This window comes from Levilactobacillus spicheri DSM 15429 (assembly GCF_001435095.1).
GTDB classification, from domain to species: Bacteria; Bacillota; Bacilli; order Lactobacillales; family Lactobacillaceae; genus Levilactobacillus; species Levilactobacillus spicheri.
Genome location: NZ_AZFC01000036.1, coordinates 56,536 through 114,206 on the forward strand (window position 1 = coordinate 56,536; position 57,671 = coordinate 114,206).

Sequence of the window (57,671 nt, forward strand, 5' to 3'; positions counted from 1 at the left end):
CCGTGGCGCCAACTTGTTCCGTAAGCCATCCAAGCCGGCTTCCAGAACCGCCGCGATCGCCAGGTATGGGTTGGCTGCGGGGTCCACGCTCCGAAGTTCCAGCCGCGTCGACAGGCCCCGCGAACTTGGGACCCGAATCAGTGGCGACCGGTTCGACCCGGACCATGCCACGTAAACGGGCGCTTCATAACCAGGAACTAACCGCTTGTAACTGTTGACGATGGGGTTGCAGATGGCGGTAAAGCTCCGGGCGTGCTTGAGTAACCCACCTAAGAAGTGGTAAGCATCCTCGGAAAGTTCCATCTCGCCCTTCTCGTCATAGAAGGCGTTGCCCTTGTCGTGGAACAAGGACATGTTCAGGTGCATCCCGGAGCCGTTGATGCCGGCCAATGGCTTTGGCATGAAGGTCGCGTACAGGCCGTACTTCCGGGCAACGGTCTTGACGACCAACTTGAAGGTCTGGATGTTATCGGCAGCGGTCAGGGCATCGGCATACTTAAAGTCGATCTCATGTTGACCAGGAGCGACTTCGTGGTGGGCGGCTTCGACGTCAAAGCCCATCTCTTCAAGTGTTAAGACGATTTCACGCCGGCAGTTTTCCCCGAGGTCCATCGGGGCCATGTCGAAGTAGCTTCCCTTATCGTTTAGCTCGGTCGTCGGCTTGCCGTTCTCGTCCATCTTGAACAGGAAGAATTCGGGTTCGGGACCGATGTTGAAGGCGGTAAAACCAGCCTTACGCATGTCGCTTAAGACCCGGATCAGGTTGTTCCGCGGATCGCCTTCGAACGGCTTGCCATCTGGCGTGTAGACTTCACAGATGACCCGGGCGATTTTGCCCCGTTCCGTACTCCACGGGAAGATCATCCAGGTGGACAGGTCGGGGTACAGGTACATGTCACTTTCTTCGATTCGCACGAAGCCATCGATGGAGGAACCATCGAACATCAGCTTGTTATCGAGTAACTTCCCTAATTGGCTGACGGGCACCTCAACGTTCTTAATCGTGCCAAACAGATCGGTAAACATTAACCGCAAGAACTTCACGTTTTCATCCTTCGCCATTTGACGAATGTCGTCCTTGGTATATGCCGGTTTTGCCATTCAAATCGCTCCCTATCAAATTTTTGATTGCCAAAGTATTGCGTCTACAATATGGTCTATAGAGGTCGGCGTTGGTCCAGTCCATCTTGAGGATGGCCCAATCCGCCTTGCCGAATGAATTCATCTTGCAATATTCGTCGGACGTCGGCGTCCGTTAACGGCCGATCTTGCGCCGCTTTGCGGTCCGCCTGGGCCTGTGCTTGCTGAGCATAGATGGCCTTGATGCCGGCGATGTTGACGCCATCATCCAGGTAATCCTTGATCTCCAACAACCGGTCAATGTCGTTCAACGAATACATTCGACGATTGCCATCATTCCGCTGGGGCATCACCAGCCCCTGCGATTCATAGTAACGAATCTGCCGCGCCGTAAGACTCGTCAGCTTCATGACGGTACCGATCGGCAAGACGGCCAACGACCGCCGTAGTTCTTTTCCTTTCAACCTACCGGCCCCTTTCAACTATACCGATATCATACCACGTCCCAGAAACACGTCAAGCTGGGATGTCACGTTTTATGACATTAGTCGGTATTTTAACCGAATCTTTAGTTAATCGTAAAAACTAATTGTGTCCCCATTGACCGACCCATTCGTCAATCTGGGCTTGCTGTTCCGGATGTTGGACCAGGTCGAACCAGGTCGCCGTCGTTTGGTTCCGGAACCAGGTCAATTGACGCTTGGCGTAGTGCCTTGAATCCTGTTTGACGTGGTCGATTGCACTAGACCAATCTTCCGGGTGGTCGATGACCGGCAGCAGTTCGCGATAGCCGATCCCCGTGGCCGCGGGAAGCGCTTGGCCGCCCTGGTCGGCCAACCAACGGACCTCCTCGAACAGCCCCTGCTCAACCATCAGGTCGACCCGCTGATTGATCCGCCGATACAACAGGTCCCGGTCCGTATTCAGCGCCAAGTACCGTTCATCGTACCGCGGGCCCTGATTCGTCTGCTGGGAAAACGGCTGTCCCGTCACCTGGATCACCTCCAGGGCACGGACGGTCCGGCGCACGTTGGTCGGCGGAATCTTGCCGGCGGCCACGGGGTCCTGAGCCTGCAGCTGGTGCCACAGGTACGCGGCCCCCTGCTCCTGGGCCACCGCCCGCAAGCGGTCCCGCACGGCGGGATCCCCGGGGGCGTCGGCGCCGAGTGCCAGGCCGTCGAACAGCGCCTGCAGGTAAAAGCCGGTCCCCCCCGCGATGATCGGCAGGTGTCCCCGCGCGGCGATGGCGGGAATCAAGCGTTCGGCTGCCGCCACGAACTGAGCCACGGTAAACTGCTGGGTCACGTCACAGACGTCGATCAAGTGGTGGGGGGCCTGGGCCTGTTCGGCCGGGGTGGCCTTGGCCGTGCCAATGTCGAGGTGCCGGTAGACCTGCATCGAGTCCCCGGAGATGATTTCCCCGTTAAATTTTTGGGCTAAACGAATGGCCAGGGCCGTCTTCCCCACGGCGGTCGGGCCCACAATTGCCAAAACTTTTTGCATACTTTCGATCCTCTCGTGTTGAACTGAAACGTGCCGTCATCGATCCCGGCATCGGCAACGGGTGGCCGCCCTGCGCAACGACGTCCTCCCTGGTGACTGACCCGGGTCGAGTTCCTAGATTTAGGGTACCATAATTCGCGTGGTGACCGGGAAAATGTTGCTGATTGTCGGGTAAATCACTAGCTATTTAGGGGAGAAACTTGCATAATGGAAGCGGATAAATCAATTTCTCGCCGAAAGGGGTCATTTACCATGAAACATTTCACGAAGGGCTTCCTGTTTGGAGTCGTGGCCACGGCCAGTGCCGTTGCCGGGGCCGTCTTCTCGTTTAAGAAGAAGGTCGTTCAACCCATTGAAGAACAAGAAAACCGGTTCGAAGAAAACCGGAAAAAGGCCAACCGCAAGAGCCATTCCGCTCACCACGTTTAAGGCCAGTTAAAAAGAGTCTGAGACGATCGTCTCAGACTCTTTTTTGGGATTCTGGTGGCGAAACGTGTGCCCACAGGCAACTGGTTCCGCGCGTTGCTTAATACTTGGTCTTTTTCGTTTTCCCCTGCCAGCGAGCGTACCCGGTCTTCAAGATGAAGATCTGGGTGTAGCCCTCCTTGCCCAGCATGAGCGCCGCCCGCGTACTCAAGGCCTTGCCTTGATCGTACAGGTAGACGGGTAAGTCGGAACGCAACTCCGTGTGGTAGGCCTTGAAGGTCGAGTAAGGAATGTTCCGGGCCCCTAAAATGTGACCCGCATCAAAATCCTTCTTTTCCCGTAAGTCGACCACCTGCGCCTTCCGGAGCCCCGCCTGAAACGTCGGTTCGTCAATGACCGTTGCGACTTGATTCCGCCGGATAACCGTCACTAACTGCCAACCGCCCCATACCACTAAGAGCAAGATTAGAATGAGCCAAGACACCGTTAATCCGGAAATTGCACCAATTACCAAAACAAAATCGTCCTTCCTGATGGCTTACGCCAATATTAGTTAGTTTTCTGGAACCGCAGCGCTAATGAAGCGGCCCCGATGACCCCTGCGTCGTTCCCTAATTGGGCCAACCGAATCTTGGTTGAGTCCCGAACGGCTGGGAACGCATTTTCTTGGAAGTACCGCGTCGTTGGTTGTAACAACGTGTTACCGGCGTTGGACACGCCCCCACCAATGATAATGTTGGCGGGGTTCAAGATGTTGGCCACGTTGGCCAGCGCCAGACCTAGGTAGAAGGTCACCCGGTCAACCACTTGGTTAGCCAGGATATCCCCGTTATCGGCCAAGTAGAAGATCATCTTGGACGTCACGTTTTCCTGGTTGTCTTCCATTTCCTTTAAACGAGACGTTCCCAGGAAGTCCTTAGCCATATCGTTGGCCACGTGGACGATCCCGGTTGCCGAAGCGTATTGCTCCAAGCAGCCCCGCTTGCCACAGTTACACAGGTAGCCGTTAGGTTGGACGGTCACGTGACCGAGTTCGCCGGCCCCACCATTGACCCCGTGGAGTAAGCGACCGCCGGCGATGACCCCACCGCCGACACCGGTGCCTAAGGTGACGAAGACCACGTCTTGGTCCTTCTCACCGGCACCCTTCCAGTATTCACCCAGGGAAGCCACGTTGGCGTCGTTGTCTAAGACAAACGGCAAGCCCAGGGCCTCTTGGATCTGGTCACGCACCTGTTGCCGGACCTTCCAACCCAGGTTGACCGCAAAGAGAACGATTCCATTTTCGATATCGACCGGACCAGGAACGCCCATTCCGATGCCTAAGAAGTCATCCTTACTAAATTCTGAGCTCGTAATATGTTCGTTGATTGATTGAATGATGTTGGGAACAATGTGCTTTCCGTCATCACTGGTCTCCGTCGGAATGCTCCACTTCGTCAAGATCTCTCCATCAACCGAAATGAAAGCCATTTTTGTGGTCGTCCCACCTAAATCAATTCCGATTAAATTCCGTGCCATAACTCTAAATCCCTCCAATGGATTGGTGTTGATTTCTTGCCCGCTGTTCCTCCAACCGGTGTTCATGTGTCAGGACTAATTTCGCTTGAACAAAGGTCTGCTCATCGACCACCCTTGCTTGCCGCAGGTGGTCGAGTTCCAATGCCATCACTTCAATGTCCCATAAACGCTTGCCTACGTATACATAAATTCCGAATTGTTTAAGTAGCTGCTGAACATCATATAACGTTTTCATTGTGCCACAACCTCCGTCAAATTGCACGAGACATTTTACTTGACTACTGAGCCATTCCGTGCAGATACAACCAGACCAATCCCGCGACCAGGACCACCGTGGCAATGACCCGCTTGATTGCAGAGACTTTACCAATTCGGGGAACACCGACCAAGTAGGCCGTCAAAAAGCCCGCAAATAATCCCCCGATGTGACCCGCCAGGTCGATCCCCGGCGTGAAGACATCAAAGGCCAGGTTCATCACCACGAACGCCAAGAAGGTCCGGGCCAACGACCGAATCGTGGGATTCTGCCAAAACGACTCGCCCAGCATCATGAAGGCGCCAAACAGGCCAAAGATGGCCGTGCTGGCCCCCGCCGACAAGCTGTCCGAGAAGCAGAAGCTGGCCACGTTGCCCCCGATACCAGCCACCAGGAAGATGACCAGGTACCGCCAATGACCGAAGGCGGCCTCAAGTTGCATCCCCACGAAGTACAGGGTCAGCATGTTCAAGAGGATGTGGGTAAACCCGATGTGCAGGAAGACGGGTGTCACGAGACGCCACCACTGCCCCTGCTGGATCAGCACGTTGATTTTAGCACCAAATTCGATCAGGACGTTGACGTTGGTACTGCCCCCCGCCAAGGTCATGGCCAGATAGACCAGCACCATGACCGCGATGAGCCCGACCGTCATATAGGGCGTTTGATCCAAGCGCCGTAACCGATACCGGAATTGATTCACAAGAAAGTCTCCTTTATGCGTTCACTGAATTTAACACGGCGTCGAGCCGCACGTCGAAGTCCTCGACCGGCCAGCTCGGGGTGGCCGCCTGTTGGGCGGGTAACGCCAAGGCCACCTTGAAGCCGGTGGTCCGTGGCAGGTAGCGGTCGTAATAGCCGCCCCCGAACCCCAGCCGTTCGCCGCTAGCGGCAAACTTCAGGCCCGGCACCACGATCAGGTCCAGCGCCCGCGGGTTCAGGATCAGGTTATCCTGGGGCTCACGGATACCGAACTTGGTGGTCACCACGGTCGTTGCCGCCGTTAGGACCCGAAAGGCCATCTGCCGGTGCGGCAGCGTCTGGGGCACCACCACGGTCTTCTGCGCGGCCCGGGCCGCCGCGATGATGGGCGCCGTATCCAGTTCAATGGCACTGCTCAAAGTCGTCGCCACCACTTGGGCCGCCTGCCACTCGGGCCGTGCGAAGAGCTGCCGATAGAGCTGTTGACTGGCCTGCTGGCGTTGTTCGGCCGGTAGCTGCGCCAGGGCCTGAATCGTTTGTTGTCGTAATGGGGCTTTATCCATTCGGTATCAACCTCCCATAAAGAGTTTATCCTAAATGACGCGATTCCAAAAATAATTCGTCCAAAAAAATGGGGTGGTCCCGACGGTTCTCGTCCGACCACCCCATTCAGGGACAAAAAAAGGTGCGGACTTTCGCCCGTACCTTTTACTTCGTTTCGCGATGCAACGTAACTTTCCGTTCGCGAGGGCAGTATTTCTTGAATTCTACCCGATCCGGGTTATTACGCCGGTTCTTGCTGGATAAGTAGTTGCGTTCGTGACATTCAGTACATTCTAAAGTGATGTGGACACGCATTGTGGGTAACCTCCCAACTTGTTCAGAATTACAGGCATGAGCCTTAACTCGTAATATATTACCATTAATCGGTGATAATTACCAGTCCTTATCCAAATAATGTTAAGGGAAATTACTTTACACGTCTCCTAGCCCGCCGTGTTCTGGGCGGAACCAGACTTCGTGGCCTTGGTTGGGTTCGTCAACGTGGAGGTCGACTGGACCGTCTTCCAGTAAGCCGCGTAGATCTGCTTGGCCAGCTTCATGTTGTTGTCTTCGTCGCTGGTACTCAAGTTTGGCATCGCCAGGGCCACCACGACCTGTGGATCGTTCGATGGCGCGTAGGAGGCCAAACTCAGGGTTACCGTCGAATGTCCCTTGTAGTAGGTTTCGGCAGTCCCCGTCTTGGCGGAGATCCCGGGGGAGATCGACGCCAGTTCGGCCCCGGTCTTGTAGGTGTTGGTCCCATGAACCACGTCATAGAGCCCTTCCTTGACCAGCTTCTTCTCCGCCTCCGTCATGTCGATGGTGTTCAGGACCTTCGGGGTCACCGTGGACTTGACCGTCCCCAGCTTCCCATCCGAGGTCGTCCCCCGAATGGCCTGAACCACGTGCGGCGCGATCCGCGTCCCACCGTTTGCCACGGTCGACATGTATTGGGCCACCTGCATGGTGGTGTAGGCATCGTAGTTCCCGAAGGCTAAGTCCAGGGCACTCCCGATGTTCGTTTTAGAACTGGACCCTTCCAGCCCGGTGCTTTCACCCGGCAGGTCGATCCCCGTCTTGACCCCTAAACCGAATTGGTTGAAGTAGCCCCGTTCGATACTGAAGGCCTTGGTGCTCATGTTCAAAGCACCGCCCGCCACGTAGTTGAACTTGGCTTCCTTCATGGCCAATTGCATCATGTAGGAGTTAGAGGAAACTTCCAGGGCCGTCGCCGCGTTGACCGCGATGTTGGCGTTCCCGCTGTGGTTGAACCAAGACGACTTCTTGACCCCACCGGTGTTGATGACCTTATCCGTCAAGGTGTTGTTTTCCGGCGTGATCACGCCATCCATCAACGCCCCGGAGACCATGGCACCCTTGACCACGGACCCCATGACGATGTCGCTGTTAATGGTGCCCAGCGCGTTATCCGTCAGCTTCCCGGTCGATGGATTCCGGTCGACCCCGGCGATCCCGATGACCCCACCGGTATTCGGGTTCATGACCACGGCGTAAGTCCCGGTCGAGTAACCCCCGGCATTGGATTCGGCAGACCGGACCAGCTTTTGGAGCTGCGTCTGGAAGGTCGAGTTGATGGTCAGCTGAAGGTTGTCCCCCTTCTGACCGCCATACTTCTTGACTTCCTTGGTCACGGTACTGTTCCCCGCGACCTCGACCTGCTTTTCAGCCTTGGTCCCCCGCAGAACGGATTCGTACTCCTGTTCCAGGTAGGACTGGCCGACACTGTCGTTTCGTGAGTATCCCTGGGCCAGTAATTCGTTGATCTGGTCACTCGGTAACCCCGTCTTTTCGGACGAGACCGTCCCGATGATCGACTTGATCGACGAGCCGTTCGGGTAATTCCGGGACCAACTCGTGCCGACCTTGACCCCGGGCATCTCGGACAGGTGTTCCCCAATCTCGGCAATTTCCTTGCTGGAGACACCCGAATCCTTGATGTAGGTGGTCGACAGGGCGTAGGCCCCGCTCATCTTGGCAAAAATCTCGGCCGCATTCTTCTGCGTGGCGTTCAGGCTAAAGGACGAGTCGTTTTCCAGATAACTCAGTGCCTTGTTGTAGCGTTCCGTCACCGAATACTGCTTGATGCCCGGAATCTTCTTTTCCACGGCCGCCAACCGTTTCGTATCCGTCAGGTAGTAGTCGATCTGTTGGCGGGGCGTCAAGGAAGACGTCGACACCGTCAGATACTGGCCCAACTTGTTGGCGATCCGGTACATATCCGTTGAGAGGACGTTGACCCCCTTCGTATAGGCAATGGCTTGGTGCGCCTTGTTCCCAACCAAGACCTTCCCATTGGAGTCGTAAATCATCCCCCGTTGAACGTTGGTCGTTTCAATGGTGGTATCGGTCTGGTTCACTTGGGCTTTAAGTTGCGCACCGTAGATTACTTGCAGGTAGGCCAATTGGCCAATCAGCGCTGCAAATAACAGGGCAACAATAATGAAAAGAAAGTTTAACCGAAACGGAATCGAGGACTTAGTGGGTCCGCCACTCGATCGTTGGTTCCGATTACTAACGCGATTATAAAAATTCTTCACAACAGCTCTGCTCCTTATTGTACTGCTACTATTTTACCAAACTTCGCCTCGCTCCACTATCCCGCTATCGAAATTTAATGATTCTATGCTATTCTAGGTAGTTGAAAGCAAAATGTACAGGTTCCCAATGAACCTTTTATAATTTCTAAAGATTGAGGTGGCTCTTTTTTGCAAACCAAGAAACGGCGGAAAACACTCACACAGCGTCAGTGGACGTTGTTGGGCACGTTTCTAACGCCCTTAATTATCATGACGGCCTACTTTGCCTACCGGCAGATGGCCCCGTTTGGATCGAGCAGCTTATTGACGGTTGATTTGGGACAACAGTACGTGGACTTCTTCGCCTACCTACGGCGGACCCTGCTCCACAACCCCAGCGCCATTTTTTATTCCTTTAGTAACGGCCTGGGCGGTGAGATGGTCGGCAACTGGGCCTATTACCTGCTGAGCCCCCTAAACTGGCTGCTCCTCGCCTTCCCCGGCGCCCACCTGAGCAGTGGCATCTTCCTACTGACGGTGCTCAAGTATGGCCTGGCGGGCCTCAGCTTCGGCTGGCTCTTGACCAAGGTCACGCCCCACACCGGCCTCGTCGCCATCACCCTCTCCACGGCCTACGCCTTGATGGGGTGGACGATCGCCAACCAGCTCAACATCATGTGGCTGGACGCCCTGTACCTGTTGCCCCTGATCTTCTACGGTCTGCGGCAACTGATGCTGGCCAATCACTGGCGCGGCTACCTCTTCTGGCTGACCGCCATGCTTATCATTAACTACTACATGGCTTACATGATTTGCTTGTTCATGATTCTAACCTTTATTTGGCTGGCTGTGGAGCATTTTAGCTCCTGGCGGACGCTCGCCTTACAAGCCGGCCGGTTCGCGCTGGGGTCCCTGATCAGTGGCCTCTTGGCCGCCGTTGTCCTGTTACCGACCTGGTGGTCCCTGACCCAGAGCAAGGCCCAGTACACGGTCACGAGTTTCAAGTGGAAATTCGAGTTCTTCCCACCCAAGATGGTGGCCAAGTTCTTCATGGGGGCCTTCAACTTCGACCAGATGCCGGACGGGACCGCCAACCTCTTCATCGGGGCCATCGCGTTGCTCGGCGCGCTGTTCTACTTCGTCGACAAGCAGCAGAAACTTCGCAGTCGGATCACCGCCGGCCTGATCACCCTGTTCCTGGCGGCCTCGCTGTGTGTCCAACCCTTGGACCTGCTGTGGCACGCCGGGCAATTCCCGGTCTGGTACCCGTACCGGTTCTCCTTCGTGGTCGGCTTTTGGCTGATCTGGCTGGCCGCTTTGACCCTGCGCCCGAATTTCCGTCCCGGGCCGTTCGCCACGGCGGTGGTCACCTTCATCGTGGCCGCGGGGTGCTTCTATGTGGGGGAGAACCTGAAAAAGTTCGCCTTCCTCCAGCAAAACGCCTTTTGGCTGGGCGCCTTCTTCGTGGTCATCGCCCTGATGATCTACACGCTCCCGGTACTGCGGCGGCACTGGATCTTCCCGCTGATGTTCTTCGTGATCGGCGTCACCGAAGTCACGGCCAACGCCTTTCTTTCATTAAATAACATCAGTTACGTCTCCCAAGGCGAATACGCCAACTACACCAACGAATTGCAGAAGCTGGTGAACAAGACCCAGCAAAGTGACCACGGCTTCTACCGCATCGGCAAGACCTTCCTGCGGACCAAGGGGGACGCCTTCCAGACCGGATTCAACGGCGGCTCGGTCTTCTCCTCGGCACTGCCCAAGGCCACGCCGACCTTCATGGGCAACATCGGCAGTCCCGACGGCGATGGGTTCGTCGAGTACAGTAACGGGACGCTGGTCACCGATTCCCTGCTGAACATGAAGTACTACTTCCAGCAAAAGCAGCTCTCCGGCGCCCTGGCCGGTTCTAACCTGCTGCCAGCGGATACCAACAAGGCCGACCTAGCTTCTTACCAGGCTGTCCGCCAAGACCACTGGGCCACGACCTACCGGAACCCGTACGCCTTGCCGATGGGCTACGCGGCTAACCAGGACATCCTGACGTTGAAGAACACCACGGCCGACCCGGCACAGTACCAGGCCAATTGGCTGGCGGCCCTGACCGGGAACCAGCAGGACCAAAAGCTCTACTCGGCCGAGAACTTTAACCAGGTCACCTTCCAAAACATTAATCAACAAACCAAGATCACCGGCGCCATCCTGCAAAAGAAGAGTCTGCTGAAACCCGCCAGCATCACGCTGACCTTCAAGCCGACGACCAACGACGCCTATTACCTGACGTTTGGATCCACGGTCAACCCGGACAACGCGACCTTCGTGCTGAACGGCCAGACCCTGAACCAGTACAAGACCTACCGCAACACCATCATGGTCAGCGCGGCGGATCACGCCAAGGGGCAGACCATCAAGCTGACCATTCAGCTTAAGAAGGGGTCCCTGTGGCTGCAGAACTTCACCCTTTACCGCCTGCACACGGCACAATTCAAGCGCGCCGTCACCACCCTGCAACAGCACCCGTGGCAGCTGACCAAGCACACCGACAGTGCCTTTGCCGGGACCGTAACGGCGACAAACGCTCAGCAGGTCCTAAACACCTCGATTCCATACTCGCAAGGCTGGCGTGTGCGGGTCAATGGCCACCGGGCCAAGACCTACAAGACCGTGGGGATGTTTACCGCCGTCAAGTTGGCCAAGGGCCGCAACCACGTGACCTTCACCTACTGGCCACCCCTGTTGAATCTGGGCCTTCTGCTCAGCGGCCTCACCCTGCTGCTCACGCTCGGCATCGGCTGGTGGCGCCACCGGCGTGCCAGTCGGTAACGACTGGTTAGAATAGTTGCTCACCTCTGTTGCGCTAACACCGTCCGTTACCCCTGAAAGAGCGAGACCAGTTGGCCCCGTTATTAGCCTAAAACAGGATCAGCACATCACCCGGAACCTATAAAAACAGGAAGAAAATTCTCAATTTTCAAGAGAGTTTTCTTCCTGTTTTTTGTTTATTCCTCTATCTCCGAACTTATGGTGCCGAAACGTGCGCCACAAGGCAACTGGTTCCGCTTAATAGTTAACTGCCTTCTACCCCACGCTTAAGCGGCCTAAAGTTCCCCGTTTTCCGTGTAAATGTAGGTCGGACCATCCGTTTGGGGATCGTAATCGATGGTGAGGTCGTACCCGATGAAGAACCATTCGTCCCCCTCGGTGATGTAGTACGTCACGCCATCCTTCTTCGTCGTCACGACCGGGTCCCGCGGGTTATCGTCGGGGGTCATGCCCAGAGAGAAGCCTTGGTGAACGGGCGTCTTCCCGTAGACCTTCCCAAAGAACCGCACGCCGCGGCCCGTCATGCCCATATCATTTTGGAACCATTCACTTGCTCTATCCGTGACTGTAATCTTCATATTTACAAGACCCTTCTTGATTAATCGGCTGTGAATCCGTTTTCACTTACTTTTATAACATGAACCGCCCTTGATTAGCAAGGGAAACCCCTAATTATATTGTTCACAATTAAATATGGCTGACCGTTTATCCCCCGTTTTTAACCCGCCGGCCACTAAAAAAAAGAGCCCCGACCGCAGTCGAGACTCTTCGTGATGAACGGTTAGTCGACGGAGATGACCTTCACCGTCATGTCACCACCGGGCGTTGGGAACGTCACGTTTTCACCCACGCGGTGACCTAACAGGCCCTTCGCAATCGGTGAATCGTTCGAGATCTTCCCTGCCATGGGATCGGCTTCAGCCGCCCCCACGATGGTGTATTCCTCTGGATCTTCATCCGGTAACTCTTGGAACGTGACCTTCTTACCCACGGTAATCTCGTCCTTATCCGTTCCATCGTTATCGATGATCTGCGCGTATTGCAGCATCCGTTCAACGGTGCTGATCCGCGTTTCCAACATACTTTGTTCGTCCTTGGCTGATTCGTACTCGGAATTTTCCGAAAGGTCCCCGTAGGAACGGGCGATCTTGATCCGTTCAATGACCTTTGGCCGTTGAACCATCTTCAGGTCTTCTAATTCGGCCTCCAGCTTCTCCTTACCTTCTTCAGTCATTGGATACATTTTGTCTTCTGCCACAATGGCCACCCCTTTTTCTCTAATTAAGTTAATTGTTCGTCCTGACCACCGGCCCCGCTAAGTATTCGCGGTCCGGGGACGCTTCCCGTATGAAGGGAACCCCACCATCTTAAATGGTCGTGTCTTGATTGTCAAAGACTTCTTTGTTGCCGTGCGCCGCCAAGATGGCCCGAATCTTCGTGACCAGCAGGTCGATGGCGACCTGGTTCTCGCCACCCTCGGGCACAATAATGTCCGCGTAACGCTTGGTTGGCTCGACGAATTGGTGATACATTGGCTTGACCGTCGCCAAGTACTGGCTAATGATCGATTCCAGTGGCCGGTTCCGTTCGTTCATGTCCCGTTGGATCCGCCGAATGATTCGGATATCATCGTCGGTGTCGACGAAGACCTTGATGTCCATCAGGTCCCGCAGCCGTTCGTCATCCAGGATCAAGATACCTTCCAAGATGATGACGTCCCGCGGTTCCTGATGAATCGTTTCGTCACTCCGGGTGAAGAGACTGTAGTCGTAGACCGGCTTCTCGATGGGCTCGTAGCGTAATAACTGCTTTAATTGGGCAATCAGCAGATCCGTGTCGAACGTTAACGGGTGGTCGTAGTTGACCGCCTTCCGTTCCTCCATGGTCATGTCCGCTTGGTCCTTGTAGTAGGAATCCTGTTGCAAGATCATGATGGAGTGTCCCACTAATTGATTAAAAATTGCCCGACTAACGGTCGTCTTCCCGCTACCGGAACCCCCGGTAACCCCGATAATGATTGGTCGTTTCTTATCTGCCAACGTTGTCGCCATCCTTCTTTACTTGTTATCGCTGGCCAGCGAACTGGTCAACGCTTGATGCTGTGCGTAGGTCTTGGAGAAGTAGACCTTCCCCGTCTTGGTATTTGCGATGAAGTAGTAGTAATCCTTGTTCCGTTCCGCCGGATGCAAGACCGCCTTGATCGACGACGTGCTCGGGCTGTCAAACGGTCCCGGACCATACCCGGTGTGCACGTACAGGTTGTACGGTGACTTCACCTTCAGGTCCTTATAGGTCAACGTCTTCTTGGTGGTCCTCAACGCGTATTGCACCGCGATATCCGACTGTAGCGCCATGTTGGCGTCGATCCGGTTCAAGAAGACCCCGGCGATCTTGTTGCGATCGGATTGGCTGACGCCTTCGCGTTCCACCAACGAGGCCAGTGTCAGGGTCTCCTGTACCGTCAGCTTCTGCTTCTTGATGGTCTTGTAGCTGCCCGCCAGGTTTTGGTTGGTCTTCGCAACCATTTCCGTGACAAGTTGCTTGAGGGTCATCTTTTTGCCAGCTTGATAGGTTGCCGGTGCTAAGTACCCTTCTAAGCGGTACCGCACGTTTTTCGCCTGCTTGGCCGAGCTTAACAGCTGTGGGTACTTGGCGGCCAACTGGTTAAAGAAGCTCTGGCTCTTCATCAGGCTCATGAATTCCTTCTTGGTGAAGTCGGTCTGAATCGGGATCTCCGCGGCCAACTGATCGACCGTTTCGCCTTCACGGACCAGAACCTTCCCCGCCGTACTCTGAATCGGTTCCGCCGAACCGCCCAGCTGTAACTGCTTAGCGATGGTGTTCAGGGTCATTGACGGCTTCAACTGGTAGTAACCCGCCCGGAAGTTGGTGAACTTATGGGACTTGACGTAATAGTTGAAGACCATCCCACTCTTGACCACTTTTTTGTCCTGCAGGATCTGTCCAATCTTATTGGACGTCGCCCCCATCGGCACGTGAACCTGCACAACGTTGTCGTTGCTGGTATCCAACGGCTTCAGGGCCGACTGGAAGTAATTATACCCGATAACCCCGATGGCTACCGCTAAAATGACCAGTAAACTGGCCACCCCAATCATAATACGCCGCCCGAACGAGCCCCGCTTGCCACGGGTCTGTCGGGTTGGCGTGGGATCTGTGCCATTATCCAACTTATTTCCTCCGTTCTATGCCATAGTCCTCTACATTATACAGAATTTCGGGGGCTACGAAAACCGGCAAAGGTCACTTTGACTAAATTGTAATCTTTGGGTTCTAAGAAAACCGCGTTGACCCCTCGGTCGCACGCGGTTTTCTGGAAATATTAACGAATTTCGGCACCTAACTCATCTTGTAAGCGGTGGCTGACCTTGTCAAAGGCCTGGTTCACGGCATCGTCCACCAAGGTGGCGTGCTTGTCCTGGTAAGTCAACGTGTAAGCCAGGGACTTCTTGCCCTTAGGCACCTTCACGCCGGCATAAACGTCGAACAGCTTGACCGATTGCAGGTAGGCACCGCCGCGCTTTTCAATCAGGTTAACGACCTGTTCGTTGGTCACGTCGTCGGCGACCAACATCGCGATATCCCGCGTAATCGCTGGGTAACGTGAAATCACGTCGTACTGGTTCTCCTGCTTTGGCATGTCGATGATGGCCTGCAGGTTCAACTCGAAGACGTAGGTCGCCCCGATCTTGAAGCGTTTAGCGATCGTCGGGTGAACCTGACCCAGGTACCCGATCCGGTGACCGTGGACCAGGATGTCCGCCGTCCGCCCCGGGTGCATCTCCGGCATGTCGGCATTTGGCACGTAGGTCACGTCACCATTTACAGCCATGTCTTGGAGATAGGCTTCCACCATTCCCTTGACCTGGTAGAAGTCGACCGGCTTAGCGGCCTGGTCCCAGGCTTCGGGCATCAGCGTGCCGGTCACGGCACCCGCGATGTGTTCCTCTTCGCTTGGCCGGTCGGTCCCGTCCTCCCGGTAGAAGACCCGTCCCTGTTCGTACAGGGCCACGTCCTTCACCTTCCGGGCGGTGTTGTAGGCGATGTCGTCTAGCAGACCGGTAACCATGTTCATCCGCAACACGGCGTGGTCCACGCTCATTGGCCAAGCCAACTTGGTGACCTCACTCGGCCGCATCAGGAACATCTTGGCCTTATCTTCCGTGGTCAACGCGTACGAGATGGCCTGGTTCAGCCCCAGCCCCTCGAGGGAATGCCGGGTAGCCCGCATCAAGCGTTGAGCGGCCGTTAAACGACCCTGCGTCATGCGGCCCGTTGGCAACGTGGCCGGAATGTTATCGTAACCGTAGATTCGCGCGATTTCTTCCAGCAGGTCGGCCGGGATGTGAATATCGTTCCGCCGAATCGGCACAGTCACGGTCAACTGATCACCCGCAACGGCCACCGTGAAGCCCAGCGTTTCTAAGATGTGGGTGACCCGTTCCATGGACAGGTCCATCCCCAAGACGGCGTTCACGTGCGTCAGCGTCAACGGAATCACGGCCGGTTCCGGCACACGGTTGCTGCCCACGGCCGTTCCGGTCTGCACCGTTCCAGCCGCCAGCTCATCGAGCATCTGGGCCGCCGCATCCAGGGCATCCTGAACGCCGGCCTGGTTCACGCCCCGTTCGAAGCGTTGGGAAGCGTCGGTGTGCAGGTGGTGGCGTTGGGCCGCCTTGCGGATGTGGACGGATTCGAAGACGGCCGCTTCGATGGCGACCGTCGTGGTCTGATCACTGATGGCGGTCGATAGTCCGCCCATGACCCCGGCCAACGCGATAGGCGCTTGACTGTCGGCAATCACGATATCCGTGGGATCCAGTTCGTGGTCGTTTTCGTCCAGCGTGGTCAGCTTCTCCCCCGCCTGAGCGGTCCGGACGTAAACGTCTTGGCCGCTGAACTTATCGTAGTCGAAGGCGTGCAACGGTTGGCCATACTTCAGCATGATGTAGTTGGTCACGTCCACCACGTTGTTGATGGGCCGCATCCCCGCGTTCCAGAGACGGACCTGCAGCCACATTGGGCTGGGCTTGATCTGGATGTTCCGGACTAAGCGCATCCGGTATTGGGGCGACAACTGGTCGTCTACGTGCAGGGTCAGCTGATCGGCGATGGCGTCGCCGGTCTCCTTGACGGCTGGTTGGTCCAGCGTGACGGGCTTGTCGTAAATGGCGGCCAGGTCACGCAGCGTCCCGTTCAAGCTGAGCATGTCGCCCCGGTTCGGCGTCACGTCCAGGTCGATCAGGCTGTCGTCCATGCCTAAGATGTGGAAGACGGGCTCGCCAGGGGTCGCATCGGCCGGCAGGACGTAGATGCCGTCGGCGTATTCCTTCGGGACCACGTCTTCGCTAAAGCCGATTTCTTGTAAGGAACAGATCATCCCGTCGGATTCGACGCCCCGCATCTTGGAGCGCTTGATCTTGACGTTGCCGCCGATCCGGGAACCGGGCAACGCCACGATGACGTTTTGGCCCGCCGCGATGTTCGGCGCCCCACAGACGATCTGTGACGGTTGGTCGTCCCCGACATCGACCTCACAGATGTGCAGGTGATCGGAGTCCGGGTGGGCTTCCATGGCGTTCACGTGCCCCACGACGACCTTCTTCAAACCATCGGCCGGCCGCGTCACGCTGTCGACTTCGACGGAGGTCCGTTCGATCTTTTCCGCCAAGTCAGCGGCAGAAACATCTAAATCCAGGTATTCTTTAATCCAGTTATATGAAATATTCATAGGTGGCGGTTATCCTTTCTTCGTGAATTGGGTGAGAAAACGCACGTCGTTTAAGTAGAAGTTCCGGATGTCGTCGACCCCGTACTTCAACATGGCGAACCGGTCGGGCCCGACCCCAAAGGCGAATCCGCCGTAAACATCGGGATCCACGCCGGCCATCTTCAGCACGTTCGGGTGAACCATGCCGGCCCCCAGCACTTCGATCCAGCCGGTATTCTTGCAGACGTTGCAACCCTTCCCGCCACAGTTGAAGCAGGTGATGTCAGCTTCAACGGAAGGTTCCGTGAATGGGAAGTAGCTGGGCCGCAACCGCACGTCGAACTTGTCGCCGAACAATTCGTGGGCCAAGACCTGCAGGGTCCCCTTGAGGTCTGCCATGGTCACGTGCTTGTCGATGACCAGACCTTCCACCTGATGGAATTGGTGGGAGTGGGTCGGGTCATCGGTGTCGCGCCGGTAAACCACGCCGGGAGAGATCATCTTTAACGGGCCCTGGCTGAAGTCGTGCTTCTCCAGCGTCCGCGCTTGCATGGGGGACGTCTGGGTCCGCATCAGGATCTCCTTGGTGATGTAGAAGGTATCCTGCATGTCCCGGGCGGGGTGGTTCTTCGGCAGGTTCATCATCTCAAAGTTGTACTTGTCTTCTTCCACTTCGGGGCCGCTCAATACTTGGTAGCCCATGCCCAAGAACAGGTCTTCAATCTGGTCGATGATCTGTTGGATCACGTGGGGTTCCCCCTTGGCGACCGGGGTGCCGGGCAGCGTCACGTCCAGCGTTTCCTTGGCCAACCGCGCGTTCAAGACGGCGGCTTCCAATTCCTCGCGCCGCTTGGCCAGCGCCGTGGTCAACGTATCGCGCACCTCATTGGCAAACGCCCCTACCTTGGGCCGTTCTTCGGCGTCCAGGTCCCGCATCCCCCGTAAAACCTCGGTGATGGGGCCCTTCTTACCCAGCAGACTGACCCGGATCTGGTTGACATCCTTTAAGTCCGAAGACTTCTGGATATCGGCCAGGCCGTGCTGCTGTAATTCCGTTAACTTATCCTTTAACGACATACGTCATCCTCCATTTCTTCTTATCCCGACACCGGTGCGCGTCGCCAGCGACCCACAAAAAAAGCTCCGCCCCTCTAAAAAGAGGGACGAAGCATTCGCGGTACCACCCTGATTCAGCGTCGAGACGATTCTCGACGCCACACTCAGTTGTGATAACGGCCACTCACCGGTTCGTCATTCATCGCAGTGCGAATCCCGACGACAACTCAAGAACTGAATTCACCCGAGTAGAATTGAGGCTGACTTCCAGTCACGACCAGCCCTTCCTGTCAAATTCTTCCGGCTACTAGGTTTCTTTCATCGTTTTTGTCTGATTACGTAGTCTTAGCCTACCGAACTTTCGGGCAACTGTCAACTACTTCTCTGCGGCCTCGACCGGACAAGACCACTTGTCCGACCAGGCGTGAATCGCGGTCATCACGTCGCGGAATTCCAACCCCTTTTGGGTCAGATCGTATTCGATCAGGGAACTGTCCGGATACGTCCGCCGCACGATAACCCCATTTTGTTCCAATTCCTTTAACCGTTCCACCAGGACCCGGTCACTGCACCGGGACACCTTGTGGGCTAAGTCGCGGAACCGTTGTGGACCGTCTTCCAATAACACGTCGATGATTAAGCCGTTCCACTTCTTCCCTAAGAAGGTGAAGGTTTGCTCCAAGCGCGGACACAGGGTAAAGTCGACCCCGGATTCTGCCGGCGCATCAGTAGACATCATTTGCATATTCTTCCCTCCCTTTGTCCGTGACCCTACCGCCGTTAAGCGTTGGGCGTTAACTTTGCTAAAATCGAATGCATCTGTTTGCGGGCGGGCCCCATGAACTCGTGGACCGCTTCGTAATCGTCCACGAGGGAAACGATGACGCTCTCACGGTACCGCGGCGTCGCCAACGTCGCCCCCCACATATGCTTAAGAATAATATCCTTTTCCATCGGGGTCAGCGTCGTCAATTTCTCGGCGTTGCGCAAGGCCACCCGTGGATGGATGAAGGCGTGCGACCCTAGGTCAAACTTGGTCGTGCGCCAGTCATAATAAAACAAATCATGAAGCAACCCACCCCGCGCGGTGGCCCGAACGTTCAAATGGAGCTTCTTTGCAATCAGGTAACTGTTATACGAAACCGAGATGGAATGGTCCAACCGGTTAGAGTGATGATGCTGGGTATAATTCGCCAGACGTTGTACCGGCTCCTGCGCCAACAAATCAGAAACGATCGCAAGGTATTCGGGATCATCACGCCAAGTTAATTTGGTCATAGAATGCTTCCTTTTCATTATAGAATTATGCTGTGACTTTGAGTACCAATAGTTACCCTGTATTTTACTTACTTTTGGTCAAAAAGCAATGAAAAAGCCCTAAATTCCGACAGATTAAGGGTTTCTTAATCAGCTTTAGCCGAATAACCGAAACATGACGATTCCGGCGGCCACGGCCACGTTCAGCGACTCCGCTTGGCCCTTGATGGGGATGTAGAGGTTCCGGGTGGTCAGCTGTTGCAGGTCCGGCGCCATGCCGTTCCCCTCGTTGCCCATCACGATGGCCCCCGTCGTCACGGGATCCACGTTGCGGTAGTCCTGTGCCTGTGGGTCCAGGTTCGTCCCGTAGACCGGCAAGTGCCGGGCTGTAAAGGCCTGAATCCACTGGTGCAGGTCGGCTTCCACGACCTCCACGTGAAATTGACTGCCCTGCATGGCGCGCAGCACCTTGGGCAAATACCGGCTCGCACTGCCGAGCCCCAGGACCACGCCCCGTAACCCGGCCGCATCGGCCGTGCGGACCATGGTCCCGATGTTGCCGGGGTCCTGGACCTGGTCCAGGAACAGCCAGCCGCCCTGGACCGTTTGCGGGTCCAACACGTCGTCCGCGGCGATCGGCATCGTGGCGAAGATCCCCTGGGGGGTGTTCGCATCGCCGATGGTCTTGGCGATGCTCTCGGTCAGCTCAAAGGTCGGTGCGGTCGCCGGCAGGTCCGCCGCGTGCGCCGCCAATTGCTCGGCCGTTCCCATGATGGCCGTGACCGGCTGGTGGGCCAGCAAGGCCTCGTGGACCAGGTGCCACCCCTCTAATAGGTACGACTGGGTCGCCTGACGCCCCTTCTTGGTGGTTAAGGCCCGCCACTGCTTCACCCGTTTATTCTGACTCGACGTAATCTTTTCTCGCACGATGACCGCTCCTCATGATTGAATTTGTCCGCATTCCGCGGGATTGCGACCGCGCTTGATTCGCAGTCGGCCGCTCCCGCACAGAACGTGTAGGTTTATCCCTAATTCTACCATATCCTTGCCCCCCCAGGGCGCTTTCGCGGTATGATGGAAGAAAACTTGAAAGGAGACTGAGGCTTTTGCAAACCCGTCGTTACCTGATCTCCGGTCGGGTCCAGGGTGTCGGCTTTCGCTGGGCCACGACCCAGCTCGCCCGGGAGCTGCACGTGACCGGGACCGTCCAGAACCTGGCGAGCGGCCAGGTCGCCGTCGTGGCCAGCGCGACCGCCACTGTTCTGGAACGGTTCCAACACCGGCTCCACCACGTCAACCCCTGGGCGCACGTCGAACGCATCGACGTCGACGACCTGCTGACCCACCACTTTGCTGACTTTCGGATAATTAATTGATAAATCGCCCTAAATCAAGTAATATATTGAATGTTCACGGCGATTTCGCCGCATGGGAACGGTCACGTTTCTATTGTTATTTTTATAAAGGGGTTCATGAATTTATATGAAAATTTCTAAAAGATTTTCGGTCACCGCATCGCTCGCCAGCCTTGCGCTGCTGCTGAGCGGTTGTGTGCAGACCAAGAACGGGAAACCGTACGGCTTCGTCTACGATTATCTCGCCGTTCCCGGTCAACACGTGATGGACTGGCTCGCCAACATTTTCGGCGGCAGCTACGGCTGGGCCATCATCATCTTAACGGTGATCGTCCGGATGGTCCTGCTACCCGTCATGGTCAAGCAGATGCGCGGCGCCACGGTCCAACAGGAAAAGATGTCCATGGTCCGGCCACAGATGCAGGAGATTCAAAAGCGGCAAAAGGCGGCCAAGACCAAGGAAGAACAGGCGGCTATCAGTCAGGAAATGATGACCCTGTACCGGAACAACGGCATCAGCATGACCGGTGGGATCGGTTGCTTACCGCTGCTGATTCAAATGCCAATCTTCGCGGCGTTGTACGCGGCTATTCGCTACTCACCCGAATTGTCTAAGGCCGTCTTCATGAACATCCCCCTGGGGAAGTCCAGCTGGATCCTGGCAATTCTGGCCTTTCTTTCCTACCTGTTGCAGGGTTACCTCTCCATGTTGGGGATGCCGGATGACCAAAAGAAGCAGATGCGCTACACGCTGCTGATGTCACCCGTGATGATCCTGTTCTTCACCATGAGTTCCCCGGCCGGACTGGGGTTGTACTTCTTCGTCGGTGGGTTGTTCGCCTGCCTGCAAACGTTGATCATCAACTTCTACCGTCCCCGGATTCGGCGTGAGATCAAAGAAGAAATGGAAAAAATGCCCAAGCCCGCTCCCGTGACGCCCGCTAAGCCGGTCGCCCCGAAGCAGGTCAAGGCGCAAGTCACGAAGACCCACAAACAAAACCGCAACCGAAACGCTGGTAAGCAACAACACCACCGTCGGTAATGATTCGTTAGACGAGCACCCCGCGGGGCGCTCGTCTTTTTTTGAAGACCCGGTGTGAGCCATGCCGGCATTCAGCAAAACCAACTAAAAACAGGAAGGAAGTTCTCATTGTAAGAACCGCCTCCCTGTTTTTGATTGCCTTGTGCGGGCGATCCCGTCCGCGCAAGGCGCTTCCCTTCTACTAGCGAAGGTGCAAGCGTTTGGCGACGCTCTGCAGGCTCCCATGGTAGTAGCGGGGAGTGTACCCCGTACGCTTCAGGCGCCCGTGCCGTTTCACGAAGGTCTCGGTCACCCAGCGCGCCTTGGGGGCATTGGGCTGGATGGCCCGTTCGTATGCGCGAATCTGGTACTTACCATGACCCAACGACCGGTAACGCAGCTTGTGGTACCCCATCCGGGGATTGCCCCGGCCCTGACTGACCATCTTGTGCGCCGAGATATGAAAAGTGTCCCAACCGGGATCCACCTTCTGCGCGGCATACCAGCTCCACGACCCCCGTAAGGCCTTGGGCGTCCCGGCATGCCAAGCCGCGGCCTCCGCCGTCAGCGACGTGCTGCCGATGCTCACGACCATTAACGCCGTTAAAATCCCCGTTATGTATTTTCGCATGTGACCGTCTCCTTCCAGATAATTGCCTACTATCATGGTTATTAGTGTACACTGTCGCGGGGACCGCCGCTTGCCGGACCACTCGCCCAACCGAAAAAAGACAAAAATAAGTCACTAAAAACGCCCCGGCCTCCCCGCCTCAGAAGTGAGACGGCGCCGCGACGCTTTTTTGACTTATTTTGGTGAATCCTCTGGTTGATCCTTCGGGGTCGGATCTTCCCCCGAATCATCTTCCATCAGGTTCGAGTGGATGATGCCCGGAACATCGTTATTGGCCGCTTGGACCAGCTCCTTCTTTTCGGTCAACCGCTTGGCGGTCTGGTCGGAAAGAATCGGCAACGAGATGCGGAAGACGGAGCCGTGGCCCACCGCGCTTTCGATGGTGATGGACCCGTGATAGCCCTCAATCAACCGTTTGGCAATGGCTAACCCGAGGCCGTTACCGCCCTTGGTACGTGAACGGGCCTTATCGACCCGGTAGAACCGGTTGAAGACCCGGTCGCGGTTGGTTTGGGAAATCCCTTCCCCGAAGTCTTGGACCGCGATCTCCACGTTCCGTGAATCCCGTTCGTAGGTCAGGTGGACCTCCTTACGGGTGGTCGAGTACTTCACGGCGTTATCCAGGAGGATGATCAGGATCTGTTCCAGATGGTTCCGGTAGATCTGCGCCTGAATCGACTGATGCACGTCGTCATCCAGGATAAAGACGAAGTCCGGATGAATCATCTTGAAGTTGTCGTAGACCTGAGTGACCACCTCGGTGACGTCGGTGACCTCGTTGGTGAAGGTCACCTCGATCTGTTCGGCCCGTTGCAGGTCCAACATCTCTTGCACCAGACTCTTCATCCGCTTGGTCTCCTGCAATGAAACCTGAATCGACTCGTTCAAGACCTCGGGATCGTCCTTGCCCCAGCGATCCAGCATCTCCATGTGACCCTGGATAATCGCCACCGGCGTCCGCAGCTCGTGGGAAACGTCCTCGACGAACTGCTGTTGCTGGTCGATGTAGCGCTGCGTGGTATCGATCATATCGTTGAGTAGCTTGGTCAGATCGCCCAACTCGTCGTTACGCTTCGAGACCGGGACCCGCTGATCGGTCTGCGGGTCGTCCCTGACCGCGTGGATGGTGTCCCGGATGGCGTCCATTGGGCGAAGCAGGAACGAGGCCAGAATGTAGCTCAGGACGGCCGCGGCAAGTGCCGCCATCAGTCCCAAGACAATAACGACCTGTAGTAAGCGTTCCTGTGTCTCGTGGTAATCCTGCAGGTTATCCACGACCTGCACGTACCCGATGATCTGGTTGCCCTGCTTAGCACGAATCGGCGACCGGCCGATCAAGCCGGTCCCCCGCTTGGTCTGCTGGGTCACGATGCGCTGTTGGTAGACGCGGTGAAACGGCGTCACCGGCGTTTCCCGGCTATTAAAGAGGAGGTTGCCCGCCTTATCGTAGATGGTAACGGTTTGGCTGTCCCGCGCCAGACTGGTCACCACCGCGTTACTGTACGGTGCGGTGTGGGTCTTCGTCTGCTTGTTCGCAATCGGTACGGATTGGGGCCGCAACAGGCTCGCCACGGTCTGTCCGGTCAGTTCCCGCTTCTGGCTGTTTAATTTTTCGACGACAACGTTTAACGTATCGCCCACATGGGTCCGCTCCTGTTGGAGGAGGACCGTCATGAAGCTATTAAAAATCAGGAGTGTGATCACCGTAAAGATGACCAGCACGGCTCCGGCCGTGGACAACGTCCATTTCCACTTTAAAGAAAAGCGAAAGGGACGTTTCCCGGTCGCTTCCGGCGTTTCCGTCAGGCTGGATTGGGAAGTTCTCACGACCGCATCACGTACCCCGTGCCTCGTACCGTCTGAATGTAACTCTTCTGGCCGGGCACATCAATTTTATTCCGCAGGTACCGGACGTAAACGTCGACCACGTTGGTCTCGACCTCGGACTCGTATCCCCAGACCTTGGTCAAGAGGACGTCCCGGGCCAAGACCACGTTGACGTTTTCCATCAGGGCCAACAGGAGTTCGTACTCCCGCTTGGTCAGGTTGATGACTTCGTCGCCCCGCCGCACGATCCGGTTTTCCTTTTCAATCGTGAGGTCCTTGAACTTCACGGTCGTCTGCTTGGTACTCTTCTGTTCACCTTCCAGGTGGATCCGCCGCAGCAAGGCCCGCACCCGTGCCAACAATTCTTCGATGGCAAACGGCTTGACGATGTAGTCGTCAGCCCCGTGGTCCAGTCCGGAGACCCGGTCGATCACGGAATCCCGCGCCGTCATCATGATGATGGGCGTGCTCTTGACCTCACGAACCCGCCGTGCGACCTCGATACCGTTCAGTTCGGGCAGCATCAGGTCCAGCAAGATCACGTCGAAGTCCTGGGACAACGCCGCCTCTAGTCCGGTCCGACCGTTAAATTGAACGTTGGTTTCGTAGCCTTCGTGCTTTAATTCCAGCTCAACGAAGCGAGCCAGGTTTTTTTCGTCTTCAATAATTAAAATTCGACTCATTACTCTTTAACTCCTCTAGGGCGATTTAGCTGTGCTCGTTCGGCACCAGCCGTGCGGTGCCACTGGCACCCGTAGTTCATTCCAATATTTAATTTTATCATATTTCATCCCCCTTGTGCGGCTTTTGCCTCACCTCGTTGCGGATTAATGATGGTCTCCCGAAAAAGTCAGCCGCCACATGCAAACAACCGGTTGCATACTTAGCGGTTGTGCTTAATGAAAAATTAACTAGTGGTTACTTTCACATTGTAAGGAGGCCTGCAACTGCGCCGTTAAGCGCTAACATCACCCTTTAATCCGATTACAAAAAAGATTATTTTTGATTTTGTGTAAGAATTCACTTGTATTTGTGAAATTTTTAAGTATACTGAGCGTTGTAGATAAATAAGAAAAGGGGTTCTTTTCATGAAAGCTGCTGTAATTCGCGACTCAGTTGATGGATATGTTGATATTAAGGATGTAACGCTTCGCCCAATCACCCACGGGGAAGCCTTAGTGAAGATGGAATACTGTGGACTCTGTCACACCGACCTGCACGTGGCCGCTGGTGACTTCGGGAAGCAACCCGGCCGGATCATCGGTCATGAAGGGGTCGGCAAGGTTATCCAAGTCGCCGACGACGTTAAGAACTTAAAGATCGGCGACCGGGTCTCCATCGCTTGGTTCTTCAAGGGCTGTGGCCACTGTGAATACTGCCTGACCGGCCGGGAAACGCTTTGCCGTAACGTCCTGAACTCCGGATTCACCGTTGACGGGGCCATGGCGGAAGAATGCATCGTGGACGCCAACTACGCCGTTAAGGTGCCAGATGGATTGGATCCCGTTGAAGCAACGTCTCTGACCTGTGCGGGTGTCACGATGTACAAGGCCTTGAAGGTCGGCGAGACCAAGCCTGGCCAATGGGTCGAAGTCGTGGGTGCCGGTGGTTTAGGTAACCTGGCCGTTCAATACGCCCACAACGTCTTCGGGGCCCACGTGGTTGCCGTCGATGGGAACCCTGACAAGCTGGAAGCTGCCAAGGAAAACGGTGCTGAAGTGCTGATCAACCGGCACGACGGTGACGTGGCCGAACAGATTCAAAAGAAGGTCGGCGGGGTCAACAACGCCCAAGTCACGGCCGTAACGGCGGAAGCCTTCACCCAATCCGTGAACGCTTTGCGCCCAGACGGGAAGTTAGTCGCCGTTGCCTTGCCACAAGGGAACATGGAGTTGAACATCGCCAAGACTGTCCTGGATGGTATCTCCGTTCAAGGTTCTCTGGTCGGCACGCGCCAAGACTTAGCCGAAACGTTCCAATTCGGTGCTGAAGGCAAGGTTCACCCAATCGTCAAGACGCGTCGTCTGGACGAAGTGAACGACATTATCGACGAAATGAAAGCTAACAAGATCGTTGGCCGGATGGTCGTCGACTTCACCAAGTAAGCGTCCCTTAATTAAAGAAGTGATCCCGGTTGGCTGCGGCTGATCGGGATTTTTTTCACATTATTTCAAAAACAAGCTCCTCCCCCTCCCAAATATGACGAGTCTTACTTTTTTCATCGGTTAACGTCTTGCTTGTGTATGTCAAGGACGGTTATAAATGTAAGTTTATCGTGGTTGACCGTCCAAAACCTACATTTTATAACCGCCTCGTGATAACCCCCAAAAGCGAAAATGACAGGTGACGTAAAAATACAGGAAAGCTGAGATTTCCTACATTTATTACGCTACCTGTCATTCTTCCCATAACTATCCTTAGCACAAAGACACGTTAACAATCACTTTATCAATAGACTTCGAAAAAATTGCTTTATCAATACCCCCAATTTTATTTATACGAAAATTTGAAGTATTTTTCTGATTCATATAATCACCAACCATCTCAATCCAAACAATATATTCACCACACTATATTTAACTGGAGAAAATGTTTGTAATGCTAGTTTCATAACTATCCACGCTATCTTTTAGCTGCCCTTCCTCTATCTATCTTGTGTATTAACACGCTCCCCCACCTAACCAAACCACAGAGGTCCCCTCACCCCCTAAAGTGTGCTACCACCGACCTAAAGGAGATTTTAACATGAGTGTTAAGGGAAAAGTCGTCGTCATTACCGGGGCCTCGTCGGGAATCGGCGCCGCCACGGCGAAGAAGTTAGCGGATCACGGGGCCCGGCTCTTTGTCGGGGCGCGACACGCCCAGCCCTTGCAGGACCTGGTCACGACCGTTCAAGCCGCGGGCGGGACCATCGCCAGTCAACCGGTGGACGTCACCCAGGAAACGTCGGTCAAGGCGTTTATCACCGCCGCTCACGCCCACTATGGCCGGCTCGACGTCGTCTACAACAACGCGGGCATCATGCCCAACTCACCGCTCAGTGAGGGCCGGGTCGCCGACTGGGAGGCCGCCTTTCAGGTCAACGTCATGGGGGTCCTTTACGGCATCGCCGCGGCCCTGCCCATCATGAAACGGCAAGGGTTCGGCCAATTCATCGCGACCGACTCCAACGCGGGCCACGTGATCAACCCGAACGCCGCGGTCTACGCCGGTACCAAGTTCGCCTTACGGGCCATCATGGATGCTCTGCGGCAGGAGGAAGGCCCCCACATGATTCGTTCGACCATGATCTCTCCCGGAAACGTCACCACCAATCTCTGGCAGTCCGTGGGCAACACCGGGCTCCAACAGGCCGTCCGCCAACGCGAGGCTGCCATCGGATTACGTCCCGAAGACGTGGCCAACGCGGTGCTCTACGCCATCGACCAGCCCGAGGACGTGGGCATCGACGAAATCTTGTTGCGCCCCACGGTCCAACAGAATTAACGCCATAAGACCTACGATTCGGCGACCCACGCTAATTGGGGCCGTTTCGCCCAACCTTGAAAAGGCTTCAAAAACGGACCCGAGACGTGTGTCTCCGGTCCGTTTCTGCTATCCCGCAGGTTCTTCAATTAATTTCAACCGGTGCAACCAGTCCTGAATCGCTGGGGCCGTCACGCTTCCGGCCGCGACTACGCGTCCGTGCGCCAACACCACGACCTGGTCGGCCGCCGCAAACAGGGCTGGGTCATACTGGTGAGTCACCACGGCCCACCCGCCAGGAAAATCATCCGCAATCACGCGGCCCATGTCTCGCGCGGTTTGCGGGTCCAGTCCCGTCAAGGGCTCGTCGAGGATCGTCCACTCGCCCGAGTGCAGCAAGACCCGTGCCAAGGCCAACCGATGCCGTTCCCCACCAGACAGGACGTGGCCCTGCCGGCTCACCCGTTGCTGAAGTCCGGCCGGTGTCGCGTACGCCGTCAACCCCACGCGTCGCAGGACCGCCATTAGTCGCTCCGGGGAAATTGCCGGGTCAAATAGCGTCAGATTATTCGCGATGGTGGTATCAAAAATCAGGCTGTCCTGCGTGAGGACCCCAATGTGGGCGGCTAGGTCGCTCGACGCGTAATCCGTGACCGAACGGCCGTTGACCCGCAGTGTTCCGGTGATGGGGGTCTCCCCCGAAAGCGGGAGGGTCAGTAACGTCGACTTGCCACTGCCGCTTGGCCCCACGATCAGGGACCGCTGCCCGGCTCGCAACGTGAGGGTCACTTGGCGTAACACCGCCCGATCGGCCACGGTCAACGTCACATTTTGGTAGGCCACCTGACGCACGGTCCCCAACTGGGCAAGCGCCAGTTTCTCCGGGGCGGCCGCTAACCGTTGCCGCAACAACGCGGCCGCCGTTCGGCCCCCCACCACGTCGCTGAGGAGCCCGGCGGCCGACTGAATCGGTTCGCTGATGAAGATCATCAGCTGTGAGAACGCCACGAGTTGCCCCAGCGTGATGGTTCGATTCATCACGAAGTAGACGCCGCTAATCCAAGTCCCCAGGTACAGGAGGTTATCCAGGAATTGGCTCACGCCCCCGACCGCCTTTCGCGTCCGCTGGTCCTGATCCTGCGCCCGCAACAGCCGCCGACTCTGCTGGCGGAACAGGGCCTGTAACCGCGCTTGCACGTTAAACAGCTGAATGGTCCGCAACCCCTGCGTTGCGTCCTGCAACTGCCGCGTCACCGCCTGTGTCTGCGTCAAAACCTGCTGTTTATTGTCCTTTAGCCGGCGCCGCTGCAGAAACGGCAGCCCCAGCCCCGGCAGGCACAGCAGGACGATCAGCAGGCTCAAAACGGGTTTGATCATCACCGAGACGCCCAGTGCAATGCCAAACTGCCACAGTTGAGCGTAGGCGTTCACACTTCCCTGCAGGTAATCCGACCGAAAAATAGCTAGCGTCGCCGTCATCTCGTTATAGTACCCGGTCGTGGTCCTCTGTTCGTCGTGCGTCACGCCGGTGGGTTGCCGGAACAGCGCCGCTAACAGACGCTCCCGGACGCCCGTCACGATTCGGTTCAGGGTGACCTGTTCCAGATAGGCCCGCACGAAGGCCATCAGGGCGTCCACCACGATATACCCCGCGACCAACGCCACCAACCAGCCATACGGCCAGTGGCTCTTGCCCGTGGCCGTATCCGTGATCAGCTGTAATAACGTCGAGACCGCGATTTCCACGGCCGCCGCCAGCGGAATAACGATGGCTAGGACGAACACGGACCCCCGGGCAAGCCCCCAAAATTTTCGATTGACCATGTTGTGAACCTCCAGCATAAGATTAAAATAGTTTAATAATATTTTAATCTTATACTTACTTTGACACAAGGGCCGTCTGGTCGGGCGGCCGATGAACAGACGGCACAAAAAAACTCCCAGAAGCCGCGGACTTCATGGGAGTTTTTTATTTAAGGTTAGTTGTTTGCAGTTTCCTTTGCAACGACCTGACGGCCATCGTAGAAGCCACAGCTAGGGCAAACCATGTGAGACTTACGAAGTTCTCCACAGTTTGGGCATGGCGTCAAACCAGGGACATTCAACTTAATGTGACCCCGACGCATACGCTTTTTCGTCTTAGACGTTTTCCGTGCTGGTACAGCCAAAGAAAACACCTCCTTTAATTAAAATTATCCACTAGTGAAAAAATTTTTAAGGCTTACAAAGTGACTACTTATCATCCTGATCAGGGAAGAAGTCTTTTAACTTTGCAAGACGTGGATCAACTGTTTGATGTTCCGCCTCGACCTTTGCGAGGTCCGCTTCCTTGACGACTTGCCAATCTTGGCCTTCCGGCATCGCGGCTCCTTGCTTTTCAGCGTCGGACAGAATGTGCATCGGAATCTGCAGGATGATGTTATCACCCACGGCCTTATCGAAATCGATAACGTCGTCCGTGATCACCATCACGACATCGGTCTTCTCAAACCGTTGTGTCGCGGCAGGATCCGATACGTAGTACTCCGTCATCTTAAAATCGACGGGTAAGTCAACCGGTGCTAATGACCGGCTCGACGGAACGGTTAGGTCCGCCTTGACCTGGGCCACCACGACGACGTCCCCCTCACCGACAACGGACACAAGGCCCTTTACCTGAACGGGACTGAGATCTAAGACCTCATCACCGTAACGTTCCATCAGATCCGCCTTCAACTCAAGCGTCTGATCAAACTGTAACGGCTCGCTGCGATGGTTCTTGCGTAACTCGGTCAACGACCATTTCATCGTTATTCCCTCCAATGCAACGTGATAAATTATACCTGTCAAGCGAAATGATGTCAAGGTAATTTCCTTGATAGTCTGGCAGAATCCGGGAACATCACGGGAATTCGGCCATAATCCTGGTCAATTCCCGTGATCAGCGTGCGCACGGCCCCCGCGCGGTCGTCCAGAGCGCCCACGCCCCGCTGCCAATCGCGGTCGGCCCGACTCACCAACGGCAGGCCGACCGATTTTTTAATCTGGTGCAGATACGCGCGGCCGGTGGCGTTGTACCCCAGGACCCGCAGGTAACGGGGCCCCGTCAGCATCTCGGCCGGCTTGGCCTGTAGCAGGACCGCGGTGGCCTGGCGCTGCAAGCGGGTGTACGTGTACCGTTTGGTCTTGACGGCGTGCATAAAGCCGGCGAACGTCGCGGCCGGCAGCGCGGCCCTTTTCAGGCGGTATTCGATGCCCTCGCTCAGCTGATACAGCTGATGCAGGTCCGCCACGTCGCTACTGACCAGCTGGTACCGCAGCAACGGCCAAAAGTCGGCCCACGCGGTCAACTGATCGCGCTGGAGCCGCTCCAGGGTCGTCGCCGGCACCACGGCCGCTAGCTGCGCCCAATCCCCGGCCAGGGCCGCCGTTCGAATCGCGGTGGCGCTGGCAAATTGGCCCGTCGCGGCGATCGTCGCATCGTTATGCTGGCTCCCCTTTCGCTGCAGGGGCAGCAGCGTCAACGGGTCACCCTGCCGTCGGTTCGCCAGCGCGTAGAAGAAGCCCAGGATGTCGTTAGCGGCGTTCAACGTGATGCCGGTCTGGGACTGCAGGTACCCCTGAAACAGGCTGGCATAGGTCTGATCAAAGCGTTTAAAGGTCATCGGGTCGCTAGGCAGGTGGGCCATCAACCGGTCGTAATCGAGATCCGGATGTTCGGTCCCAAACGCCAACCACCGACACCCGGCGGCGGCTAGTAGCTGCACACCGCCCGCCGCAAAGAGGTGCGCCGGTTGCAGGGCACTGCTGGTCGGCAGTTCCACCACCAGGTCGACCCCGCCCGCGACGGCGGCCGCCGCCCGTTGCCACTTGTCCAGTAACGCGGGCTCCCCGCGCTGGACCCAGTTGCCGCTCATCGCGGCCACCACCACGTCGGCGCCGGTCAGTTCCCGCACCCGGCGCACCTGATAGGCGTGGCCATTATGAAAGGGATTATATTCGGCAATAATGCCGGCTGCTGCTAACGTCATGGCTACGCCTCCCGCGTGACCTCAAAGAACCACCGGGTCGTGTCGGGTGCGACCTCGGCCGCACCAAAGTCGGCACTCACCCGTTTCAGCGTGAGACCGGCCTCTTGCAGCGCCTGCCGGTAATCCGCCAACGGATAGGTCCGCTCGTGGTGCAGTTCCGTCACCTTGTGGTAGTTCTGGTCTTCCGTATCGTGAATGAAAAACGTCAGGTCGTGGTCCACGGCGTGCGGTTCGTCTTCGATCCCGTAGCTGGTCCACAGAAAGGCCCGGTCGTTATCGACATAGTTATACATGTAGCCCGGATAGACGTCATCGGTCTGATGCGGCGTGATCACGTCAAACAGGAATTGTCCGCCCACGTTCAAGTGGTCGTGCACCTGCTTGAAGGCCGCCGTGACCGTCGCCAGGTCCGGCAGGTAGCAGAAGGAGTCAGCAAAGCAGGTGATGGTCTGGTACCGGTCAATGGCACTCAGGTCCAACATGTCCCCGGCAAACAGTGGGAAGGTCACCTGGGCGTTCTCCGCGTGCTTAGCCGCTAAGGCCAGCATCTCCTCGGAAAGGTCCAGGCCACTCACGTCGTAACCCCGTTCGGCTAACTGGACGCCTAACCGGCCACTCCCACAGGCCAGATCCAACAAGGGCCCATCGGTGGGAGCGACACGGGAAGCGACAAAATCCAGCCATTGGTCGTACATGGCTGGATCGAATAAATCGTCGTATAACTGGGCGAAGGATTGATAAATCATGCTTCGGCTTCGACCCATTGGCTCAGGTCGACGGTTGGCGCGTCGGACCAGAGCTTTTCAAGGTTGTAGTGGGCCCGTTGTTCTTTCTGGAAGACGTGGACCACGACGTCACCCAGGTCGATCAAGATCCAGTTGGCGCCATCCTTTCCTTCGACGTCGCGAATCGCAACGTCGTTTTCGGCCATCTTGTCGATGATCTCATCGGCAATCGCCTTGACCTGCCGACTTGAATTGGCTTCCATGATCAGGAAGTAATCCGCCATCAGGCTGACCTTTTGCATGTCTAAAGCGGTGATCTCTTCGGCCCGCTTGCTTTCGGCGGCCTTGACCGCGATTTCTAATAATGCTTTGCTTTCCAAATTGTGAGCTCCTCTCAAACTGTTGGATAACGTTGAATCCAAGCGTTATACGTCATAATCGACTTCGGGTAGACCGGCTTATCCTTGGCCACCAGGTACTGAAGCGTGTGCTTCGCCTGAAAGGCCACGCCCAAGCCCAGTTCCTGTTCCGTTAACTTTCGGGCCTGTTCCACACCGGGAAAATCCCGGGCCGGCTCGATGTAATCGGCCATGTACACGATCTGTTCCAACTTCGTCATGTAGACCGCCCCGGTCGTGTGGTGCCGCACGGCGTTCAAGATGTCCTCATCGGTAATCTTGAGCTCGCGCTTCACGAATTCGGCCCCGACGACCCCGTGCCAAATCGCGTTGCCGTAATTTAACAGGTCGGGATCCATGTCGTACGCCCGAATGGCCGCCTCAAAGTCTTCAGCGGGCCGTTGCTTGGCGTAATCGTGGACCAATCCCGCCACGCTGGCCTGTTCAACGTCCACGTCGTTGGCCCGTGCCAGCGCCATGGCCGTGTGCTCGACCCGTTGTACGTGGGCGAAGCGCTTAGGCTTCAGCTGTTGACTGATCTGCGCCAACAGCTCATCGCGCGTGCCGGGGAACCAGTGTTGGGTATAGTTGATCTCAGTCACGATATAACAGATGCTCCTTTATATATAAATCGACCATTGTCGGCACCAGGTAGCGCACGGATTGCCCGCGGCGAACCTGTTCCCGGACCAGCGTGGAACTGATCCCGATCTGGGGCACGTCGACCCAGAGGACCGGATACGGCGACTCGTGGCTGTAGCCCTGCCGACAAACGCCGACGAACTGCACCAACTTGATGAGGTCGTTGATCCGGTACCATTTCGGCAAATACGCCACCATGTCGCCACCAATGATGAAGTAATATTGATTCTCGGGGTGCTGTTGGGTCAACTGCAGCATCGTATCGTAGCTGTAGCTGCGGCCACCCCGCGTCACCTCGGTTAATTCCAACGCAAACCGCGGGTTATCCGCAATCGCTGCCTTGACCATCGCCACACGGTCCTTCGCCGGGATCGTCAACTTGCGATCCACGTGCGGCGGCTCCGCGTCCGGCATGAACAAGACTTGATCCAAGCCCAACTGGGTTGCAACCTGATCCGCAATCACCAAGTGTCCCAGGTGGGGCGGATTAAAAGTTCCCCCAAGAATGCCGACTCGGCGTTTCTTGGCCGTGGCCGCCATCTCCGTAGCGACCTTCGTACTCGTGCGTTCTAAGATCTTTACCACGACTGCTGAACCTCCCTACATGTCTTCAACCACCGTTGAGAATCGTTGATTTTCGGTGTCCGTGGCCGGCCGATAGAGGACCAAGACCCGTCCAATCGTTTGTACGACCTGAATGTCGGTGTTGTCTTCGATAAAGTCCTTGGTTTCAGCGACCGTCGCCTCAGCGCTTTGCTGCAGGTTGATCTTGATCAGCTCCCGCTTTTCCAAAGCACCGGTCAGCTGGTCCAACCAAGTGTGCGTTAACCCGTTCTTCCCCACGGAGAAGATAGGCCGCATGTTGTGGGCTTGTGCCCGTAAGTAACGTTTTTGTTTGCCTCGTAACAAATTATTTTCCTCCAAAGTCGTTAAATCATTGCGCGTCGTAACAGGACACCCACACCATCGGGCGCCCACCCGGTCACGTTGACACCGGCGGGCACCGTGATCCAGCCCAGGCCTTCGAAGACCAGGTCGCTCTTGGCCGTGGTCTTGAACTCGTGAGCCACCAGTGGTGGGAAGTCCGCAGCATTCTCAGCCTGGGGCGGCGTCAGCAGCTGTCCCAGTTGCCGTTGCCGGAAGTCCTCGGCGTTCTCTAGCTTGGTCCGGTGAATGTACAGGTTGTTCTCGAAGTAGGCGGTGAAGCCGGTCTTCGGGCCCTTCACGTAGTCGAACCGGGCCACGCCCCCCAAGAAGAGGGTCTGTTGGTCGTTCAACTGGTAGACCTTCGGCTTGATCTGCTTTTGCGGCGTCACAATCTTGAGGTCCTTCCCCGTCAGGTAGTGGGCCATCTGTTGGTTTTGAATGATCCCGGGCGTGTCGACCAGGACGTGGTCGTCATCTAACGGCAGTTCGATCTTGTCCAACGTGGTTCCTGGGAACCGCGACGTCGTGATCAAGTCCCGCACCCCGGTGTTTTGCCGGATAATTTGGTTAATTAACGTGGACTTGCCCACGTTGGTCACCCCGACCACGTACACGTCCCGGTCACCCCGGTACTTGTCGATCAGCGTCAATAGTCCATCGACCGACTGGTTGGTCTTGGCACTCAGTAGCGTCACGTCGATGGGCCGCAAACCGGCCTCGTTGGCGCGTTGCCGCAGCCAATCTTGAAGCTTGCTACGCTTCAACGAGCGGGGCAGCAGGTCTTCCTTGTTTCCCACCAGCAGAATCGGGTTATCCCCGACGAACCGGTGCAGACCGGGAATCACACTTCCGTTAAAGTCAAAGATATCCACGACGTAGACGATCAGCGCGTTGGCGTCTTGAATCTGGGTCAACAGGTTCAAGAAGTCGTCGTCGGTCAGACCGACGGGGACGATTTCATTATAGTGCCGCAAACGGAAACACCGTTGGCAATACACTTCGTTGGTTTCAATCCCCTTGTTCAGGGCCGACTGCGGGGTGTACCCCGGCGCCGTTTTATCCGTCGTTTGAATCATCGCGCCACAACCAATGCAGCGTAACGGTTCCCCATCAACTAAGACGGGTTCAGTGTGTTTTTCGTTCATTTAAATCCTCCTGCCAAGTTAAGTTCGGGTAAACGTGCCGCAAGCGCCACATCACCACTTTCTCCAACAACCGGTTGCCCTTCGTGATCCAGGCATCCGATTTAATGATGGGCTTGACCAAGACGCTGCGAATCCCACTGTTGTGGGCCGCCCATACGTCGGTCAGCAACTGATCCCCCACCATGACCACCTCGTCGGCGCGAAAATGCCACCGGCGCAGGGCCCGTTTGAGCCCCCACGATAGCGGCTTGAGCGCTCGGTGAATGTAGGGCAAATGGAACGGCGCGACCGCTCGGTCAACCCGCTGACGACTGTTGTTGGAAACCACGATGACCTGGATTCCTGCGAGCTCTAAAAGATTGAGCCAGTGACGCAATTCGGGCGTTCCGTCCGGATTGTTCCAGGCAATCAAGGTATTGTCCAGGTCGGTCAAGACCGCCCGGATTCCCTGCGACTTTAAGTCGGCGGGGGTTAAATCATAAATGTTCGTAACCATCCACGTGGGTTTAAATCCAGCAACCATGCGGGTGACTCCTCCCTTCGTCCAGATGCCGTAACGGCATATCTAGCACTACATTATACGCAATATTCCATCTTTTTGCCACCCATGCCATCGCGGTGTTCGGGCTCACTGACGGTCATGCCCACCGCATACCGGCGTAATGGCTAAAAAGTTTGGGCCAAAAGTCTCAGTACGCATCCTGCTAGTTGAAATCAGCCGAAACTGGCGCTGGCCTCCGCTCAACACCGTCCGGCAGCTAACCGCCCTTTGCCCCACTCCCGATGGATAAAAAAAGACTCCGCTGAAAGTCAGCGAAGTCCTGTTCATCGACTGAATTAAGCAGCCAATGCTTGCTTAGCTTGGTCAGCTAATGCCGTGAAGGCAGCAGCATCGTTTACAGCTAAGTCGGCTAACATCTTACGGTTAACGTCGATGTTGGCTAACTTCAAACCGTGCATCAACTTGCTGTAGCTCAGACCGTTCATCCGGGCTGCGGCGTTGATCCGGGCAATCCAAAGCTTGCGGAAGTTCCGCTTCGTTGCCTTACGGTCACGGAAGGCGTATTGACGGCCCTTCATGACTTGGTCCTTAGCAACCTTGAACAAACGGTGCTTAGAACCCCGGTAACCCTTAGCTAACTTTAAAACTTTCTTACGACGTGCGCGTGTAACAGTACCGCCTTTTACTCGTGGCATAATCTTTTCCTCCTAAATCAATTCAAACATTATGGCGACGATCTTCTCGTCAACCCGAAATTTTAACGACCGAATTACTTTTGTAATAAACTCCGGTAAGTCTTGATAGTCGTTTCGTTCATCATCCGGGTCCCACGAAGGTTCCGGCGTTGCTTCTTGGTCTTACCGTGGAAACGGTGAGACGTGTAAGCATTGGCACTCTTGATACCGCCCTTAGCAGTTACTTTGAAACGCTTAGCTGCGGCGCGGTTAGTCTTCATCTTTGGCATAGTACGAAAAATCCTCCTTAAGTTGACCGCCGAAGCGGCCACAATCAATCCTTACTTTTTCTCAATGGGTGAGAGCATCAAGAACATGCTCCGACCATCCATCTTTGGCCGTTGTTCAACCGTTGCGACGTCAGAAGTCTCTTCCGCCATCCGGTTCAACACCTCGCGACCAATGTCTTTATGGGTAATGGCCCGACCCTTAAACCGAATCGATACTCGTACCTTTTCACCCTTGGTCAAGAACTTCTTAGCGTTCTTCAACTTAAAGTTAAAGTCGTTGGTATCAATGGTTGGGCTCAGACGCACTTCCTTAACACTGACCACTTTTTGCTTTTTCCGCGCTTCGCGTTGCTTCTTCTGCAACTCGAACCGGTACTTCCCGTAGTCCATAACTTTGGCTACTGGTGGCTTCGCTTTCGGTGCAACCAAAACTAAATCGAGGTTGGCGTCTTCGGCGATCTGCAATGCGTCCCGCTTGGACTTGATTCCTAATTGGTCACCGTTATCGGCAATCAAACGGACTTCGCGTGCGCGAATCCCCTCGTTGACAATCGTGTCGTTTGCTATGGTAATCCACCTCCAAAATAATCTTGAGAATCACATGAGACAAAAAATGCGGGAACCTTTGATGAAAATCAAACGGCTCCCGCAAGAAATTCCATCATGGAAGACGGAATTAACGTGCATATCCAGCCCGGTAACGAACGTCACAAGGCGAGAAGCGGTAGCCTCTGCTTAATTTCTCAACTCATCTATCATATCAGGGCCGACAGAAGATGTCAACCGCTGATTTTTAAAGGGGCCATTTAATCGCCGGCGGTCGTCAGCCACGGGCGGCAACTGGTTACCCGCCGCGCATTGAGGACGATCTTCCGGGCAAGAAACAGCCAGCCGGCGGACACCGACTGGCTGTTTTCCTTGAGACACGGTCGTCATCCGCGCCGCGTCCTGCCAACCAGCAGTGCGAGCGCGTGATTCGTCACCACGTTAGTCTTGGTCTAACTTCTTTTCGACCTTGCTTTCCTCACCGGAGGCATCGCCCTCACGACTGTAGGATGCAATGTCGGCTAAGATTTCCTTCATGAAGGCGTCGCTGCTCATCGAGGTTGCGTCGTCTTCCCCGTACTTCCGCACGGACACACTGTGGTTGGCGACTTCTTGTTCCCCAACGACCAACGTGTATGGAATCTTGTGCGTCTGGGCGTCCCGGATCAGGTAGCCCATCTTTTCGCCACGCTTGTCGACGTTGACCCGAATGTCCGCTGCCTTCATTTCGGCAGCCAGCTTGTCGGCGTAAGCCCCGTGCTTTTCTTCGGAAACGGGGATAATCGTGACTTGCTTAGGTGCCAACCAGGTTGGGAAGGCTCCCTTGTAGATTTCAGTCAGGTAAGCGGTGAAGCGTTCCATCGTGGAAACCAACCCACGGTGAATCATGACTGGACGGTGTTCCTCACCATCGGCCCCAACGTAGTGCAGGTCGAAGCGTTCAGGCAACATGAAGTCCAATTGGATGGTCGACAACGTTTCTTCGTTCCCCAGGGCCGTCTTGGTTTGGACGTCCAGCTTAGGACCGTAGAAGGCAGCTTCCCCTTCGGCTTCAACGTAGTCCAAGCCGAGGTCATCCATGGCACCCTTCAACATGGTTTGCGCCTTGTTCCACATCTCATCGTCATCGAAGTACTTTTCGGTGTTCTTCGGATCACGGTAGCTTAACCGGAACGTGTAATCGTTGATATCGAAGTCGGCGTAAACTTGAACCATCAGCTTCAAGATGCGCTTGAATTCGTCTTGAATTTGGTCAGGTGCAACGAACGTGTGACCATCGTTCAAGGTCATTTCACGAACCCGTTGTAACCCGCTCAGGGCACCGGACTTTTCGTAACGGTGCATCATCCCTAATTCGGCGATCCGCAATGGCAGTTCCCGGTAAGAACGGATGTGGTGGTTGTAGATCTGAATGTGGCTTGGGCAGTTCATTGGCCGCAATTCCAACATTTCGCCATCACCCATGTCCATTGGTGGGAACATGTCTTCACGGTAGTGGGCCCAGTGACCGGATTGCTTGTACAGGTCCAGGTTGGCCAGAACTGGCGTGTAAACGTGTTGGTACCCGTTCGCAACTTCCTTGTCAATGATGTACCGTTCGATGGTCCGCCGAATCGTGGCCCCATTTGGCATCCAGTAAGGTAACCCGGCCCCGACCTTCGGATCAACGAAGAACAGGTCCAATTGGTTCCCGATGACCCGGTGATCGCGTTCCCGTGCTTCTTGACGCTTCTCCAGGTCCGCCTTCAAGTCGGCTTCCTTGTAGAAGGCCGTCCCGTAGATCCGTTGGAGCATTGGGTTCGAGGACTTGCCTTGCCAGTAAGCACCGGCAACGGACAACAGCTTGAATTGCTTAACGTCCTTGGTCGTTGGCAACTGGGCGCCATCGCTCAAGACTTGGTAATCGCCAATCTGTAAGAATGGGACGCTGTCGCCATCGAGTGCGTTGATCAATTCCGTACTGAATTGGTCGCCCTTAACGGCGGCTAAGGCGTCGGCCTTGCTCAGGGAAATCCGTTGAATGTCCAGCTTGTCCTTGGCTAACTTTTCGATCACAACGGCCAAAGCATCCAATTCATCGACGCTGACTTGTTGGTCGTCCTTGTCGGTATCCACGTAGAAGCCGTCCTTGTCGGCACTGACTTCGCCCAGACGAATCGCTGGGAATTCCTTCTTCAACGCAATCCGCAATAAGGCTGCCGTGGTGTTCCGCAGAACCGTTAACCCGTCCTCGTCACTCTTAGTCACGATTTCGATGTCCCCGTCACCCTTCAGTGGGGTCAGGTAGTCGACCAGTTCACCGTTATACTTCGCCGCAACGGCTTTCTTGGCTAAACTGATTGAAATGGACTGTGCAACGTCTGCTGGCGTCGTCCCTTCGGCGAAGGCTTGTACCTTGCCGTCAGGGAACTTAACTGAAATTTCTGCCATGGTATCTATCTCCCTTATTTGTTTTAGGCGGTGACGCAAAAAATCCCCAGCATCCAATAAGGACACTGGGGACGTCAATTTTAACGTGGTTCCACCCGATATTCATCACGAGTCTACGCCCGTGATCTCTAATCGTTGATAACGGAACGGTCCGGCCGAAAATTAACCTTTCGACGGCTGCGAAAGCGGTAATGCCGGTGAGCGTTTAAGCGAGCTTCCAATCTAGGCTCCCTCTTCCTGGAAACGTCTGCACCACCATCGTGTCTTTCGTCATGGCTTTTATAATGGCTTCATGGACTATTAAACACTGGTGATGGTCACTTGTCAAGCACTCGCGTTCATTTTTATTGTGGTCGGCGGTTCACACCAATCATGGTGATCTCGCGTGCTAAGAAGCGAATCCGCTGCATCAAGCGCTGCGCCTTTAAGGGCTCGTCATCCCCCCGCGACGACACGCGCAGGTGTTCGTTCTCTAACTGGGCCATCGAGAAGTTCGAGCTGAAGAAGGTCGGTAGTTCCTCTTGCATCCGGTACTCCAGGATGACGCCGAGAATATCGTCGCGGACCCAGGCCGACATCGCGTCGGCCCCAATGTCGTCGATCATCAGGACCGGCGCCTTCTTAATGGCCTCCAGTTTGTCGCCGACTCCGTTCTGGGCAATGGCGTTCTTCATTTCGACCGCCAGACTCGGAAAGTGAACCAGCGTGCTGGAGAAGCCGTCGTTGGCCAATTGATTGGCGATGGCCGCCAACAGGTAGGTCTTCCCCACCCCAAAGCTGCCGGCCAGGTACAGGGCCTGGTGCCGCCGATGGGGACTGGCCTCGTAGGTCTCGATAAAGTCGTAGGCCGCCATCAGGGCTTCCATCCGGGATTCGTCGTGGTCAAAATCATCCAGTTGGGCGTTGCGAATATCCTTGGGCATGGCAATCGACCGTACGCGCTGCCGGAGCTGCTGCTGGGCCTGCTTCTCCTGGGTCGCCTGCGTCGGCACGTACGCCACGTCGATCAGGTGATTGGAGACGATCAGCTGCGGTTCGTACCCCGCCGCAAAGGTCTCGCCCCCCTGGGCCACCTTCGCCCGTTCGGTGACGTACTCGTAGAGCTTGGCCGCCGAGCGGTCTAGCACGTCCGGGGCCAGCTCACTCTGGTGCTCGTGATAAAACGCCTGCACCTGAGGGTCCGCGTAAACCTTTTCCATCAGTTGGCGGTAGTTCGCGGTCAAATGGCGTTGGCTCATTAACTGTTGCATGGCTTTACTGACATCTTCCATTTAAGACTCCTCCTTTCCTGGGTGTCGTTGCTTAAAGCGCGCGATTCGCGCGTTGATAGCTTGCTTTTGCTTGGATGATAACTTTTGATCGACCGGTTGTTGGGCCTGAGGCGTCTTCTTCGCCCAGTCTGGTAAGGTCTCCTTGACCGTGGGCGCATTGCGCCGGTTCTGCCGCGACCGCGGGCGACTCGCCGCCTGCTGCCGCTCCCGAATCTTGGCAATGGCCTGTTCCGGCGTGGCCACCTTGGCCTTGCTCCAGTCGTTGGCAATCGTGTCCAGCAGGGCCTTATTGAGCGTCGGCCGGTCTTCATCGACCAGCACGTGGTACACCATCAGATTCAAGACGCTGGTCGGAAACAGGTGCCGTCCCACCAGATCACGAATGACCCGCTGTTCGCCGTCCGTCACGAAGCCCCCGGTCTTTTGCTTGATGGCCTGTAAGAAATTCGCGGGAACCGTCTCGCTGGCCAGCTTGATCAGGGCTTGCTGGGCACTGTCCGTTCCCGCGGTCGACGTGCTCGCAGCCGGGGTAACCGGCGCCGTCGAACTGGCCGCACTGACCGGTCGTCCCCGGTGCTCCTGGCCGAACCGTTGGGCAATCAAGCGTTTGAACTGCTCGGGGTCGAATTGGTTGGTGGCCAGGTTCGTGGCCTCCCCGATATAGTGGGCGAGCGTCAGCTCATCCAGCCCGTAAGTCGTGTGCTCCGTGAGCAACAACTCGCGGTGCGGCTGGACCGATTTCAGCTCGACAAAGGACCGCCGCAGGATCTCGCCTAGCAGGTGAAAGTCGAAGTCGCTGGTCGGCGCCAGCTCGGGCCCCGACGCCTCCGTGGAAAGGGTCTGCCGACTGGTCGTGACCGCCGTGGGCAGGTGACTCAACTCATCGCCGTCTACGTGGAACACGTCTAAGAAGTTCTTGGTGATGTTCTCCTCGTCCGCCGCCGACGTGACCTGCGTGGCCGTGGTCGTGACCAGGTCCTGATAGGTCTCTTCTCCCAGGACATCCAGGAGTTGCACGCTGAGCAGGTCGTCACGAAAGAACCGCGCGGGGACCAATGGCGCGTGCAGGGTATAGCAAAAGGTCGTTAAATCGTTTTCCTGCTTGACCGTGGTGGTCAGCAGGCCGGTCGCCTCTAAGCGCAACCGGGCTGCATACAGGTGTGCTAGATCCACCCCCAACGCCGCTAGCAAGCGGCCGTGCCGGTGCAGGCGACTGCGCTGAGGGAGCCAAAAGAGACCGCTAAAGAGCCCTGCGGCCAGCGGTCCGATAATTGGTTGATAGAGTTGGGTCAGCGTTTGCCAGCTTTGATCGGTCAAGCGGTCGGCCAGCCGAACGACGAACCCCGTCTTGGGGCTCAATTGGTGCCATGAGTCCTCCATCCCCTACTTCGCCTCGCTTTGATCTTTCGATGCCGGGTTATCCGGGTCATCGTGGTGTTCCTTGAGTTTATCTTTGTCTAGAATATCCTTGAGTTCGTTGAAGAAGACACCGGTATCCTTAAATTGCCGGTAGACGCTCGCAAAGCGGATGTAGGCGATCTCGTCAACGTCGACCAACCGGTTCATGACGTACTCACCGATCACCTGACTGGAGATCTCGTTGACCCCCAACGCGCGGATCTTGTTCTCGACCTCGTCGACGATCTGGGTCATGGCGTCCATGCCTACCGGGCGCTTCTCGGCCGACCGAATGATGCCCCGGAGAATCTTCTCCCGGTTGAACTCTTCGCGAGTCCCGTTCTTCTTAATTACCAAGAGCGGCGTCACTTCGACGCGCTCAAACGTTGTGAACCGAAAGCCACAGCTCTCGCACTCACGACGGCGGCGAATCACACGACCGTCAGCAGTCGGTCGACTGTCGACGACGCGGGACCCATTGTGATGACAGTGCGGACACTGCATATTGGTCACCTCATTTTAACTGATTCGTTTTTCCAAATTTATTCGTGTCAAGCCATTTTACCACTTGTTGGCGCGTTTGGGTAATGTCGCCGTCGTTATCGATGACCACGTCGGCCAGCGCCACCTTCTGGTCTAACGGCCATTGCCGGTCGATGCGGGCCTGGGCATCGGCGGCCGATAGCTGGTTACGGGCCATCAGCCGGGCCTTCTGGTGGGCCGCCGAGGTGGCGACCACCATGATGTGGTCCACCAGGTGCTGCAGGTACCCCACCTCAAAGAGCGTCGGTGCATCGATCACCACGACCGGGACCCGTTTCGCGCGGTAGTCCGCCAAATGCCGGCGAATCTCCGCTTGGATCAGGGGCGTGGTGATGGCGTCCAGGCGTTCGAGCTGGTCGGGGTGGTGAAACACCAGTTGGCCCAAGCGGTGCCGGTCCAGCGTCCCATCGGCCTGCAGGTACTCGGACCCAAAGGTGGTCGTAATGGCCTGCAGTCCCGGCGTTCCCGGGGCCACGACGACCCGGGCCAGCGTGTCGGCGTCAATGATGGGAATCCCCGCTTGACGGAGCCACTCGCTGACCGTCGACTTGCCCGTCGCGATGCCCCCGGTCAGTCCCCAGACCTCAGTCATTGTCCAGGACCCCCTGCGCATCGGGCGGCAGCGGCTGACAGTGCGGACAGAAGTGGGTCCCCCGTTGGGCCACCTTGATCTTCACGATCTCGGTGCCACACCGTTCGCAGGGTTCACCCTCGTGACCGTAGACGTGCAGGTCGTTTTGAAAGTGCCCCGCATCCCCGAAGGCCGTCGAGAACGAGTGCACGGTGGTCCCGTGCCCCGCAATCGCCTTTTGAATCTCCTGAATGATGTTCTGCCGCAGCGTCTCCAGCTGCTCCTCGGTCAGCGTATCGACCGGGGTCAACGGGTTGATCTTCGACAACCAGAGCACCTCGTCGGCGTAGATGTTGCCCAAGCCGGCGATGCGCGATTGGTCTAATAGAAACGGCTTGATGATTTTGTGGGACTTCCCGAAGATTTGGCGCATGTAGGCCAACGTCAGCGTCTGTTCGGTGGGTTCCGGCCCCATCTTCGCCAACGACGGCAGGGCCGCCGCCTCGGTCCCGGTCGGCACCAGCCGCATCCGGCCGAACTTGCGGGTATCGGTGTAGCGCAGCTCGCGCTGGTCGGTCAAGTGGAAGATGACGTGGGTGTGCTTGGTTACCGGGCTGCCCTCCGGCTGCACGTCGTACTTGCCCTCCATACGGAGATGGGAAATCATCGTGAGGTCGCCACTGAACCGAAACAGCAGGTACTTGCCCCGCCGATCAATCTTTTCGATCTTGCGGCCAATCAGTTCGGCCGTAAAGACCTCGGCGTCCGGGGTGACCATCTTGGGGTACAGGACCTCCACGTGGTCAATGGTGGCGCCCTGGACCAGTTGGGTCAGCCCCCGGCGCACCGTTTCAACTTCTGGTAATTCTGGCATGTTATCGCCCTTTCTTCTCCGGTTACTTCAAGTCGTACCAGGTCGGTCCGTAGTGGCTCTCCACCTTCAGCGGAATCTCGAGCGGCACGGCGGAATCCATGATTTTCGGAACCAGCTTCTCCAGCGTCGGGATCTCATCGGCCGGGGCCTCAAAGATCAGCTCATCGTGGACTTGCAGCAGCATGGTCGCTTGCAGGTCCTTGATGGCGTCCTCCATCCGGATCATCGCGATCTTGATGATGTCGGCGGCGCTCCCCTGGATCGGCGTGTTCATGGCCGTCCGTTCGGCAAAGGACCGTTGGTTAAAGTTCCGCGAGTTGATGTCCGGCAAGTACCGGCGGCGGTGGGCAATCGTTTCGACGTAGCCCTTCTCGTGGGCCACCTGGACCATGTGTTCCGTGTACGCCTTCACACCGGGGTACTCCTCGAAGTAGGTATCGATGAATTGCTTGGCCTGCTTGCGGGTGATGCCGATGTTTTGCGACAGCCCAAAGTCACTGATGCCATACACGATTCCAAAGTTGACGGCCTTGGCCTGCCGCCGAATGTTCGGCGTGACCTCGTCATCCGGTCCCAGCTTAAAGATCCGCCGGGCCGTGGCCGCGTGGATATCTTCGCCCTCACGGAAGGCTTCCTGCATGTTGGCATCGTGACTCATGTGCGCCAGCACGCGCAGTTCGATCTGGGAGTAGTCGGACGAGAAAATCTGCCAGCCCGGGTGCCGGGGCACGAAGGCCTTGCGAATCCCTTTGCCCTCTTCGGTCCGGACGGGGATGTTCTGCAGGTTCGGGTCGACCGAGGACAGCCGTCCGGTCTGCGTCAGCGTCTGCAGGTACCGGGTGTGGACCTTGTGATCATCGGGATGGATGACCTTGAGCAGACCCTCGACGTAGGTCGATTGAATCTTGGCGATCTTCCGGTACTTCAAGATATTCTCGGCAATTGGAGCGTCGGCCGCGAGCTTTTCCAGCACACCGACCGCCGTCGAGTACCCCGTCTTGGTCTTCTTCAGAACCGGCAACTTCATTTTTTCAAATAAGATGTGGCCCAATTGCTTGGGCGAACCGATGTTAAATTCTTCGCCGGCCTCGTTGTAGATGGTCTGCTCGATCTCGGCCAGTTGCTCGCTAAACTTGCTGCCCATCGCGTGGAGCTCGTCGGCGTCGACCGTGATTCCGGCAATCTCCATCCGAGCCAGCACGAAGGCCATGGGCAATTCGATGTTGCGGTACAGGTCGGCCTGGTCATTTTCGGTCAGGTCCTTGAAGAGCTGGGCCTTCAAGTGTTCGATGGCCCGGGTCTTCCGGGCGAGGTGCTTGAAGAAGACGGCATCGTCACTGGGAATCGCCCGCTTGGCCCCGCGCCCGTACACGTCCTCGTCGGTCTCGACCTGATCATAACCGTGCTCGGCGGCCACGCGCCCCAGGTCGTTACTGTTGTCGTAGGTGTTCAACAGATAAGAGCACAGCAGGATGTCGCCGTCGACACCGGCCAGCGTGATGCCCAACCGGTTCAGGCCGACGTAAGTACGTTTCGCGTCAAAGACCTGCTTCTTCACCTGAGCATCCGCCAACAAGTCCTTGAGCGGTGCTCGTTGCAGCAGCTGGGTGTCGCGGCTGACCCACCAGTGCTCCTGCTGGCCGATTGCAAACCCGACGAAGTCCGCCAGGTGGTAGTTATCGCCGTCCATTTCCAGGTAGAAGGCGCACTCGTCCGTGATGTCGATGCTCTCCAGGTTATCCGCCGTCAAGACGGTGTAGTCAATGTCCTGCAGACCGGGCACGGCCGCGGGGGCCTCGCCGTCGATCGACAACTTCTTCAAGAAGGTCCGAAAGTCCATCTGTTGGTAGAAGGCGACCAGGGCATCCATGTCCGGTCCCTGATACGTCAGGTCACTCAGCTGCAGGTCGACCGGGGCGTCGCGGTTAATGGTCGCCAGCTTCTTGGATAAGAGGGCGTTATCGTGGTCCTCCACCAGGTGTTCCTTCAGCTTCTTCGCGGTGATCTCATCGATGTGATCGTAAACGCCCTCGACACTGCCGTACTGGGTGATCAGGTCCACGGCCCGCTTGGGGCCCACCCCGGCGACCCCGGGATAGTTATCGGAGGTGTCACCCTGGAGCCCCTTGATGTCGATGATCTGTTCGGGGGTCACGCCCATCTTTTCCTTCACGTAGGCCGGGGTGTAGTGCTCGATCTCACTGACCCCCTTCTTGGAGATGGCGACCGTGGTGTGGTCGTTAGCCAGCTGGGTCAGATCCCGGTCCCCGGTCACGATGGTCGTGGTGAAGCCATCCGCTTCGGCCCGCTTGGCCATGGTCCCGATGATGTCGTCGGCTTCGTAATCGGGAAGCTCGTAGGTCTTGATCCCCCGTGCTGCCAAGAGTTGCTTCAAGTACGGGAACTGCTCGGACAGCTCCGGCGCGGTCTTGGCCCGGCCGCCCTTGTAGTCGTCGTACATCTTGGTCCGGAAGGTCACCTTCCCCGCGTCAAATGCCACCAGCGCGTGGGTCGGCTGCACGTTCGTCAACATGGTTTCAAGCATGGTGTTGAAGCCGTAAATGGCATTGGTGTGTAACCCCTCACCGTTCGTAAACCGGCCCAGGGACGTATACAGGGCAAAAAACGCCTTAAACGCCACACTGTTACCGTCGATCAATAATAATCGTTTCTCCGCCATAATGGGCTCCTTTCACGCGACACGGTTCCCGTCGCGTTCGTCTATTCTGGGTCTATTTTACCAAAAATCCCCCTAAATCCGAAACAAAACCTAGGTCCTGGTGAAAAGTTTCCGGGACGGGGTCAAATTGAGGGCCATCTAACACGCGTTGCCCTCCGTAGAACGGGTCGCCGGCTTGCACCGTAGCCTCATGATTTCGGCCCATGAAAAAAGCCCCGACCGTAGCCGGGACTTTCGTGGTATCTCATCCTTAGTCGCGGTTGCCGCCACCAAAGATACCGATGATTTGTAAGATTTGTAAGAACAGGTTCACAAAGTCCAGGTACAGTTGTAAGGCCCCGGTAACGGCTAATCCGGTCGTGGAGACCTGGTCACCGTATTGCAGGTACATCTTCTGCATCTTTTGCGTGTCCCAAGCCGTCAAGGCGGCAAAGATGATCACGGCAACGAACGAGAAGATCAGGGCCAACAACGTGCTCTTCATGAAGATGTTAATGACCATGGCCACGATCAACCCGATCAGCGCGGCCGTGGCTTGGGTCCCGACCTTGGACAGGTCCCGCTTAGTGGTCATCCCGATGACCGCCATGGTAATGAAGACGGCGGCACTGGAGACAAACGCCTGCGCCATCGCCGTTTGCGTGTAGATCAACGCGTACGTCGATATCACGGCACCGGTAATCACCGCGTAGACCATCAGGCCCCCAAAGGCCACGGTCGGCCGCTTCATGGATTGGGCACTGATCACGAACGGCAAGATGAACCAAACGATCAATCCGATCAGCATGCTGCTGCCACGCATGGCGTAGGCACTCCCAGATGCAACCATATAGTAAGCTGTCGCCGCGGAAACTAATACGGCTAACCCCATCCAACCAAACATCTTGGTCAGAAAACTATTCAGGCCAACCTGGGTATTAATTGTCTCGCGGGGCTGTTGTTGAAAATTATTCATAAAACGCTCCTTCTTTCAAATCAATTCCCGACTTAGCTACCACTACGAATAGTAGCCACCTCTAAGGTTACTGGAATACATTCTAGCAAATCTCCCTGCAAAGGGCCAATAATCTATCCGAAAGTAAGTGAAATTTAAGGTTCCCGGAGCGGCGCGGCCTGTGACCATCGGCGGTCACCGCCGCTTGTTTTGCGCAGCGGGGCCGTGCCGACCACAGGCTCCGCAGTCGTTTGCGCCAAAAAGGCCATCCCGCAAGCACTGCCGGATGGCCTTCGAACCGTTTAATTAGTTATTCTTCAAAGATAAGTGACTCAACAGGTCTTCGTAGGCCCGTTCGTACTTTTGCACGTCCCCGGCACCCATGAAGACGACAACAGCATCGTGGTAGTCCAATAGCGGCGACATGTTGTCGACCGTCAGGATTTCGCCACCCTTGGAGATCTTGGCAGCGAGGTCCTTACTGGAGACCGCCCCTTGCGTTTCCCGCGCGGAGCTAAAGATGTTGGTCAGGTAGACCTTGTCGGCCAGGTTCAGGCTCTTGGCAAAGTCGTCCATCAGCGCAATCGTCCGGCTGAAGGTGTGTGGCTGGAAGACCGCGATGATCTCCTTGTCAGGATACTTTTGCCGTGCGGCATCCAGGGTCGCCTTGATTTCGGATGGATGGTGCGCGTAGTCGTCGATGATCGTCATGTCGGCCATCTTCCGTTCCGTGAACCGACGCTTAACACCCTTGAAGTCGGCCAGTTCACGCTTGATTTCGTCCATGTTGACCTTTTCGAAGTAGGACACGGCGATGACGGCCAGACTGTTCAGCACGTTGTGTTCCCCGAACAGGTGAATCTCAAAGTTGCCTAAGAGCTTGCCATCGTGGTACACGTCGAAGTTGGAGCCGGTCGTGGAACGCTTGATGTTCTTGGCTTGGAAGTCGTCCCGGTCGCTGGTCCCGTAGTAGTAAACGGGCACGTCGGTCTTGAGCTTCCGCAATTCGGGATCGTCCCCCCAGGCAAAGATGCCCTTCTTGACTTGGTTGGCCCAGGTCTCAAAGGCACTGTACACGTCGTCGATGCCCGTGTAGTAATCGGGGTGGTCGAAGTCGATGTTGGTCATGATGGCGTAGTCCGGGCTGGTCGCCAGGAAGTGCCGCCGGTATTCGTCGGCTTCGTACACGAAGAACCGTGCGTTGGGCGTCCCTTTCCCGGTCCCATCACCAATCAGATAAGAGGTCGGTGCAATGCCGCTCAATACGTGGGACAGCAGACCGGTCGTGCTGGTCTTCCCGTGGGCCCCGGCTACCCCGATACTGGTGTAGCCTTCGATTAAGTGACCTAAGAACTCATGGTACCGGTAGACCGGTAACCCCATTTCGCGAGCCTTCTTGATTTCAGGATGATCATCCGTAAAGGAGTTCCCCGCGATGACCGTTAACCCTTCGTGGATGTTGGCTTCGTCAAAAGGCATGACCTTAATCTTCGCCTGTTCCAATCCCCGTTGGGTAAACGTGTATTGCGTGATGTCTGAGCCCTGAACTTGAAAACCCTTATCATGTAAAATCAGGGCAAGGGCACTCATCCCTGATCCTTTAATTCCGACAAAATGGTACACCGTTGCGTTATCCATTAAATGATCCTCTTTTCTACTCAACTCAGTCCGATTCCAAGAAACCCATATAGACCCGTTTGAGCTGCTCTGTTTTTATTTTAGCATATCCCCCACCCCCATAAAAGAACTGGGGGCTCAATCCACGTGAGGCCTATTCATTTTAAGATGAAAAGGGTGCACCCTGATCATGGGGTTCGGGGAGATCTTTCCCGAGGTCGTCCGGCGTCAGGTAAACCTCCCGGGGTTTGGACCCGTGTTGCGGCGACACGTAGTTGTGCTGCTCCAGGTCGTCGATCAGGTTGGCGGCCCGGTTATACCCGATGGAGAAGACCCGTTGCAGCTTCGACGTCGAAACCGTCTTTTCCTGGGCAATGTATTCCAGGACCTTCGGCAAGAGCTCGTCTTGGTTCTCGGCGGCGGTCTCCTGCTTCAACAAGCCGTTCGGTTCGAAGGCGTACTGAGGCTTTCCCTGGGTCCGCACGAAGTCGGTCACCCGATCGACCTCGCTTTCCACGAAGGCCCCTTGCAGCCGCATCGGCTGGCTCGCCCCGTTGCCTAAGTATAACATGTCCCCGCGACCCAGCAGGCTTTCGGCCCCGGTCGTGTCCAAGATAGTTCGGGAATCAATCTGACTGGAAACCATGAAGGCGATTCGCGTTGGAATGTTGTTCTTAATGGTCCCCGTCACGATGTCGACGCTTGGCCGTTGCGTGGCGACCAACAGGTGGATCCCTGCGGCCCGGGCCTTTTGCGTGATCCGGACGATGTAGTCCTGCACCTCGCTAGCCGCCATCATCATCAGGTCGGCCAACTCGTCGATAATGATCACGATGTACGGCATCTTCAGCCCGGGTTCGTCGTTGGCATCCGCGCGGTCGTTAAATTGCTCGATGTTCCGCACACCGGCGGCCGCCAACTTCTCGTAACGTTCGTCCATTTCGGTGACGACCCACTTCAGGGCGGCCGCGGCCGCCTTCGGATCCGAGATCACGGGGGCCAACAGGTGGGGCAACCCATCGTACGGCGCCATTTCAACGGCCTTCGGGTCAATCAGCAGCAGCTTGACCTGCCGCGGGTTGGCCTTATAGAGAATCGACAACAACAGGGAGTTGATGAAGACACTCTTCCCGGAGCCGGTCGCCCCGGCGATCAGGCCGTGGGGCATCTTCCGCAGGTCGGTGACCTGGGGTTGGCCAAAGAGGTCGACCCCGAGGGCCACCGTCAGCGGCGATTCGCTCTTCTTAAAGGCGGGTGAGTTCAAGATTTCCGACAGCATGACCGGCCGGGACTTCTTGTTCGGAATTTCGATCCCCACGGTCGGTTTCCCCGGAATGGGGGCCTCGATGCGGATGTCCTTGGCGGCTAAGGCCAGCTTGAGGTCATCGTTCAGGTTAGTGATCTTATTGACCTTGACCCCTAGCGCCAGCTTGATTTGGAACTGCGTGACGGTCGGTCCGATCGTCCAATCGGTCACGTGCGCGTCGACGTGGAAGGCCGTCAAGGTCGTATCCAGGACCTCCGCTTGATGTTCGATCCACTCGTCCAAAGCGGCCTCGTCCGGTACCACCGGCTTCGGCAACAGGCTCAGATCCGGGAAATGGTACCCCCGAATGGGCGCGTCGTCGGCCGTGGCGGTCGATTCTGGGGCCGGCGCGGCATCCGCAAAGAGGGCCAGGTTGCGTTGTTCGTTGCCTTCCTCCTGCATGATGTCGCCTAACGAGTGTCCCAGGCCCCGGCTTGGCTTGGCCTTCGCCTTGGGCGCCGGTGCCGCCGACGTCGCCGTTGGAGCTGGCGTCTCAGGCTGCGGATCGGACACACTGGTTACCGTGGCGGCTGACGTTGACGTTCCCGCGTCCGAAGCCGAGGCGGTCAACGAGGCAGCAGTCGTCTCAGACGCCGGTTCCGCAAGGCTGGCCGGGGTCTCTGAAGTCGGGGTCGGCACGTTTTCAGCCCGTGCCAATAACCGTTGAACGTCCGGATCACTCGGCGTCTTCTCAGCGGATGCTTCGGTGGCTGGCGCTTCCGTGACCCCTCCCCTCCCCTGGGGTGCCGGGACGGTCCCGACGGGGAGGTAGTCGACCATGGTCGTTGGCCGGACGGGTGCACTTGGTTCGTCCGCGGTCGTTGGCGCGTCTTCGGTCGGCGCTGGCTGGTCATCGGCACTGGCCACCGTCAAATCGTGCTCGGCGATTGTTGAGGTGTCCGCCGGTGCTTCTGCGGATGCTAAAGTGACTGATTGTTCTGCTTGTTCTGAATTTTCTGATTCAACTGCTGGTTCCGGTTCCTCGGACGGTGCTGGTTCTGCCGCCGACGCCGATTCGTCGGTCGATAAGGAGGCTTCTGAGGCTTCTGAGGCTTCCGTCGTCACGGACGGGACCGGTTGCGCCGCGGTTTCCTCCTCGGCAACGGATTTTTCTGCTGCCGATGCGGTCGCGGCCGGTTCGTCAGCGGAGTCGGCCGGAACGGTTGGCTCGAACGTCAGGCTTTCCGGATAGAACACCTCCGTGGGGGCCGGTTCCGCCATCAATTCTCGGCCCGGAGTCACCACGGGTGCGTGGTCCGTCGCAGTCGCTGACGAAGTCGGAACAGCTGACCGGTCAAAGTTTGGGTCCGGTTGAAAGACCTCCGTTTGTGCAGCGGGAGCCGACGTCCCGGCAACTGGTTCCGCCGGGGCCGTTGGCGTGACCGCCGGTTCAGCTGATGGTGTCGTGACTTCTGCCGTCATGCTCGGAGCCGCCGGCGTCTGACTCCCCGGTTGTGCGAACAACAGGAAACTATCCGCCGACTTTTTTAATTGTTGGATCAACCGCTGGTAACGCTGGCGGCCGCTGGTGATGCGGTGCGACCAGTGTAATTGTTTGGGAATTTCCGTCACCTGAAAAGGCCGGTAGTTGCCGTTACCGGCTGGTTGGTTCGGCGTCTCCGGGTGATCGTTAGGAGCCGGTGTTGCCGTCACCGGTGGCACCGGTCGCTGTTCTGGTTGGGCGTTCCGCCGTTGTCGTTGCTTGACCTGGGACGCCGCCCGTTCGGTAATTGGGTCTTCTCGTTTTACTGGCGTCGGTTTTACCGGAAATTTGCGATAAAACGCCGGCCCATCATAGTGCTCCATGTTGCTTCCTCCTTGACGGGATGTGCCGCCGTTTTTCTATTCTAAGAGAGGAGCTGTCGTTCAATTCCACGACGATTTGACTCATTCCCTGTTTTATTGGCAATCGTTACTTGCTAATCTTCCCTATTGTACACAAAAAAGCGGGTCACCGACAAGGGCTGACCCGCTTTCATGACTAATTCTTAGACTGTTTTTTAAACCCGTTTACCTAGGCCGTAAAAATCGTCTGGCCCCGGTCAAAATCGAAGGGGTCGCCGACCTGATAATCGTCCGGTAAAATCAAGGCACCCGGCCGTTGTGGCGCGTTGGCCAAGCCCAGTTCCCGTCCGGAACAGATCATCCCATCGCTGGGAACACCTCGTAACTCGCCCGGCCAGATGATCAAGCCGTTGGGCATCATCGCCCCCACCTTGGCCACGACGACCTTGATGTCGGCTTGCATGTTAGGGGACCCGCTCACAATCTGCAGGGTCTGACCATCGTCGACTTCCGTTTCCGTGACCAACAGGTGGTCGGAATCGGGATGCGGAGTGGCCGTCTTCACGTAACCCACGATGAACCGTGAGCACGTCTCGGCAACCAGTTCTCCCGCGAAGCCGGCCGCCTCTAAGGCCTGGTTCAACGCGTCAACGTCAGCGGCGGACAGGAAGACCTGGCCTTGGCCGGTGATGTCGGGCAGAATGTGGGAAACATCGAAGAAGTTGTAACCCAACGACTTTTCAGTCTCGGGGTCGTAAATCCGGGCGATGCCGTCGCGAACGGTGTGGGCCTGTTGGGGCGTATCCTGAGCAACGACAACGATTAAAGTGTCCCCTAACTCGCGGGGATTGTAACTAGCAATTAACATGTCGGAATCCTTTCAAACTGTTTTTTTAGTTGGCTGGTGTTGATAACGAATTGATGAACGTCTCAACCTCGGCCTTGGTCTTGCGGTCCTTGTTGACCAACCGGCCAATCTCTTGACCATCGGCGTACGCGATAAAGCTAGGAATCCCGAACACGTTCAGGTCCGCCGCTAAATCGATGTTTTCGTCGCGGTCAACGGCGATGAACTTAAAATCAGGGTATTCGGCTTCAATCGCTGGCATGGCCGGCTTGATGAAGGCGCAATCTGGGCACCAAGTTGCGGAGAAGAACAGCATGGTTTTGCCGCTCTTGACTACGTCTTTGAGTTCAGTGGATGACATCTTAGGTAATTGTTCCATATGTGAACACTCCTTTATTTAAGTCTCATTAAGCAACATGCCATATTATAGCAGTTTTTGACGGCTTGTCGAACTTTAACCCCTTACTTTTTCAAAGTGAAACGGTCATCCGCCCCATTTTGCGTGCACCACCCCCCGCCATCCCCGGCTTTCAGGAAGCTCACCGGCCGCACAAAAAGGCCATCCCCGGCTGAGAGATGGCCCGTTGACATTAGCGAATGATCCGCACGTCTTTCGCGGCGGCCGTGATATAGCCGCCCGCCACGCGATACCGCAACGTGTCCGCTTTGTTAAACGTCGCCGCGTGGGTGTAGTCCCAGCCCAACACCCGAACCTTCTGCCCCTTCACGAAGTGGCCGTTACGGGTCGTCAGGTTAACGGTGGCGTATCGATGAACGCCGCGCTTCATCTGAACGGTCTTGGCGGCAGTGACCTTCCCCGCCTGAACCAGTTGCTTGTTGGCCGTGATGTAGCGGCCGTTACTCAAGACAAACCGGGTCGTCAGGTTGTGCCGTTCGATTCGTTTGACCGTCAAGACCTGCCCCTGCCGGTAATGGGCCGTCTTGTGGGTCAGGCTCTTCTGTCGGTAGGCGTTCACGCCGGCCGGATTGATGACCGTCACCGTCTTCTGACGACTGGCATAGTACGCCGGGGTCACATAGGCGCTTTTCGCCGTGATGTAGCCGACCTGCCCCGCGGTCCGGCTGCGGTGGTTCACGTCCTTGACTTGGTAGCGCAGTTTTCCGGTCTGCGACCGTGCGTAGCCGGTGACCACGAACATCGGCCGGTTGATGCGGGCCTTCTTCTGGTACCACTGAATCCGCTTAGCGGCCGCGAAGGTCTTGTCTCGGTACAACCCAATCTTCTGTGTGGCGAGGACCACGCTGCCCTTCTTGGCCACCGTGGCGCCCGCACCGCCCGTGGTCAGGGGCGCATACACGTAGGTGACTGTCTGGGCGGTCGCCGTGAAGGTGCCCGCCGCGGTCCCCGTCGTCTTCATGAGCACGTAGCCGTCCAGGTCGGGCGCCGTCGTCGTGTACCGGTCGCCCGCCTTCCCCGTTAACATCTTAGTGGGTGCCAGGGTCTTCCCCTGTTCGTCCTGATAGTGGACCGTCACCGTGCCCGTTTGGGTCGTTGGCACCGTTGGCTTATCGGGATTGGTGGGTGTTTCTGGCTCGGTGGGTGTTTCCGGATAAAGGGGATCCGTGTCCCCCAAAACGACCACATAGGGGGCCACGTAGGACGTATCGACCGTCACGGTTCCCTGCTCATCCACGGCCACCACGGCCTGGGTCGCCGGCTCGGCGAGTTGCTTTTCCATGGCCGCCTGCGATTTAGCGGGGTTGGCCGTCGTCAGGTCGAGCCCGTGGCCGGTCAGCCCTAAGACCGCCGCCATCGCATTCTGGTTGCCCTGCGAATTGGCCTGGAATTGCGTCGTGAACCGGGCCGCCAATTTATCCGGATCATCCGCGTAGCTGTAAGTCTTCTCGTACTCCTGGAAATATTCCTCATAGTCGCTTCCCTCGGCCTTAACGAGCTGGGTCTGTAGCGTGGCCGGATAATCCTTGACGAAGTCCGCGGCCGTATAGGTTCCCTCCAGGTACCGTTGGACCCGACTCACGACCCACGCTTGAAGGTACGCACTCACGGTCAAGTCCTGGGTCAGGGCTGCCACGCTCTGGTAGTCATCGGAATGGACACTGTACAAAAATTCGGCGTACGTCTGGTTCGCGTCCACTTGAAAGGCTTGATCAAAATAGGGCTGCAAGAAGGCCGTCAAGTCCGCCGCCGTCAGCCCGGCCGGGTACGTTAAGCCCGCCAGGTAGGCCGGATCCGCCGCCTGGCTCGCCGTCACCGTCTGGGGCAAGCCGCTGAACTCCGGATTCAGATAGGTCGTTGGCTGGCCGTCCCTCCAGGCCTTAATTCCCGGGAGTTGCACCCGGTCCACCGAATACGTGTTCTTGGTTGCCGCCCGGGCCGTCACCGTTGCCGCGTGCCCGCTGACGAGGCCCACCGGCACCCCGCCCCCGAGTAAGGCCAAGGTCGCCGTGGTCACCAATAGCTGTTGAATCGTTTTACGTTGCATGGTAAAGTCACCACCTAGGTTAGATTTAGTCAGGTTGTCTTCTCAACAAGCAAAGTATACCATCAACTATCTGATGGGCTGGTCAATTGTCACTATTACTTTTCAACAGTTCGTATTGTCTCGAGAAATCGTTCGGCCTGCCCCGCTCAATCCCCGGTAAATCAGCGTTTTGCCGACGAGGGGCTTTGGTTCAGTCAACCATTCAACTAACCGGTGCCACCACCCCAACCGGCCACCGAAAATGGCCCTCAGGACCGCCTCATCGATGACGGATCTTTTTGTCAAATTCCTAGCATATTACGGGCAGTTCACCCAAATCCTTGCTATACTTAAGACAGAAGTGGTGGTAACATTGCCCAATAACAATCGTTTAAGGAGGCGGTCGTATGGCTGCTAAAAACGGACAACTGTATCAACTAAGTCTTACCGGCGTTCTCGGGGGCATCATGGGCATTTTCATCACCCAATTATTCAAGGGCGTCACGCATCAGGACCCCGACGCCATCCTCGATCACGTCAAGCGTCAATTCCGCCAAGAGTCCCCCATTGAGGGCGCCTGGATCGAACACCAGACGGTGCCGTTCCAGAAATTCGCGGTCAAGACGCGCGTCTACTATGGCGGGATCAACCGTTACGAAGACGATCAGCTGGTTCAATACCAATTCATCGCCGACGCCAAGACCGGGAGTGTCCTGGACATTCATCGGCTATAATCTTTCATTGCAATCAAAAAATCAGGAAGAAAATTCTCACGAATTTTCTTCCTGATTTTCTATTTCTGGGATATTGCCGAACGGGGACAAAGGGCGGCCGCCCAACATCCCCGTTCTTCCGCCGACGTTACCCTAACGTCGGCGTTTTTAATTTTTTGGAACGATTACTGAGATCCGTCCGCACCAATAACACGTCACAGACCGCGTTACCGATGACGTAGCCCGCCGTCGATCCGAGCATCATCCGCTCGACCACGTTGGCCCCCGTGGCGCCCAACATGATCAGGTCCGCGTGAAATTCCCGGGGCAACGTCTTGGCCAGGTCCGTCTTGACGTGCCCGTAGTAGACCGACGTGGTGACCTGCTGCACCCCGGCGTCTTGCGCCCGTTGCCGGTACTGCTGGACCAGGTCCTCAAAGTGCTGTCGGGACTCGTCCATCACCTGTTGGTCGACGTAGCCGAAGCCGACTTCGGTATTTCCCAAACCGACGAATTGCCCGCCACTCAAAACCGTGACGATAATCAATTCCGCCTGGTTCCGCGCCGCCACCGCAATGGCCTTGTCGAGGGCCCGCTTGGCCTGGCGGGACCCGTCAACGCCCACTAGAATGTGTTGGTATTTCTGTGTCATTGCCATC

57 protein-coding genes and 1 other annotated feature (1 of these 58 running past the window's edge) are annotated in these 57,671 nt (G+C 56.5%); of the genes, 7 read left to right on the top strand and 50 right to left on the bottom strand.

Annotated elements, in window-relative coordinates; all coding sequences use genetic code 11:
• The 3 genes from glnA to miaA form a co-directional block, all read right to left on the bottom strand.
• On the bottom strand, positions 1-1,101 hold the 5' portion of the coding sequence (gene glnA, locus FD37_RS11825; protein WP_045806728.1) for a type I glutamate--ammonia ligase. 240 nt of this gene lie to the left of the window's left edge; the window shows 1,101 of its 1,341 coding nt (coding positions 1-1,101); its start codon is at positions 1,099-1,101; the stop codon falls past the left edge of the window.
• Between the two features lie 56 nt (positions 1,102-1,157).
• Positions 1,158-1,544 carry a MerR family transcriptional regulator gene (locus tag FD37_RS11830; RefSeq protein ID WP_045806729.1) on the bottom strand — a complete coding sequence of 129 codons (387 nt, stop codon included), beginning with the start codon at positions 1,542-1,544 and terminating at the stop codon, positions 1,158-1,160.
• A gap of 121 nt (positions 1,545-1,665) precedes the next feature.
• On the bottom strand, positions 1,666-2,583 hold the full coding sequence (miaA, locus tag FD37_RS11835) for a tRNA (adenosine(37)-N6)-dimethylallyltransferase MiaA (RefSeq protein ID WP_056965422.1): 918 nt from the start codon (positions 2,581-2,583) through the stop codon (positions 1,666-1,668).
• Positions 2,584-2,835: 252 nt separating this feature from the next.
• On the opposite strand from miaA, the gene FD37_RS12670 reads away from it, so the two are divergent.
• Positions 2,836-3,012, top strand: a complete 177-nt coding sequence (locus FD37_RS12670; protein WP_045806731.1) for a DUF3042 family protein — start codon at positions 2,836-2,838, stop codon at positions 3,010-3,012.
• Between the two features lie 97 nt (positions 3,013-3,109).
• Here the strand turns inward: FD37_RS12670 and FD37_RS11840 are convergent, their stop codons facing one another.
• The 7 genes from FD37_RS11840 to FD37_RS11865 all read right to left on the bottom strand — a co-directional run bounded on the left by FD37_RS11840 (position 3,110) and on the right by FD37_RS11865 (position 8,589).
• Entirely contained in the window at positions 3,110-3,523 is a 414-nt protein-coding gene (locus tag FD37_RS11840) for a rhodanese-like domain-containing protein (protein WP_045806732.1), read from the bottom strand.
• Positions 3,524-3,558: 35 nt separating this feature from the next.
• A complete protein-coding gene (locus tag FD37_RS11845; protein ID WP_045806733.1) occupies positions 3,559-4,530 on the bottom strand; it encodes an ROK family glucokinase in 972 nt (323 codons plus the stop codon).
• A gap of 4 nt (positions 4,531-4,534) precedes the next feature.
• Positions 4,535-4,765 (bottom strand): YqgQ family protein, encoded by a 231-nt coding sequence (locus tag FD37_RS11850; protein ID WP_045806734.1) that lies wholly within the window; start codon positions 4,763-4,765, stop codon positions 4,535-4,537.
• Between the two features lie 43 nt (positions 4,766-4,808).
• Positions 4,809-5,489 (bottom strand): rhomboid family intramembrane serine protease, encoded by a 681-nt coding sequence (locus tag FD37_RS11855; protein ID WP_147007677.1) that lies wholly within the window; start codon positions 5,487-5,489, stop codon positions 4,809-4,811.
• A gap of 13 nt (positions 5,490-5,502) precedes the next feature.
• On the bottom strand, positions 5,503-6,051 hold the full coding sequence (locus FD37_RS11860; protein WP_056965423.1) for a 5-formyltetrahydrofolate cyclo-ligase: 549 nt from the start codon (positions 6,049-6,051) through the stop codon (positions 5,503-5,505).
• Between the two features lie 145 nt (positions 6,052-6,196).
• Positions 6,197-6,346, bottom strand: a complete 150-nt coding sequence (gene rpmG, locus FD37_RS12675) for a 50S ribosomal protein L33 (protein WP_081721478.1) — start codon at positions 6,344-6,346, stop codon at positions 6,197-6,199.
• A 128-nt stretch (positions 6,347-6,474) separates the two neighbouring features.
• Complete coding sequence (locus FD37_RS11865) at positions 6,475-8,589, bottom strand: peptidoglycan D,D-transpeptidase FtsI family protein (RefSeq protein WP_082605196.1); 2,115 nt, start codon at positions 8,587-8,589, stop codon at positions 6,475-6,477.
• Positions 8,590-8,757: 168 nt separating this feature from the next.
• On the opposite strand from FD37_RS11865, the gene FD37_RS11870 reads away from it, so the two are divergent.
• A complete protein-coding gene (locus tag FD37_RS11870) occupies positions 8,758-11,397 on the top strand; it encodes a YfhO family protein (RefSeq protein WP_056965424.1) in 2,640 nt (879 codons plus the stop codon).
• A 275-nt stretch (positions 11,398-11,672) separates the two neighbouring features.
• On the opposite strand, the gene FD37_RS11875 is transcribed toward FD37_RS11870, so the two are convergent.
• The 9 genes from FD37_RS11875 to FD37_RS11915 all read right to left on the bottom strand — a co-directional run bounded on the left by FD37_RS11875 (position 11,673) and on the right by FD37_RS11915 (position 20,368).
• Positions 11,673-11,975, bottom strand: coding sequence for a HesB/YadR/YfhF family protein (locus tag FD37_RS11875; RefSeq protein WP_045806737.1), 303 nt, complete (start codon positions 11,973-11,975; stop codon positions 11,673-11,675).
• Positions 11,976-12,178: 203 nt separating this feature from the next.
• Positions 12,179-12,655: a transcription elongation factor GreA gene (greA, locus tag FD37_RS11880; RefSeq protein ID WP_045806738.1), complete on the bottom strand. Its 477-nt coding sequence runs from the start codon at positions 12,653-12,655 to the stop codon at positions 12,179-12,181.
• A 109-nt stretch (positions 12,656-12,764) separates the two neighbouring features.
• Positions 12,765-13,436 carry a uridine kinase gene (gene udk / locus FD37_RS11885; RefSeq protein ID WP_225351205.1) on the bottom strand — a complete coding sequence of 224 codons (672 nt, stop codon included), beginning with the start codon at positions 13,434-13,436 and terminating at the stop codon, positions 12,765-12,767.
• An 18-nt stretch (positions 13,437-13,454) separates the two neighbouring features.
• Positions 13,455-14,588: an endolytic transglycosylase MltG gene (gene mltG, locus FD37_RS11890; RefSeq protein ID WP_056965425.1), complete on the bottom strand. Its 1,134-nt coding sequence runs from the start codon at positions 14,586-14,588 to the stop codon at positions 13,455-13,457.
• A gap of 152 nt (positions 14,589-14,740) precedes the next feature.
• Positions 14,741-17,149 carry a phenylalanine--tRNA ligase subunit beta gene (pheT, locus tag FD37_RS11895; protein WP_056965426.1) on the bottom strand — a complete coding sequence of 803 codons (2,409 nt, stop codon included), beginning with the start codon at positions 17,147-17,149 and terminating at the stop codon, positions 14,741-14,743.
• Positions 17,150-17,158: 9 nt separating this feature from the next.
• Positions 17,159-18,205: a phenylalanine--tRNA ligase subunit alpha gene (gene pheS / locus FD37_RS11900; RefSeq protein ID WP_045806742.1), complete on the bottom strand. Its 1,047-nt coding sequence runs from the start codon at positions 18,203-18,205 to the stop codon at positions 17,159-17,161.
• Positions 18,206-18,284: 79 nt separating this feature from the next.
• Positions 18,285-18,515, bottom strand: a binding site (T-box leader).
• Between the two features lie 45 nt (positions 18,516-18,560).
• Positions 18,561-18,929, bottom strand: a complete 369-nt coding sequence (locus tag FD37_RS11905; protein WP_045806743.1) for a winged helix-turn-helix transcriptional regulator — start codon at positions 18,927-18,929, stop codon at positions 18,561-18,563.
• A gap of 35 nt (positions 18,930-18,964) precedes the next feature.
• Positions 18,965-19,462 (bottom strand): HD domain-containing protein, encoded by a 498-nt coding sequence (locus FD37_RS11910; protein ID WP_045806744.1) that lies wholly within the window; start codon positions 19,460-19,462, stop codon positions 18,965-18,967.
• Positions 19,463-19,597: 135 nt separating this feature from the next.
• A complete protein-coding gene (locus tag FD37_RS11915) occupies positions 19,598-20,368 on the bottom strand; it encodes a TrmH family RNA methyltransferase (protein WP_045806745.1) in 771 nt (256 codons plus the stop codon).
• Positions 20,369-20,547: 179 nt separating this feature from the next.
• On the opposite strand from FD37_RS11915, the gene FD37_RS11920 reads away from it, so the two are divergent.
• Complete coding sequence (locus tag FD37_RS11920; RefSeq protein ID WP_045806746.1) at positions 20,548-20,817, top strand: acylphosphatase; 270 nt, start codon at positions 20,548-20,550, stop codon at positions 20,815-20,817.
• 106 nt (positions 20,818-20,923) lie between these two features.
• Positions 20,924-21,838, top strand: a complete 915-nt coding sequence (gene yidC / locus FD37_RS11925; protein WP_056965427.1) for a membrane protein insertase YidC — start codon at positions 20,924-20,926, stop codon at positions 21,836-21,838.
• 181 nt (positions 21,839-22,019) lie between these two features.
• Here the strand turns inward: yidC and FD37_RS11930 are convergent, their stop codons facing one another.
• The 3 genes from FD37_RS11930 to FD37_RS11940 form a co-directional block, all read right to left on the bottom strand.
• The gene (locus FD37_RS11930; protein WP_045806748.1) at positions 22,020-22,448 is read right to left on the bottom strand and encodes a hypothetical protein; all 429 of its coding nucleotides are present in this window, start codon (positions 22,446-22,448) and stop codon (positions 22,020-22,022) included.
• A 174-nt stretch (positions 22,449-22,622) separates the two neighbouring features.
• On the bottom strand, positions 22,623-24,275 hold the full coding sequence (locus tag FD37_RS11935; protein ID WP_225436300.1) for a HAMP domain-containing sensor histidine kinase: 1,653 nt from the start codon (positions 24,273-24,275) through the stop codon (positions 22,623-22,625).
• Entirely contained in the window at positions 24,272-24,958 is a 687-nt protein-coding gene (locus FD37_RS11940) for a response regulator transcription factor (protein WP_045806749.1), read from the bottom strand. The genes FD37_RS11935 and FD37_RS11940 overlap by 4 nt, the downstream gene beginning before the upstream one ends.
• 405 nt (positions 24,959-25,363) lie before the next feature.
• Here FD37_RS11940 and adhP point away from each other — a divergent pair, with 405 nt between their 5' ends.
• Complete coding sequence (gene adhP / locus FD37_RS11945; RefSeq protein ID WP_045806750.1) at positions 25,364-26,380, top strand: alcohol dehydrogenase AdhP; 1,017 nt, start codon at positions 25,364-25,366, stop codon at positions 26,378-26,380.
• A 640-nt stretch (positions 26,381-27,020) separates the two neighbouring features.
• Complete coding sequence (locus FD37_RS11950) at positions 27,021-27,761, top strand: SDR family oxidoreductase (protein ID WP_056965428.1); 741 nt, start codon at positions 27,021-27,023, stop codon at positions 27,759-27,761.
• A gap of 108 nt (positions 27,762-27,869) precedes the next feature.
• Here the strand turns inward: FD37_RS11950 and FD37_RS11955 are convergent, their stop codons facing one another.
• The 27 genes from FD37_RS11955 to FD37_RS12080 form a co-directional block, all read right to left on the bottom strand.
• Complete coding sequence (locus tag FD37_RS11955; protein ID WP_056965429.1) at positions 27,870-29,564, bottom strand: ATP-binding cassette domain-containing protein; 1,695 nt, start codon at positions 29,562-29,564, stop codon at positions 27,870-27,872.
• A 155-nt stretch (positions 29,565-29,719) separates the two neighbouring features.
• Complete coding sequence (rpmF, locus tag FD37_RS12680; protein ID WP_082605199.1) at positions 29,720-29,908, bottom strand: 50S ribosomal protein L32; 189 nt, start codon at positions 29,906-29,908, stop codon at positions 29,720-29,722.
• A gap of 64 nt (positions 29,909-29,972) precedes the next feature.
• Positions 29,973-30,527: a DUF177 domain-containing protein gene (locus tag FD37_RS11960; protein WP_056965430.1), complete on the bottom strand. Its 555-nt coding sequence runs from the start codon at positions 30,525-30,527 to the stop codon at positions 29,973-29,975.
• A 53-nt stretch (positions 30,528-30,580) separates the two neighbouring features.
• On the bottom strand, positions 30,581-31,750 hold the full coding sequence (locus tag FD37_RS11965; protein WP_056965431.1) for a nucleotidyltransferase: 1,170 nt from the start codon (positions 31,748-31,750) through the stop codon (positions 30,581-30,583).
• A gap of 2 nt (positions 31,751-31,752) precedes the next feature.
• Entirely contained in the window at positions 31,753-32,496 is a 744-nt protein-coding gene (locus tag FD37_RS11970) for a class I SAM-dependent DNA methyltransferase (protein ID WP_056965432.1), read from the bottom strand.
• The gene (rsfS, locus tag FD37_RS11975) at positions 32,493-32,855 is read right to left on the bottom strand and encodes a ribosome silencing factor (RefSeq protein ID WP_045806755.1); all 363 of its coding nucleotides are present in this window, start codon (positions 32,853-32,855) and stop codon (positions 32,493-32,495) included. Before rsfS ends, FD37_RS11970 begins: the two co-directional genes overlap by 4 nt.
• Before the next feature lie 14 nt (positions 32,856-32,869).
• Positions 32,870-33,478, bottom strand: a complete 609-nt coding sequence (gene yqeK, locus FD37_RS11980; RefSeq protein ID WP_147007678.1) for a bis(5'-nucleosyl)-tetraphosphatase (symmetrical) YqeK — start codon at positions 33,476-33,478, stop codon at positions 32,870-32,872.
• Positions 33,468-34,055 carry a nicotinate-nucleotide adenylyltransferase gene (locus FD37_RS11985; RefSeq protein WP_225351213.1) on the bottom strand — a complete coding sequence of 196 codons (588 nt, stop codon included), beginning with the start codon at positions 34,053-34,055 and terminating at the stop codon, positions 33,468-33,470. Before FD37_RS11985 ends, yqeK begins: the two co-directional genes overlap by 11 nt.
• 60 nt (positions 34,056-34,115) lie before the next feature.
• Positions 34,116-34,424 (bottom strand): ribosome assembly RNA-binding protein YhbY, encoded by a 309-nt coding sequence (gene yhbY, locus FD37_RS11990; protein WP_082605200.1) that lies wholly within the window; start codon positions 34,422-34,424, stop codon positions 34,116-34,118.
• 20 nt (positions 34,425-34,444) lie between these two features.
• Positions 34,445-35,587 (bottom strand): ribosome biogenesis GTPase YqeH, encoded by a 1,143-nt coding sequence (yqeH, locus tag FD37_RS11995; protein ID WP_056965434.1) that lies wholly within the window; start codon positions 35,585-35,587, stop codon positions 34,445-34,447.
• Positions 35,568-36,110, bottom strand: coding sequence for a YqeG family HAD IIIA-type phosphatase (locus FD37_RS12000; RefSeq protein ID WP_056965435.1), 543 nt, complete (start codon positions 36,108-36,110; stop codon positions 35,568-35,570). The genes yqeH and FD37_RS12000 overlap by 20 nt, the downstream gene beginning before the upstream one ends.
• A gap of 314 nt (positions 36,111-36,424) precedes the next feature.
• Positions 36,425-36,784 carry a 50S ribosomal protein L20 gene (rplT, locus tag FD37_RS12005; protein ID WP_045806760.1) on the bottom strand — a complete coding sequence of 120 codons (360 nt, stop codon included), beginning with the start codon at positions 36,782-36,784 and terminating at the stop codon, positions 36,425-36,427.
• A gap of 74 nt (positions 36,785-36,858) precedes the next feature.
• Positions 36,859-37,053 (bottom strand): 50S ribosomal protein L35, encoded by a 195-nt coding sequence (rpmI, locus tag FD37_RS12010; RefSeq protein WP_045806761.1) that lies wholly within the window; start codon positions 37,051-37,053, stop codon positions 36,859-36,861.
• A gap of 51 nt (positions 37,054-37,104) precedes the next feature.
• Positions 37,105-37,605: a translation initiation factor IF-3 gene (infC, locus tag FD37_RS12015; protein WP_045806762.1), complete on the bottom strand. Its 501-nt coding sequence runs from the start codon at positions 37,603-37,605 to the stop codon at positions 37,105-37,107.
• 435 nt (positions 37,606-38,040) lie between these two features.
• Entirely contained in the window at positions 38,041-40,029 is a 1,989-nt protein-coding gene (gene thrS, locus FD37_RS12020; protein WP_045806763.1) for a threonine--tRNA ligase, read from the bottom strand.
• A 344-nt stretch (positions 40,030-40,373) separates the two neighbouring features.
• Positions 40,374-41,300: a primosomal protein DnaI gene (gene dnaI, locus FD37_RS12025; RefSeq protein ID WP_056965436.1), complete on the bottom strand. Its 927-nt coding sequence runs from the start codon at positions 41,298-41,300 to the stop codon at positions 40,374-40,376.
• Complete coding sequence (locus tag FD37_RS12030; protein WP_056965437.1) at positions 41,301-42,680, bottom strand: replication initiation and membrane attachment family protein; 1,380 nt, start codon at positions 42,678-42,680, stop codon at positions 41,301-41,303.
• Positions 42,681-42,683: 3 nt separating this feature from the next.
• Positions 42,684-43,202, bottom strand: a complete 519-nt coding sequence (nrdR, locus tag FD37_RS12035; protein ID WP_045806766.1) for a transcriptional regulator NrdR — start codon at positions 43,200-43,202, stop codon at positions 42,684-42,686.
• A 10-nt stretch (positions 43,203-43,212) separates the two neighbouring features.
• On the bottom strand, positions 43,213-43,833 hold the full coding sequence (gene coaE / locus FD37_RS12040; RefSeq protein WP_056965438.1) for a dephospho-CoA kinase: 621 nt from the start codon (positions 43,831-43,833) through the stop codon (positions 43,213-43,215).
• A complete protein-coding gene (gene mutM, locus FD37_RS12045) occupies positions 43,826-44,686 on the bottom strand; it encodes a bifunctional DNA-formamidopyrimidine glycosylase/DNA-(apurinic or apyrimidinic site) lyase (protein ID WP_056965439.1) in 861 nt (286 codons plus the stop codon). The genes coaE and mutM overlap by 8 nt, the downstream gene beginning before the upstream one ends.
• Positions 44,687-44,708: 22 nt before the next feature.
• Positions 44,709-47,366, bottom strand: coding sequence for a DNA polymerase I (polA, locus tag FD37_RS12050; protein WP_056965440.1), 2,658 nt, complete (start codon positions 47,364-47,366; stop codon positions 44,709-44,711).
• Between the two features lie 250 nt (positions 47,367-47,616).
• Positions 47,617-48,321, bottom strand: coding sequence for a Bax inhibitor-1/YccA family protein (locus FD37_RS12055; protein ID WP_045806770.1), 705 nt, complete (start codon positions 48,319-48,321; stop codon positions 47,617-47,619).
• Positions 48,322-48,606: 285 nt separating this feature from the next.
• Positions 48,607-49,938 (bottom strand): UDP-N-acetylmuramate--L-alanine ligase, encoded by a 1,332-nt coding sequence (gene murC, locus FD37_RS12060; protein ID WP_045806771.1) that lies wholly within the window; start codon positions 49,936-49,938, stop codon positions 48,607-48,609.
• A 142-nt stretch (positions 49,939-50,080) separates the two neighbouring features.
• Positions 50,081-53,029 (bottom strand): DNA translocase FtsK, encoded by a 2,949-nt coding sequence (locus tag FD37_RS12065; protein ID WP_056965441.1) that lies wholly within the window; start codon positions 53,027-53,029, stop codon positions 50,081-50,083.
• 208 nt (positions 53,030-53,237) lie between these two features.
• On the bottom strand, positions 53,238-53,876 hold the full coding sequence (gene ytpR / locus FD37_RS12070; RefSeq protein WP_056965442.1) for a YtpR family tRNA-binding protein: 639 nt from the start codon (positions 53,874-53,876) through the stop codon (positions 53,238-53,240).
• A 25-nt stretch (positions 53,877-53,901) separates the two neighbouring features.
• Positions 53,902-54,234, bottom strand: coding sequence for a thioredoxin family protein (locus tag FD37_RS12075; protein ID WP_045806774.1), 333 nt, complete (start codon positions 54,232-54,234; stop codon positions 53,902-53,904).
• 211 nt (positions 54,235-54,445) lie between these two features.
• A complete protein-coding gene (locus FD37_RS12080; protein ID WP_056965443.1) occupies positions 54,446-56,320 on the bottom strand; it encodes a DUF5776 domain-containing protein in 1,875 nt (624 codons plus the stop codon).
• Positions 56,321-56,706: 386 nt separating this feature from the next.
• Between FD37_RS12080 and FD37_RS12085 the strand changes: the two genes are divergently transcribed.
• Complete coding sequence (locus FD37_RS12085; protein WP_045806775.1) at positions 56,707-57,033, top strand: membrane protein; 327 nt, start codon at positions 56,707-56,709, stop codon at positions 57,031-57,033.
• Positions 57,034-57,160: 127 nt separating this feature from the next.
• Here FD37_RS12085 and FD37_RS12090 read toward each other — a convergent pair whose 3' ends face one another.
• Entirely contained in the window at positions 57,161-57,664 is a 504-nt protein-coding gene (locus tag FD37_RS12090; protein ID WP_045806776.1) for a universal stress protein, read from the bottom strand.
• Positions 57,665-57,671 lie beyond the last annotated feature (7 nt).

Coding starts and splice junctions, on each gene's coding strand:
- miaA (WP_056965422.1), bottom strand. CDS start 2,583: ATGCAAAAAGTTTTGGCAATTGTGGGCCCGACCGCCGTGGGGAAGACG.
- FD37_RS12670 (WP_045806731.1), top strand. CDS start 2,836: ATGAAACATTTCACGAAGGGCTTCCTGTTTGGAGTCGTGGCCACGGCC.
- FD37_RS11845 (WP_045806733.1), bottom strand. CDS start 4,530: ATGGCACGGAATTTAATCGGAATTGATTTAGGTGGGACGACCACAAAA.
- FD37_RS11850 (WP_045806734.1), bottom strand. CDS start 4,765: ATGAAAACGTTATATGATGTTCAGCAGCTACTTAAACAATTCGGAATT.
- FD37_RS11860 (WP_056965423.1), bottom strand. CDS start 6,051: ATGGATAAAGCCCCATTACGACAACAAACGATTCAGGCCCTGGCGCAG.
- rpmG (WP_081721478.1), bottom strand. CDS start 6,346: ATGCGTGTCCACATCACTTTAGAATGTACTGAATGTCACGAACGCAAC.
- FD37_RS11875 (WP_045806737.1), bottom strand. CDS start 11,975: ATGAAGATTACAGTCACGGATAGAGCAAGTGAATGGTTCCAAAATGAT.
- pheT (WP_056965426.1), bottom strand. CDS start 17,149: ATGAATATTTCATATAACTGGATTAAAGAATACCTGGATTTAGATGTT.
- pheS (WP_045806742.1), bottom strand. CDS start 18,205: ATGTCGTTAAAGGATAAGTTAACGGAATTACAGCAGCACGGCCTGGCC.
- FD37_RS11905 (WP_045806743.1), bottom strand. CDS start 18,929: ATGCAAATGATGTCTACTGATGCGCCGGCAGAATCCGGGGTCGACTTT.
- FD37_RS11910 (WP_045806744.1), bottom strand. CDS start 19,462: ATGACCAAATTAACTTGGCGTGATGATCCCGAATACCTTGCGATCGTT.
- yidC (WP_056965427.1), top strand. CDS start 20,924: ATGAAAATTTCTAAAAGATTTTCGGTCACCGCATCGCTCGCCAGCCTT.
- FD37_RS11930 (WP_045806748.1), bottom strand. CDS start 22,448: ATGCGAAAATACATAACGGGGATTTTAACGGCGTTAATGGTCGTGAGC.
- FD37_RS11940 (WP_045806749.1), bottom strand. CDS start 24,958: ATGAGTCGAATTTTAATTATTGAAGACGAAAAAAACCTGGCTCGCTTC.
- adhP (WP_045806750.1), top strand. CDS start 25,364: ATGAAAGCTGCTGTAATTCGCGACTCAGTTGATGGATATGTTGATATT.
- FD37_RS11950 (WP_056965428.1), top strand. CDS start 27,021: ATGAGTGTTAAGGGAAAAGTCGTCGTCATTACCGGGGCCTCGTCGGGA.
- FD37_RS11955 (WP_056965429.1), bottom strand. CDS start 29,564: ATGGTCAATCGAAAATTTTGGGGGCTTGCCCGGGGGTCCGTGTTCGTC.
- FD37_RS11960 (WP_056965430.1), bottom strand. CDS start 30,527: ATGAAATGGTCGTTGACCGAGTTACGCAAGAACCATCGCAGCGAGCCG.
- FD37_RS11965 (WP_056965431.1), bottom strand. CDS start 31,750: ATGACGTTAGCAGCAGCCGGCATTATTGCCGAATATAATCCCTTTCAT.
- FD37_RS11970 (WP_056965432.1), bottom strand. CDS start 32,496: ATGATTTATCAATCCTTCGCCCAGTTATACGACGATTTATTCGATCCA.
- FD37_RS11985 (WP_225351213.1), bottom strand. CDS start 34,055: ATGGCGGCCACGGCCAAGAAACGCCGAGTCGGCATTCTTGGGGGAACT.
- yqeH (WP_056965434.1), bottom strand. CDS start 35,587: ATGAACGAAAAACACACTGAACCCGTCTTAGTTGATGGGGAACCGTTA.
- FD37_RS12000 (WP_056965435.1), bottom strand. CDS start 36,110: ATGGTTGCTGGATTTAAACCCACGTGGATGGTTACGAACATTTATGAT.
- rplT (WP_045806760.1), bottom strand. CDS start 36,784: ATGCCACGAGTAAAAGGCGGTACTGTTACACGCGCACGTCGTAAGAAA.
- rpmI (WP_045806761.1), bottom strand. CDS start 37,053: ATGCCAAAGATGAAGACTAACCGCGCCGCAGCTAAGCGTTTCAAAGTA.
- thrS (WP_045806763.1), bottom strand. CDS start 40,029: ATGGCAGAAATTTCAGTTAAGTTCCCTGACGGCAAGGTACAAGCCTTC.
- dnaI (WP_056965436.1), bottom strand. CDS start 41,300: ATGGAAGATGTCAGTAAAGCCATGCAACAGTTAATGAGCCAACGCCAT.
- FD37_RS12030 (WP_056965437.1), bottom strand. CDS start 42,680: ATGGAGGACTCATGGCACCAATTGAGCCCCAAGACGGGGTTCGTCGTT.
- nrdR (WP_045806766.1), bottom strand. CDS start 43,202: ATGCAGTGTCCGCACTGTCATCACAATGGGTCCCGCGTCGTCGACAGT.
- coaE (WP_056965438.1), bottom strand. CDS start 43,833: ATGACTGAGGTCTGGGGACTGACCGGGGGCATCGCGACGGGCAAGTCG.
- mutM (WP_056965439.1), bottom strand. CDS start 44,686: ATGCCAGAATTACCAGAAGTTGAAACGGTGCGCCGGGGGCTGACCCAA.
- polA (WP_056965440.1), bottom strand. CDS start 47,366: ATGGCGGAGAAACGATTATTATTGATCGACGGTAACAGTGTGGCGTTT.
- FD37_RS12055 (WP_045806770.1), bottom strand. CDS start 48,321: ATGAATAATTTTCAACAACAGCCCCGCGAGACAATTAATACCCAGGTT.
- murC (WP_045806771.1), bottom strand. CDS start 49,938: ATGGATAACGCAACGGTGTACCATTTTGTCGGAATTAAAGGATCAGGG.
- FD37_RS12065 (WP_056965441.1), bottom strand. CDS start 53,029: ATGGAGCACTATGATGGGCCGGCGTTTTATCGCAAATTTCCGGTAAAA.
- ytpR (WP_056965442.1), bottom strand. CDS start 53,876: ATGTTAATTGCTAGTTACAATCCCCGCGAGTTAGGGGACACTTTAATC.
- FD37_RS12075 (WP_045806774.1), bottom strand. CDS start 54,234: ATGGAACAATTACCTAAGATGTCATCCACTGAACTCAAAGACGTAGTC.
- FD37_RS12080 (WP_056965443.1), bottom strand. CDS start 56,320: ATGCAACGTAAAACGATTCAACAGCTATTGGTGACCACGGCGACCTTG.
- FD37_RS12085 (WP_045806775.1), top strand. CDS start 56,707: ATGGCTGCTAAAAACGGACAACTGTATCAACTAAGTCTTACCGGCGTT.
- FD37_RS12090 (WP_045806776.1), bottom strand. CDS start 57,664: ATGACACAGAAATACCAACACATTCTAGTGGGCGTTGACGGGTCCCGC.